Below are 51,703 nucleotides of genomic sequence, written 5' to 3' on the forward strand. Positions count from 1 at the left end.
GTCACCACAACTACGCCGAAAAAGAAGTGCATTTTGGCGAAGATGTGTATGTCACTCGCAAAGGTGCAGTCCGGGCGCGTGAAGAAGATTATGGCATTATTCCCGGTTCAATGGGGGCAAAATCCTTCATTGTTAAGGGTAAAGGTAATGCTGAAAGTTACTGTTCTTGTAGTCACGGCGCTGGACGTTTGATGTCTCGAAATAAGGCAAAGAATATCTACACATTGGATGATTTGATTCAGCAAACAAATGGTGTAGAGTGCCGCAAGGATGAGGGCGTTTTGGATGAAATTCCTGGCGCTTATAAACCGATCGAGCAAGTTATGGCTAATCAAGCGGATCTCGTTGAAGTTGTGGCGACGTTGAAGCAAGTTGTCTGTATTAAGGGTTAGTTTATGTAGGGTGGGCAATGCCCACTTTTTTTGTTTTTTAATGCAAAGGTACGCAAAGGTTAAGGCAGAGGTACGCAGAGTTTAACTTACTTAAGATGTAGTTTTATAATCTTCCACGGATTAGTAAGAATTTCTGACACAAGCGATCGCTTATGGTACTTCTCATCGATAAAAGTACCCAGGAGAACTTGCTGAAACCCTTGCCTATTCTTCCTCTTCTACCATCTGTTCAATAAATTTTTGCACTAAAGGCACAAAAATGCGAACTGACAAGTTAGTGCTTCGCTATCGCCTTGTTGATGCAACACTTCTTTCCTAACCAGTTTTCGGACAATCCTGGGATTTTAGTTTGTGGGAGTTTCTCCTGAAACTAGACACCGCAGGAAGTTGCGCTCGCTATCTTACAAACTTCTTCACAATTCCCGATAATACTCGCCCTAAATGGAGTAAGTCCCTCAGGTGCTACCCCGAAAAACTAATTTGCTGGTATTGCCATATCAATAATGCTTCTCAAATTCCCAAAAAAATCTGAACTTGTCACGAACTAAATATACAGATGTGATTAAGCATTCGGATACCAATTGCGGAACATGAAGAAGACATTGGGGAAGCGGCTTCAACAAAATCAACTCTCGAAACGACAAAAAATGGCTCTAAACCAAGCGTTGTGGGGAGGAGGGGCTTCCATTTCTAAAGATACCGTTTTTGCTGCCCGCCTCAAGCAATTGCTGCTGCGGGCTTTTGTCATTCACAAGTATCGCCAACACCTACCGGCTAGCACTCTACAAGAATATCGCTGTGACCTAAAGCGCCGCTTAAAGCAGTGTCTCGGCTCACAGGCGGATAATAAGCTAGGGTGGAGATTAAAAAAGCGCTATTCTGAAGTTCCTTATTACTTGTTTCTAGTCCTGGACGAAGCTTGTAGTCCGACCCTTTCCAGCACTGACACCCCAACACCAGCCACAGGGCAAGTCTCTCAAACTCCCAACCGGGTTTGTGCTGACAAGAAACACAAATTTGGTTCATTTGGCGATCGCACTTTTCGAGTTACCTTCGTGAGGTTGTACTTCAGCTATTGCGTAAACAACTCCAGAATCGTCAGCCTCAAGAAAATGCTGGGTTGTATCAGCCTAATTCTGGTCAAAATCGGCGATCAGCCTGTCCGAGTCCGAGATAGGTGGATTCACTACCACGACTTATACCACCTTGAGGTTAGTCTATTGGAGAGAATTCTAATGGGAAGAGACTGGGTGAGTGGTATTCATGGCATTAACGCTGGCGTGTTCCATGAATCTACGATTATTGGGGAATATGACAGTTTTCTTGATGAAGCCCGAATCGCTATCCATGAGGCGCTAACTCGACCGACACCCTTCAGTCAACTCAAGGCTCTCTGTTGGATGACTTTGCTATTATTACAGGGAATCAATCCCTTGGCTGTTCTCCTTCGCCATCTTAGGAGTATGAAGAAAAAGCAACAAGAATTATGGGATTGGTTAGACATCTGAGATTGGTTATTTCAACCATAAGGATGCTGACTTTGCTAGAGGGTTGAGAAGATATCAAATCTCTTCCATCACTACACGTTTGATAAACTTCTCTACCAAAGGCACTTGGAAGCCGTAGCCATCCTCTGTTGTCTGCAAAATCATTGTGTCTCGCTGTGCGATCGCTTCTTTGCCAACTAGAGGCTGTAGTAAGTTGCGATCGCTATCTTTCAAACTTTTCCACAATTCCCGAAAATACTTACCGCCTCGCTCTAGCATAGTGGGAAGAATGGCCTTGATATCCCGCGCAGTTGTTTTTGGGGTACTGAATATCTTGCCTGTTTTCCAGCATATCGCAGTTGAGCAGTTCTACTACCGCGTAGCACGTTAACTGTACAAGATAAGGCTGGCAGTGAGTGAGGTGGATAATGGGATCTACTTTGTATCCTGGTATGGGCGATATTTTGAGACTATTTACAAAGCCATAGATTCAGCTATTGTTGAATAAAAGTTCTGGGTTTTTGAAAACCCAGGAAAAAGGCATCTCAATATTTATTAACGTGTATGGTAATTCCAAAGAACCTTTTATTTTCAAAGTTTCGACCTCAAGAATTTGACTATCTTTGTCAACTGTTGTGTTCTGTGTTTGAGACATCTTCGGGAGAGTTGGCGAAACTGTACCAAGATATTGACAGCACTTTTGAGCAGCCAGGTTGGCCTTTACATTTTGTACGACGAGACTTTTTCAAGCCCGTAGATAAGGCATTTCAGGATACTTATCAAAAGTCCCCTGTAATTGCAGTGGATTTGCCCAGCCTCATGGAATGGGATGACGGACTGGAGGATAAACAAACAATTGCTATCATGGCTCAAGACCCCAAAAATAACAGTGACTATGAGCAATTAGTAGTTGGTACGCCTTATGGTTTACATCACAAAGGCTCTCGTGAGGAGTTGGGGATTACCAAACTTTATTTTGAAATGATTCAGGTTTTGCTCGAATTAGGATATCGAGTTTATCTGACAGACGTGCTAAAGATTTGGGTTTGTAATCCTGAACAACGCTATGAGCGAATTAAACTGCAAAATGTTGATCAGCAAAGGTTTTTACGCCTTGTCAAACCAGAATTAGCTGTGGTAAAGCCAGTTGCCGTGATAACGTGGGGCAAAGAAGCTTTTAATGCCGTAAATAAATTGCACTTAGGTATCCGGCACCTAGATTTTCCTCATCCTGCTAGTACTGCTGGTGGTGCTTGGAAAAAGCTGATGGGGCAATCCCCGACCAATTCAAATAAGCTTGCATACTGGCGGGCAACAATTGCTCAAGAATTGGGAAAGTAAAGTTTATGCAATCTGTTACTGACATTGGCACACTGATTTTCCACACACCGGAAATTTGCGACGGTCGTCCTCGAATTGCTGATACCAGGGTGTGTTCAGCGGATTGCAGCTTGGTACAAGATGGGGCTAAATGCAGAATGAAGATGTGCCACCCTACCTACAAAAGCAGTTAGCGCAATTATTAGCTGAACTGGAAGAGTTAAGGGAGGACGAAGATTCATGAATCGATACAGCATGGTTATTCAGTGGTCAGATGAAGATCAACTTTTCCTAGTCACTATCCCAGAGGTTGGCGATCGCGTTGTCATGCCTTGCACTCACGGCAAAACTCGTGAGGAAGCAATTCACAAGGGCGAAGAAGTGATTGAAATGTACTTAGAAGCATGGCTTGCAGAAGGTGAATCCATCCCTGAACCCAGTACGCTTCAAATTGCCTGATTACCTTTTTAGAAGTCCTACTCTGTAGTCAGTTCACCCAACTTGAGAACGTGACCTAGGTTGAAAAACAAGCATAGACAAAGCGATACTCACTTGCGTAAACACTCAGTTCCTTGCGGGATACCAGCACCAGCATTAAGGCGTTGTTGGTGAGGAGCGATCGCAACTTGTCCTAAAATCCGTTATCGAATTCCTCAGAAATATCAAGTGGGCAAAAGCCCACAGATATTCCTAATAGGTAATTTGTAGAGTCACGGATGCCTCTACCTGTTGTTCGCCACCAATCACGGGTGTAGACGCCTCTACTTTTCCAGATCGCAAAGCCATGTCAGCTAGGGGCATTGGGGGTGGCGGCGTCGCAGAAGCACCATTGACTTGAATGTTTACCACTTCCCGGCGAGTGAGATTTAGGGCACTCAAAACAGCATCCGCTTGCTCTTGGGCATCTTGAGTCGCTTCGCGCAAAGCTTGCTTTTGAGCGGTCGCGATCGCACTATCAGCAGCAATAAAACTAATGCCGTCAATCCGCGTCGCCCCAGCTTTCACCGCTTCATCCAGAAGCGTTCCGGCTGTTTGATTATTAACTCGAAAGCTAACGATGTTGGTGGCGGTATACCCAGTCAGACGCTGGACGTTGTTTTCGTAACTGTAAGTCGGGTTGAGGCTAATGCCGGTGGTTTGTAATTTTTCGACATTGCGAGATTTTAGCAAATCCACCACTGCGCTAGAGCGTCGTGCTGCTTCCTGCTGCACATCCGCCGCCACTTTACCCTGAACCTCAACCCCCAGCCGCACCAGCGTTAACGTTGTTGCAATCGATTCTTCTCCCCTGCCAGTGACAGTGATGGTTCGCAACATTTTCTCTTGGGCGATCGCTGGATTCGTCATGATTACACTTAAAAGACCCACGGCGAAAGATATTGCCTGACGCTGATACCAGGAACTTGCGAAAGATGGAGTTCGATTCATTAGATCGTGTTGTCTCATACTAGAACTGCACCAGCTGCTTTTCATTGTGCCGGTGGAATGTTCCTAATCTGCCACTACCACAGCCAAAAAATCTCAGCAGTTACCGTTTTAGCAACTCAGGCGATAGTGCTAGTTGCAATGCAAGGGGTATCGCCCGCTCGCCAGTCCTATCGGGGATGGTAAGTATTTATACTTTGTTTTCAGGGATTAGATTCAACTATGCGATCAACTATGCGATCGCGCCGCGAAATTGACCGCGCCCCTTTCAAGCCATCATCTTGACAGGTCTTTGACTCTTGTTAAATCCCCAGATAAAAGCTTGATTTTGTAAAGAAGCTTGTACATTGAAAAGAATGATTTTGTGCAGAACTCATGCCGATAGATGCAGCTCACTGGCTTAGTTTACTAAGCCCAACTTTCTCACTCTCACTTTCGAGCAAAACTATTGCTGTCTTAGCGACAGCAACACAAGAAGCAGAAAAAAGTCCAGTGGTCTTAGCGGCAGTGTTACTGACTTTAGTCATCATTTACTTCGCTAGCAAAATGGGGGCGGAGATATCAAACTGGATGGGCTTCCCGCCTGTATTAGGCGAACTGGTCGGCGGTGTAGTGGTGGGTATCTCCGCCCTGCATCTGCTGGTATTTCCAGAAAGCGGGTCAGTCGCTTCTGATTCTGTCCTGATGTCCTTCTTGCAAGGCACTTCTGGCTTAAGTCTCGACACGATTGGTGAAGTATTTCAAACCCAGAGCGAAGTCATTTCCGTTTTAGCAGAACTGGGCGTAATCGTACTGCTATTTGAAATTGGTCTGGAATCGAACTTAAAGGAACTGATGGCAGTCGGTATCCAGGCAGTCGTCGTCGCAGTGGTGGGGGTAGTGGTGCCCTTTGCAGCTGGCACTGCGGGGCTGATGCTCTTTTTTGGCGTGCCAGCGGTTCCGGCGATTTTTGCGGGTGCGGCTTTGACTGCAACCAGTATTGGGATTACTTCCAAAGTTCTCTCAGAATTGGGGCGTCTCACTTCTAGAGAAGGTCAGATTATTCTGGGCGCTGCGGTTATAGACGATGTTCTGGGTATCATCGTTTTGGCAGTGGTAGCAAGTTTGGCAAAAACGGGTGAAGTAGATGTCAGCAACGTCATTTATCTGATCGTCAGCGCCAGTAGTTTTCTACTAGGTGCGATTCTGCTAGGTAAGGTTTTTAACAAATCCTTTGTAGCGATCGCCGATCAGCTCAAGACGCGCGGCGGGCTAGTCATACCGGCTTTCATCTTCGCATTCTTGATGGCCTATGTGGGAGCCGCTATTCACCTAGAAGCCATTTTGGGAGCTTTTGCAGCTGGCTTAGTCTTAGACGAAACGGATAAGCGTAAAGAACTGGAAAAGCAGGTAGTGCCTATTGCCGATCTGCTGGTGCCGATTTTCTTTGTAACGGTTGGGGCTAAAACTGACCTAGGAGTTCTCAATCCAGCGGTTCCCAGTAACCGGGAAGGGTTGTTCATGGCTATGTTCCTGATTGTCGTGGCAATTCTCGGAAAGGTTGTTACGGGTCTAGTCGTATTTGGTCAACCTCAGATCAACCGATTAGCGATTGGCGTCGGGATGATTCCACGAGGCGAAGTCGGGTTGGTCTTTGCCGGTGTTGGTTCTGCCAGCGGTGCTTTGTCTGAAGCCACAGAAGCCGCGATTATTATGATGGTCATCTTGACAACTTTTTTAGCACCTCCCTTATTACGGTTTGTGTTTCAAGAGCCTGCATCGGTTCCTGCTAAGGAAAGCGATTAGTTATTAATTCATGTGTGGGTAGTGGGTAGTGGTGGTATACAATCAACACCGACTACCTACTCCGTAGTACCTACTGACAAAAAACTAACAGCAAACGGTTTTTGTGAAACTTAAGTCACTTTATCTACGTCCCTTGGGGTTGGTTATCGGATTTAATCGGATTTAAAAGGTTTCTCTCGCTTTGAGAAAAGTGTTGGCTCGCGCGGCTTGGGAATAGGCAGCATCAAGACGTTATCATTGCCAAGCCCTGAGAACAAAAATCTCTGATGAGAAACTCCATACACCAGGCATCTTCCCGATGGTAATTGGCTTTTTCCAGCGAAAAAAGTCATGCCTAGTCGATTATTCTGCATTGCGACCAAAGTCGTGATATTGTTCAACCCAGTCTAAAATCGTTTACTTTGTTTACCGCAATGCACCGGATGTGAACCGAAAACATCCGAAACAGGTCTACAGCGTACAGGCCGATTATTACGGTCTTTGCCTTTTTCAGGAGCAACGATAGTGAGATTTTACTGGCTATTACCCAGTTTTTTGAGCATTTTTCTCGTTTCACTTCCCGCGAATGCGGCAAGACTGGTGTATTGGCGTTTTGATGCCAATCAGAACCGACTAGACTTTAGGACGGATGATGGAGTGCAACCGCGAGCGCAACTGCTTGCCAACCCGACCCGTGTGGTAATCGATCTGCCCGGTACCAGCTTGGGGCGCTCAACGGTGACTCAGCAGTTGGCTGGATCGCTGCGTTCTCTGCGTGTAGGACAGTTTGAAGGTAATACTACTCGGATGGTGATTGAATTAGACCCTGGTTACACCCTCGATCCAGAAAAAGTGCTAGTTCGAGGAGCTTCCCCCAGCCAGTGGTCGGTGCAATTACCAAAGCCCGAACGAGTAGCGCAGGTGTCAAATCCTTCACCCAGAGATCTAGCACCCAGAGATCTAGATTTGGGAAATTCTCCGCCGCCCCCTTTGCAACCGCTTCCCAATCAAGCTCCTAGAAATCCTTCGCCGCCTCCAGTGCTGAGTCGCCCACCGATTCGTCAGACACCTCCAAACGTAACGGTTGGGTCGCTTGCTCAAATCGAAGATGTGCAGGTAACGCGGGATGGGTTTTTCCTAAAGACGAATGGGGGTCGCCCGCAGATTATTAAGGTGAACCGGAGTAGCGATCGCAAAAACATTACTTTTGACCTGCGAGGAGCGACCCTTTCCCGCAGTCTTACATCGCCTTCTTCGACGGTGAATCGCTATGGCGTCAGTCGCATCTTATTGTCCCAAGTTGATACTTCACCCTCAATCGTTCGCGTCACGATGAACGTGAGGAGAGAAAGCCCGGACTGGCTGGCAAGTGTTAGCGATTTTGGCGGTATTGTCATCTTGCCGAAGGGTACGAGTGCTGGCGACATTGAAAGTCCACCACTAGCTGGAAATCAACCCTCTCCCATTTCGGGGGGGTCTAGACCGCCTTCAACTGCACCCAGCCAACCCGTCCCCACCAACCGTCCGAATAATCAGTTAGCAACAATTCAATCGGTTGAACTCGCTTCTTCCGGAACCCAGTTATTAATTCGGGCGGATGCGTCTGTCAGATACACCGGCAGATGGGATGCAAGAGAGGGAGTTTATCGAATTACGATTCCTTCCGCTGAACTAGCTGACCGAGTTAGGGGACCTCAACTGGATGCCACCACTTCAGTGCGGCGGGTGCGTTTGCAGCAGCAAGACTCGCGGACTGTCGTTATTCTGGTGCAACCAGCCTCAGGGGTACAGGTTGGAGAACTCAATCAGGTGAGCGACCAACTTTTAGCACTGCAACTGCAACGAAGTCGCCTTGGCTCGGTTGTTCCTCCCACAGGCCCTATTCGGGTTCCGCCCACGGGTTCTGTTAACGTGCCGCCGCCTCAGAATAACAATCCGCCTTCGCGACCCCGCCCCCGTGTTGGACGATTGGTTGTGGTTGTAGATGCCGGACATGGAGGCAAAGACCCTGGAGCCATCGGTTATAGAGGTTTGCGAGAGGTCGATGTAATTTTGCCGATTGCACAGCAGGTAGCGGCATTGCTAGAGCAACAGGGCATCCAGGCGGTGATGACGCGAAAGGATGACTATTTTGTAGACTTGCAACCACGAGTAACGATGGCTGAGCGAGCCAATGCCGATTTATTCGTCAGTATCCACGCCAATTCAATTGGTGGGCGTCCTGATGTGCAGGGGCTGGAGACTTACTATTACTCTAGTGGTGGGCGTTTAGCGCAAACCATTCACAATAGTATTTTGCAGAACGTTGATATCCGAGATCGAGGAGTGCGGCAGGCGAGATTTTATGTACTGAGGAAGAGTTCGATGCCCGCTGTTTTAGTGGAGGTTGGTTTTGTGTCCAGCCCACAAGAGGCTGTGAAGTTGGCTTCGCCAAATTACCAGAGCCAGATGGCAAGAGCGATCGCTCGCGGTATTCTACAGTACATTCAACAAAGTCTCTAAATGCCGGTTTGTGGGGAGTGGTTGATTAATGATGAATAAGGAACAAAAAACAAATGAGGCTCTTCAACGAGCCAGAATTGGGATTTTTGATAGCGGAGTCGGCGGGCTGACGGTATTGAGGGAACTCTACCGGCAGCTGCCATCCGAATCGATTCTTTACTTTGGCGATACGGCTCGACTGCCCTACGGCACTCGCTCTCAGGCAGAAATTTTGCACTTTGTGCGCGAAATTCTCATCTGGATGATGCAGCAGGGCGTCAAAATGGCGATCATGGCGTGCAACACCAGTTCTGCCCTCGCTTTAGAGGCAGTGCGGTCTGAGTTTCCTCTCCCGATTTTGGGAGTTATCTTGCCTGGTGCCCGCGCGGCTGTTGAGCTAGGCAACCGGATTGGAGTCATTGCTACCCCAGCCACTGCCGCTAGCAACGCTTATCGTCGCGCGATTTTAGAAGTTGACGCCACTGCCCAAGTTTGGCAAGTCGGTTGCCCAGAGTTTGTGCCGGTGATTGAGCAAAACCGCATCCATGAGCCTTACACCCTAGAAGTGGCGCGGGAGTACTTGGCACCGTTACTGCACCATCGTATTGACACGCTTGTTTATGGCTGTACCCACTATCCCCACTTAGCACCCGTCCTGAGGAAAATTCTGCCCCGGTCGGTGAAGCTATGCGATCCGGCAGTTCATGTAGTGGCTGCGGCTGCACAAGAGCTGGATTTACTAGGACTGAGAAACACCCGCCCGCCTCTAGCAACTCGATTTGCCGTGAGCGGTTGTCCCGAACAGTTTGCACAACTGTCAGTACAGTGGCTGGGGTGTACGCCTGCGGTAGAAAAAGTTTATTTACCGACAGTGCTACATCGGCAATTACCGCTAGAGCTAAGCGAGTAGCAGTCAATTGAAGAATGGGTTCTTCAATCCAAAATTCTAGATTTGACTGCTAATCGCGGATCGATGAGGTGAGCGTGCTGCAAACGGCTAATACTTCTGTCGCGATCGCTAGGGTATGGACTTCGTCCTACCCGCACCTTTCACAGTTCGCTGTGCCAGAATCAACAGCAGGTAAACCGTCAATAAATAACCAGTGGCTAAAAACGGTATAATCAGAGGCATATCATTATACGTCATAGTGTCGCACAATCACAAGTAGCGGAATGTAAATTTTTATACAAGTTCTTTTCCCAAGACAATGCCCCAAGTCAAGACTTGAGTCAATGCTTGAGAATATGGCTGCCCATAGGAATTCTGGAGGTCGCTGTCGCCCCAAAAATTCTTGATTTAACTAAAACCCCAGAAAATTAATAAAAATAATCTGAGATTTTTTCGGCAATCCCGTAGATAGCAAGCTAATCTACAGTGCCTATTGAAAGTCCTTTATTTTCGGATGGCTAGTTTTCCTAGAGCCTTAACGCTAGAAAAAGATGCAGGAAGCCGGAAATGCTACCGCCTACCAAAAATCTGCCATCCTTTACCAATTCATTACAAACACGTAAGTGTTTTCTGTAATTTTTTGGCTCAGTAACTCTATTAAGCTTTTCAAATCCTTACATATTAGAGTAACACAAGATCCCCAAGGGTTAGGAGGGATTTTTTTAGATACTTTACAAGTCGATACAATTTCAAAAAAAGGCTGCGGGGGCATCTTCTAAGGAACAAAACTTCCCTGTAGGGGAGCATTAGCTTAAAATAAATGACAGGAATGTAAAATTTCGTAACTATTAAGCCAGAGTCAGCTGATCCATGACCTCAGTGACCTCCCTCTTTGCCCCTGTTGAATCAGACCTACGTGTTCTGACGGAGAATTTGAAAAAGCTGGTTGGTGCCCGTCACCCCATCCTGTATGCGGCGGCAGAACACTTATTTGGGGCAGGAGGAAAGCGCGTTAGACCCGCTATCGTCCTGCTGATATCGCGGGCAACCATGCTGGATCAAGACCTTACCCCACGTCACCGACGTCTCGCAGAAATTACGGAAATGATTCACACCGCTAGTCTGGTACACGACGATGTGGTGGATGAATCCGAGGTAAGACGCGGTATTGCCACGGTTCATAGCCGGTTTGGCAATCGCATCGCTGTGTTGGCGGGAGACTTTTTATTTGCCCAATCTTCTTGGTATTTGGCAAATTTGAATAATTTAGAAGTAGTGAAACTGCTCTCAGAAGTGATTATGGATATGGCAGAAGGAGAAATTCAGCAAGGGCTGAATCGCTTTGATGCCAGTATGTCCCTCGAAGCTTACTTAGAGAAGAGTTACTACAAAACTGCCTCGTTGATGGCTAACAGTGCGAAGGCGGCTGGACTACTCAGTGATGTCTCGGAGGAGGCGGCAGAAAATTTGTATCGCTACGGACGTCATCTCGGCTTGGCTTTCCAGATTGTGGATGATATTTTTGACTTCACGGGTTCGACAGAAGCTTTAGGTAAGCCAGCCGGATCGGATCTAAAAAGTGGCAATCTAACAGCACCCGTGTTATTTGCCTTAGAAGAAAAACCTTACCTGGAGGCGCTCATTGAGCGGGAATTTACAGAGGAGGGGGATTTAGAAGCAGCGATCGCCTTGATTGAAGAAAGTCAGGGCATTGAGCGATCGCGCGAATTAGCTGCCCATCATGCCCAACTCGCCGTTCAACAATTAGCAGATTTACCGCACTCGGAGTGCCGTCAAGCGCTAATTGACATGGCTGAGTACGTGTTGAGTCGGCTTTACTAAGGAGTGTGGATTTATTAACCCCCAATTTCTTTTGTAGGGGCATGACTGTAGGGGCTTTTTCTGGGTATGCCCCTACAGAACGCGAACGAGCGTAAGTTCTTTAATCGACATTCCTAAGAATGAATCAAAATCCAATAAGCCATTAGCAAATTTTACACTTGGCGAGTCTCGCCACCAGAGAAGAACACACCAAATCCCAGCGACCCAATCCAGTCTCTTCTAATCCTCCAGCCGGAAGATGACCCGATGGGGCAGAATTTCCGGAGAAAGTGAGATCCGAGTAATTTAACCAATTGCCTTTGACACGCCAACCCACTTGGTCGCCAAAACGACACCAAGTGGCATAGTCAAAGTTAGGTTTTCCGCCAATCTTTTCCCAAATGCGCTTCTGGACGCTAAAGCCAAAGCGTCCGTCGCTGTAATTTCCCCAGAGTCGATCGATCGTACTGAGGTGTTGGCAGGGAAACTTTTGAAAATCTTCAACTCTCAGCCAGCCTTCTGGTTCTCGATGGGAAATTTTCAGCAGGAGCATTCGTGTTTCCCGATCTGCTTCCTTCCAGTTCCGGGCGGTAAGGAAATCCCGCAGTTTGCTGTAATTTATCCCCAATGCCCTGAGATGAGCGGGAGAGGAAGCCATCGTGGGTATCGTGACATTGACATCAGAAGGTCTAGTAAGTTTAGAGTGCAAGACTTCCAGCACCTCCGAAGCCGATTTATAGCGATCCTTCGGTAAAGGCTGAAGCAGTTTATCCAAGATTTGACCTAACTCTTGACTAATAGTTGTGCCATCTGGCAGACACTCTCGCCACATCCAGCGACACTCTAGCGGTTCATAAAGACCATCAGAACCATCTACTGTAGGAAGAGATTGGGTGAGCAGACAAACGCAAGTGACTCCTAAACTGTAGAGATCGCTAGCGGGGTAGGCATGACCGTGCATTTGTTCCATCGGCGTATATCCTACCGTACCGACCGTTGTCCCCACTTGCCCCATCGTCGTCTCTGTTACCAGTTTGGAGACGCCAAAATCAATTAGGACTAACCTGCCGTTTCGGTGACGACGCATAATATTCTCTAGCTTGATATCCCGGTGAATCACCCCACGTTCGTGAATAAATTTGAGAATTGGCAGTAACTCAGCCAAAAGCTGTCTAATCTTTTGTTCGCTAAAAGCTCCCTGAGTAGCCAATTCTTGACGTAAAGTGAGTCCCGCAATCAACTCTTGCACCAGATACAGGCGCTTATCTTCTTCAAAGTAAGCAAGCAGTCTGGGAATGTGGGGATGTTCTCCCAGTTGAAACAACCGCACGCCTTCCTGGTTAAACATTGCCGTTGCTTTTTCCAGCGCCTTCGGATTGGCTTGAATCTCTGAGGATGGTAAAAATTGCTTCACCACGCAGGGCGCATTCATACAGTCAGTATCTGCTGCCTGATAGGTTCTGCCAAATCCGCCACCACCAATCGGTTTGAGGATACGGTAGCGATTTCTCAGTAATAAATGGCAGCCACAATTTTGGCAAAATTTATAATTGTCAGGATTTAGGCGATCGCGGCAATTGGGATTTGGACAGTAGATCATACCCAGGCAGGATTCAGCAGGTTGAGTCTATCGTAGTTCTTCCCAGAAGGGTGACATCCGACAAGTTGGCTGCGACAACTGGCAGCTATTGTTTCGGAAATGTCTTGCCGACTTCTCTCCCATCGTCTCTGGATTCGGCGATCGTTCGATTAGTATCAGCGTCGTAGCGGAGTTGCACATTACCCACTTCCAGAACGGCTGCCATCCCCGTACCCGTGATAGTTGCTACAGGCGGGATTCCCCTGCCTACAAAGGTAGCGATCCAGATTTCGGCATTTGCGCCGGAAATACTGACTTGCAACGGATCGCCCGCAGTTACTACTGCTGCTTTTGGGTGCAGCACCCAGCCTTTGAGGTAGCTGTCACTACCGCCGCGTAGCAAAAAAGTTGACAACCCGCCTTCCATTCCAACCGTTGCAGTGACGCCACCATCACCTTTCTCGTTTCCGAGGTTGAGTTGCCAGGTGTAGGTATGCGCCTCCTCATCCCGAATTCGATCGAGCGTTGCCAGTACAGCAGTATTATCAGTTTCAGAAAACTTGACCAGGAGGTGGCGCTTGGCGCTGCTTAAGCCCAAACTGGCGTATTTCTCCCCACCGTCGATGATGACGTAACCGCCATCTGGGTTGGAATTGAAAAATTCATGCCTTCCCGTTGTACCGCGATCGCGCTGTGCTTTTCCGTCCACCAAGAGGGTGCTAAAAGTGGCAGGGTTGCCAGAAATTTTGGCAGGCCCTCCGATGAAATGATGGTTGTAAGCGAGTAAGCCAAGTTGGAAGGCTTCTGACTGATCCCAAGCATTCTGGTGGCGATCGCTATCTGCCATCACCGACACGAGGATATCGTTCTCATCTTGCCAGCGATCGCGGAAAAAGTAAGCGCCTCTTTTTTCATCCCCCACAGACGAGGGCAACAAACCTGTTGGATTAAAGGAAGGGGCGCTTTCTGGGTAATAGATTAGCGACCAGATCGTTGCGCCCCTCTGTTTGTCAAATTTCTCGGCTGGGGTGCCTGGGGCATCTATTCCCATGTGCCGATCGTAAAAGTAGCGGTAGAAAGGCAATAAGCGTGGGGGTACCGATCCCAGGAGGAGACTCGTCCAGCCTTCGTCACCAATGCCTGCACCGGATACGCCAGATTGAAGAAAGTAGCGATCGCCCGATTCATGCATCATAAATGCACCGGCGTACATGACCAATTTCCAGAAATGTCGTGCGGTAAAATCAGCGTCAAGCTCAGCATCGCCAACACTCCGGAGAGCATAAACCGCTGGAACTAAAAAAATCCCTGCATAACTGTCATAACCAATCCCTTCCTGACTTAAACCCAACTGACCGTAAGCGTTGATTAGGTGAGTTTTCAGCCACCCTTTGAGCTGAGTGTATCGCTTGGCGCGGTTGCGTTCCTCGTACACAGCCAGCATCATCACCAGTTCCCCACCCCGACAGACTGCTACCCAGTTAGAAGCCATTGCTGGATTACTGAGGTTGGGGTGACGGAAATTCTCCCAAGCATCAAGAGCGAGGTTAATTTTGCCTTTAATGTAATCTCGCTGCTGTGGCGTCCAACCACGATACGCCCAATCATAGGCGATCGCAAAATTTTGTCCCACCGTCGCCCTAGATAGCCCATATTGCGCTTCCGGCAGGCGGTGATCTGGGTCTGGATCTCGGTGGATGAGATGGAGGGCTTGGTAGGCAATCTGTGCATACTTATTTTCGTTTGTCAATAAGTACAGCAGCGCTGCTTCCCGTGCCAGATAGGAACGGGCATAGTTCCAGTTACCGTCATTCGGGTTGCCATCATAAATGCGCCAGTTGTTCTGGGTTACTCGCGCTTTCAGGGCATCGAATGCTTGCTGATGATGCGATCGCGGCACCCGAATTGCCGATCGGATTTGTTCGATCCGTCTTTGAGTTAGAAATAAACGCGGGTGTGCTTCGTCAGCTAGTACCTTGAAGGGCGCTAGAACTATCAGCAGACCGATGAAGATACGGCTTTTCACCTCTTTCGTCCTCTGCGGTTTAAATTTTGTCTACAGCAATCCTCTTTGATTTGTAAGATATTTTTTTAACGAACCGCCAAGGACGCAGAGGACGCGAAGTAAGAGAGGGAGAGAAAGCAGAGGATTTCATGAATCACTTAAGATTGCTATTGAAATCAGGGTGAATCGCTTTTGGCATTTCAAGCCGGATGGAAATAATCGTAGATTTCCTGGGCTAATTTAGGGCCAACACCAGGAGCCTCAGTTAGCTGCTTTGGAGTTGCTTCGCGAATATAATCAATGGAACGAAAATGCGCCAAGAGTTGTTTCTGTCGCTGAAAGCCCAATCCAGGGATTTCATCTAAACGCGATCGCCGCAGCTTATCACTGCGCTGCTGACGGTGGAAACCGACTGCAAATCGGTGCGCCTCATCCCGCAGTCGCCGCAACAACTGTACCCCTGGTTGTTCTGCATCTGTCTGTAACGGTGAAGACTCACCGGGTACAAAAATCTCCTCTCTCTGCTTGGCAAGACTAACAACTCGCAAGTCTTCCATTAAATTCATCTCTTGCAGTACGGCGACAACCGATGAAAGCTGACCTTTCCCGCCGTCAATCATTACTAAATCGGGCCAATCGGGATTCCCAACTCGCTGCATTTGCGGGTCTTCGGCATACTTGCGGAAACGCCGTTGGATAACTTCTGCAAGACTGGCAAAGTCGTCCGAGTGACCGGCAGTGACGGTGGGATTTTTTATTTTATAGTGGCGATAGTGCTGTTTTGCGGGTATAGCGTCAATGAAGACTACCTGAGACGCGACAGCATTCGCTCCCTGAATATGGGAGATATCGTAGCCTTCAATCCGGTGGGGTAAGTCGGGTAGATCAACAATGGCGGCTAAATCTTCCATTGCTTGAGTATTGCGATCGCCTAATCGTTGCATCCGCGCTAGTTCATACTGGGCGTTGCGCTCCACCATCTCAATCAATTCTGCCTTGGTTTGTCGCTGGGGAGCAAGTAGCGTTACTTTTCGTCCTTTTCGCTCAGTTAAAAATTCTGTGAGCATTTCCCCTTCTGGCAACTCGTGCTGCACTAGAATTTCTATCGGGATTTCTACGGACTCTGCATTTGCGTAATGTTCCTCTAATACCCGCTGCAAAATGGCTCCTGGCGTCCCCGATTGAGCTTCCGCCACAAAGCCTAAACGACCAACCAGTTTTCCCGCACGCATCTGGAACAATTGGATGCAGGCGTGTTGGGCATCAGCAGCCAGAGCGATCGCATCCCGCGAAACGGTATCATCTGGCAAAGACACTTTTTGATCTGCACTCAAAGACCTTAACCCGGCAATTTGGTCGCGCATCCGCGCTGCTACCTCAAAGTTTAGCTCTTCGGCTGCCTTTTCCATATTCGCCGTTAAAATATCAATCAGTTCTCCGGCTCGTCCTTGGAAAACCATCGCGATTTTTTGGATTGTTTTGCGATATTCTTCTGGTGAAATCAACTTTTGACAGACGCCTGGACACCGCCCTAAATCGTAGTTGAGGCAAGGACGATCTTTAAATAAAGGTTGCGGACGCTGGCGGATTGGGAAGAGCCGTTTTGCGATTCGTAACGTGGTTCGCAACAAACCTGCATCCACAAAAGGGCCATAATACTTATCTTTTTCTTTTCCCAGACGCCTGTTCCGAGTAATGAAAATGCGAGGATATTCTTCCGACCACGTAACCAGAACGTAAGGATACTTCTTATCATCTTTGAGCAGCACGTTGAAGTAGGGTTGATGCTGCTTAACTAGATTGGCTTCTAGCGCAAGTGCTTCGGCTTCGGTGTCGGTGACGATGAATTCAATCTCTGCGATTTGCCGCACCATCATCATAATGCGATCGCTCAATTTTTGGGAGTCGCGGAAATAAGAGCGAACTCGCGATCGCAATTTTTTCGACTTGCCAATGTAGAGGATGCGATCGCTAACATCCTTCATAAAATAGACCCCTGGTTCTGGCGGAATCTCTTTCAGACGGCTTTCCAGGCGTTCTGGCTCTTTGAGGAGCGGCAGGATTTTTGTAGATGCGATCGCTCCTTCAGCCGATAGATAACCAGCTTGAGTTGTGGCGGGAAATAATTCGTTCCCATTTCTTAGGGTTTGCGGATCTGTCATCCTAATACACTCCTAGACAGCAGCAATTGTTAATTTTTAAGTCGCGCCCTTGAACAAACAGTAACGGATTTTCTATCTGGTAAAATTTCGTAGCCACCATTTTTATTTAATTCTAAATATCAGTGCAAATTCGTAATTAACGTTTTTTACTAATTTCACAACTCAGTAAAAATTCGCATTAATTTTAATTTTTAAATGCGAGATCTCTTTCCGGAAATCAGTTAAGCTTTGTTGAAGTCATTACCAGGTTAGATAAAGTTATAACGAATAATGCTAATCTTTCAGCTTTTAAGTTGAAATTGGTTTTAAAATGCTGCTACAACATTTTTTGCTAACTACCTCCCCCTGGTTAAAATTATGAAATTGGAAGAGTTTGAGAATCAATATCGGAACGCTATGGATGACACGCTCAACCAACTCCAGACAGTGATCTTGTTATTGGCACAAGTAGAAGCTCAGGTTAGGGGAATAAGTTCTTCTGTGCAAAATCTAAGCCTCACCGTGGAAAAATACATTAACGAAAATAAAAGTGAATAACGATTGATTTAATTGCCAGAAATTCACGAAGTCGTTAATGAATTTCTTCTGCAATAGCTTGTCTCAAAGAAACTAGATTCACAGGTTTAACAAAGAACCGACGTGCCCCTAAACTAAGGGCACGCTCTTCATCTGCTTGAAAAGCATAGGCGGAAACGACAAACACGGGGATGTGGAGCCAGTCTGGCCTTTCTTGGATTTGCTGGAGTAGCGTATAGCCATCAATGTCTGGTAATTTTAAGTCTAGCAAAACTAAGTGCGGCTGAAACTCAGCCATCGTCTGAAAAAAATCAGCCCCCCCGGCTAGGGAGAAAACTTGGTATCCCAGATAACCAAGATAGTCATTTAGCAGCTGTCGATTCGTTTGGTTATCCTCAACGAGCAAAATTCGCTTAGGAGATGCTTCAGCACTAAAGTCGGAATTCGGGTTGAATTGTGAGCGTTCAGTCTCACCGCTCCCGTTAAATTGACCTGGGAAGATAGTTAAAAGTGATACAAGCATTAACCGAATCCATTGCACTCAGTGTAGCTATAACTTTATTAATAAGTTATCCGGTTAACAATAGATCAAAGTTGAATGGCACTTAACTTTTGTCCTGAACTAAAATACCCTATCCTATCCTTCGGGAACGCGAACGGGAACGCCTATGGCGAACGGCAGCGCTCTTTGGGAACGCGCTAAGAGCTAAAGTCAGTTTTAACTGACCCAAAATACTGCCGGAGCAAAAGCTCGCAACCTGTTTTAACAGGTTGCGAGCTTTAAGGTGAGAGATTTATCGCAAGGCTCTTATATCAGTGCCATTCGAGTGAAGTTCAGGTTTAGGCGAACTTAAAAATTGACGTGCTGGGGTATTAGCAGGATACTGATCCTCTCAGCATGGCTTAGTGTATCTCTGGCTAAGGGAATTCCTAATGCCTGAAAAACTTTCAGCAGCGTTGCAATGTATGGCACTCCCAGCAAAGTCGGAATGAATTCAGATAGGCGAGTACTCTGGCAAGACAATTTTGATGATTTGTTCCAGAGGTCATTAATGGCGTCTCTAGGGTAAACAAACTCTTTAGATTAAGCGGGGCATAGTACAAGACGAGTGACTCCTGAAAAGCATCTTTTCAACCCTCAGTTGTTCAAACTAGACTCCTCAACAAGTTAGCTATTTCGTTCCCACAATGCTCCAGAAGCTCCAAGAGCAAGGATTCTAGGGACACTGCCTTCGGGTGTATCTCGTTTTTAAAAACATTATTTATCATTGAGAACCCTACTCTAATCCCCGTGAATCAGAATTCTTCCTTGTCTTGGCTCCGAAAAGTGGGGAGATTGAAGGGGGTACGGAGAGAGTAAATCTTGCCTTGCTCGGCGAACGGGGGATTGAGGGGGTTCCTCCATCACAGAAGTATCTGTTAGACGTAATTGGTGAAATGGTATCACCTGGAAAAATGCTTAAAAGAAGCGGGGGAAAAATAGAATTTCTTCCTCACTGTTTACGGTAAGGGATTAGGTGACATTCCGGATTGCAACAACGCTTAAATTGCAACAAAAAAAGGGAGCAGATAGCTCCCTACTTTTTTAGGCTAAGACTGTGGAAGGTGCAAAATTTATGCTGCTTTTTGCAACTTGCGCTTAGCAGCAAAGAAACCACCCAAACCAATTAAGCCCAACAATGCGGAAGGTTCGGGTACGTCGAGGGGTGTTGCTGTCTGGGAAACCTTGAAATTTACAGATGCTTTAACAGGGACTTTTCCAAAAATAGGGCTTGACACAGAACCTAACGCCAAACCTTCACCAGAAATATTACAGGTACCACTCAGGCACACTTTAATCTTATCGAACTCATAGCCTTTTACAGTCAAGATATCGGTAATCTTGCTGTAAGAGAAATTAAACGTAGAAAGAAGATCGGTTGGACTATAACTTAAACCCTTGAAGATGGAGCCAAAACCGCTAAAAGAATCAATGGAACCCAAATTACTGAGGTAACTACCAAAATAATCTCCTAAATAACCGAAAGGATGATCGAGGGTTAGTTCTGAATCTCCTGCATCTTGCAGCCTACCGCTGAGATTATCGATAATGTAGCTCTTGTCTACATCCACGGTGAAAGGTATTGTCCCAAGGAAGGCATTGACCTTCCCAGAGTAATCGAGTTTTGTCAATTGGGCTGCCTCAACAGGAGCCATACCAATTGTGCCCAAAGTGACAAGTGCTGCTCCCGCAGTAGCGATTGATAACTTTACATTTCCTAACATTTTGGTGTCTCCATCAGTTCTAGGATTGTGCTTTCGTACAGCCACCCCAACCGGATTATCAAGCGTGTTGTCGGTTTTGAGCTTCAGGTGGTACTGGACTTCTTGGCACCCTCAGATATGTCTGTCTATTTTTTACTACAACTGTCATAATTTAGTGGTATTTACGGAGAAGTTGGTAAAGATACCGTAAATTTACTGTGATGTTTGTATAAAGAAAAAATCGGCCCGTCTCTTTATCTTGACGGTGCCGATTAAATTTACGATTTTTAGCTAACTATTGACACTGCTAGTTTTTTATGTATAACCGCAGTGACTACAGAATTTAGGCTTTTTTCAGCATCTTACGCTTGACAGCAAAGAAACTACCTACACCGAGTAGACCCAGCATGGCTGAGGGTTCGGGTACTGATTCTGTTGTGGGTGGAACCCCATCAATTGTCAGTTCGTAGTTGCCGGTATGAGATGACTTTTTGCCTGTTTTGTCAAACTCACCTTTTTCATACAGTCCAGAGTTTGTGGCAAGGAAGTTGTATTTATATTCAGTCTTGTCCTCATAGGTAACTTTGACAACTTCGCTGGCTTGGAAGCCCTTGGGCACAAAAGGATAGAGGGTACTTAAATCGCTGTGACCCGCTAGCCCAAAGCTAATCTTGCCTGTAGTATCGTCTTGATTGACATAGGAGATATTAGCGTCACTGGATTTCTGGAATCCGCCGAGGGACAAAAACGTGTTATACAAAAATGAGTTTGCAGTTTGTCCCGCCTTGCTGATGAATTCGTTAAACCACTTGTTGGCAAGGTTTGATGCTCCATAGCCTGTAGTGTAAATACCCGTGTCAGTTGTAAACCAGTCTAGTCCTGTCAGACTGCTGAAAGTAATACTTTTGCCGCCAATCATACCACTCAAGCTAGTGACTGGAGCGTTTTTAAAGGCGGTCAGGCTTTTATATGTGTTACTTTCGCTGCTAGCAAATAGCTCTACGTTTCCAGTAGGATTGCTGCTATCGCCACTTAAGATTGTCGCTAAATCAGCGTTTGGATTGTTATAGGTATAACCATCCTTCGAGTCATATTTGATGATGTCAGTTCCTGTGATGGTCGCGCCTGTCAGGGTTCCAGCGGATGCCGGGGCGCTAGCGATCGCACTGAGGCTTGCCAACACTGAAGCGCTTAGCAAAATTTTCTTGATAGTACCTGTCATTTTGTGTGTCTCCACAAGTTTTCTGTCTAGATGAGTTTTGCTGGATAACGCGCACAGTAGCTAGGGCGCGGTCAGTTTTCGATCGGGGTTAACAGTTCCAAATAAGCAGGGACAACAATCAAGCGCCCGTCTTTTTAGCCTGTTTTTTGTTTATTCACTTGTCTCTATTTAATATAGTCAAATAATTAGTCTTAATCGATAAACTTTTGATGATTTTTGGTAAAGTTTGAGTAAAAGATTGAAGGCAAAAAGCAATTTTATTTTCTCGTATACTGACCGTAGTAATACACAGTAATAGGAGACCAAAACCTAGAAATAGGAAGGTTATCCAAAATATGAATTCTGTCAAGGGTAGTTTCCATGAGTTTTAAGCTATGGGGCATTTAACCTGCCTAACCTTTAGGGACATTGCCTCTCATTAGTTGTTACAGAGGCGATCGCTCGCATCTATACGTTAGTGGCAACCGCTTTCTCCTACGGCTGACTACTGACAACAAAGCATCTATTTGAATCTAGGTGGTATTAAATGTCTAAAAACTTACTGCTTCTAACTGGTTTTTGCGCTTCCAGTTGTTTCTTATTTCGAGAAATTTACGGAGAAGTTAGTGAACTGACCGTAGATTTACGGTTATGTTGATTGCAGAAAAAATAGCTCCACTCTCTTTTTGAGGCGAAGCTAATCAGTTCTTGTGCATTTGATTTGACTATTTACTTGGCACACGCAAGATAAGACTTGCAGCCCTTCTAGGCAGCGATCGCTATCATTTTCACTTAGGCATTACTGGGGAGATCTTTTCAACCGCCATTTCTAATACCTCTGGATCGTGTACCAGCGCAAACCGTACATATCCTTCTCCAGATTTACCAAAACCGGCACCAGGTGAGGCAGCAACGCCAGTAGTTTCTACCAAATGGGTACAAAAGTTGATGGAGTCCTGTGCCCACGGTTCTGGCAATTTAGCCCAAACATACATGGTGGCAGATGGGGTAGGAACCTCCCAGCCAATTCTGTGAAGCGCTTTGACAAAGGCATCCCGGCGTTGGCGGAAGGTTTCAACTGCCACCTTAACACCCTCTTGAGAGCCACTTAGGGCAGCGATCGCTCCATTCAAAATTCCTTGGTATTGGTTGAAATCAACTGCTGCTTTTACCTGACGCAAGGCGCGGATCAGACTCGCATTCCCAATCGCGTAGCCGATGCGAAAGCCGCCCATGTTGTAAGACTTCGATAAAGTAAAAAACTCAATCGAGACGCTTTTTTCGGGGTCGGCTTGTAAAATCGAGGGAACGGCAACGTCTTCAAATACGAGATCGGCGTAGGGAAAATCGTGAACCAGCACTAGATTATGACGCTGGCAAAAATCAACGGCTGTCTGGAAAAAAGATAGGGGCGCGATCGCGGTTGTGGGGTTGTGAGGATAGCTCAGTACCATCATTCGTGACTGAGCCAAAACCGGCAAGGGGATCTCCTCAAACACTGGCAAAAACCCATTTTCTGCCCGTAGTGGCATTGGGTAAATTTGACCACCAGCTAGGTAAACTCCCCCAGCATGGGATGGATAACCTGGGTCAAGCAGTAAGGCAAAATCCCCTGGATTCAGCACTGCTAAGGGTAAATGAGCGGTGCCTTCCTGGGAACCAATCAGGGTCAGCACTTCGGTTTCCGGGTCAACCGGAATCCCGTATTTCTGGGTGTACCAGCAAGCGGCAGCTTGGCGAAAAGCTTGAGTGCCGTGAAACAGCAAATAGCCGTGGGTTTTGGGGTCAGATAAAGATTGGGCGATCGCGTCGATAACCCGATCTGACGCCGGTAAATCGGAGGAACCCAGCGATAGATCGATGATATTTTGTCCCGCCGTCCTGGCTTTTGCCTTAGCCCGATCCATATCGGCAAACACATTGGTTTGCAAGGGTTGTAAACGCTTGGCGAACTGCATATTTAGTCTTTAGTCCTTAGTCTTTAGTCCTTAGCCCTTAGTCTGTTGTCCGGTGTTTTTTGTCTCTCACCGAGCGATAACCAATGACTAATGACTACTGACTGTTTACAGGTGAGTTTCCAGGATACTCATTAATTTCTGCTTCCCAATCGCTCCCTCATAAGATTCAATCACCTCACTGTCTTTAAACAGCCTGAGAGCTGGAAGACCTTCTACTTTGTACTTTGCCACAGATTCGGGATTGGGGTCGCTTTCCATTTTCACGACCTTGAGGCGATCGCCATAAGTTTCCGCAGCGGCTTGCACGACTGGCGATACGAGGCGGCAGGGGCCGCACCAAGACGCCCAGAAGTACACTAATACTGGCTGAGTGGCTTTCAGGACTTCTGTTTCAAAGTCTGCATCATTAATTGAGATTGTGCTGCTCATGTCACCCCCGATTGACATTTATATTATTGCTTCACCTACTTAACACGGTATTCAAAACCGTTGCTAGTGGGCAGGAAAGCAATCAAGGTTTACGCCTTATTGATTGTAATACAGTACCTCAGGCGGTTCGTTGGGAATGGGGGTACATCAAGGAAATTTGCGATCGCACTTGATTGAGTACAAAAGCTTTATTCAGAGCTGTAATCTGGACAGTCGTATCTGTATTTTCTTATTTTTAGCAGTAAAAACTTTATTTTTTTAGCGAACTCATGTCTAATTAATAACAACTGATTCACGACTTTTTCAAGATTAACTAATCGACCTAGGCACGTTCAGCATCACCAATCCTTATCTCTTTTGCATCAATGTTGCTCGCTTTCGCTAAAACCTACGCCAGCAAGCGAAAATTTATCCTAAAATCTTTAACTAGCAACGCTTCTGATCGTGTGAAACTTATCAGCGTCAAATAGCACTGAACTTCAGAGAAATTTTGCTAAATTCAGCCCTAAACTAAAGTTTGGGCTAAAAGCTAAAACCTATTTAAACGGGTTCAAAGGCTTACCAGGAAGCTAAAGGAAGCTTTAGCTTTAAGCTGGAAATTTATTTTCAGGCTGCTTGCGTCAATACAGTTTTCCTTAAGTCAGCCAGTTATGGCAAGATAGACCCTCTTAATCCCATCGCCAACGAGTGTCAGATGAATGCAGAGCGGTCTATCAAAGTTTTGATTCGTAGATAAGGTATCGAAAAGTGCAGGAATCTATAGGTTATCCAATTGCCTTTTCAGGTCTTCTAATTCGTTATCAACTGCGGAATTAGATTTAGGGGTAGAGGAAGTGGTTGGGTTTCCTGCCGGTAGTTGCGCTTGGGTGGTGGAAGAACCAGTCAACTGCGCTTTCATTGCTGCTAATTCGTCATCAACATCGTTGCCGGATTCGAGCATGGCAAATTGCTGATCTAAATTATTGCCCGTAAGCTCGGCTGCTGCTGTGGAACGGGCTTCTAGTTCCAAAACTTTTTCTTCCATGCGCTCGAATGCACCCATTGCGGTGCTGGTTCCCAAGCGTCCCACGGTGTTTTGTAGCTGCTCCTGAGCCTTAGCAGCTTGTGCCCGTGCCTTGAGCATATCTTTCTTGGTCTTGGCTTCGGAAATTTTACTTTCCAAGGCAATCAAGTTGCGCTTGAGGGTGTCCACCTGAGTGGTTTGTCCATCCAAGCTAGTTTTCAGAGTAGCGGCAGTGTCAGCGTTGGTCTTCTTGCGTACCAGCGCTTCTCTAGCGAGATTTTCATCGCCTTTTTGCAGAGCCAACTGGGCGCGGTTTTGCCAGTTGTTCGCTTCGGTTTGGGCTTGGTTGTATTGTTGCTGAGTTCGTTTTTGGGTGGCAATGGATCTAGCAACAGCCTGACGCAACTGCACCAGGTCTTCCTGCATATCGATGATGGACTGCTCCAGAATTTTTTCTGGGTCTTCAGCTTTGCTGACCACATCGTTAAGATTGGCTCGGACGACTCGGCTAATGCGATCGAATAATCCCATGACGCTGTTTATCCTCTTGGCGTGTACTAATGTAGGTATTTTCAGGCTCTGAGAGTAGCCTTGAGCAAGTTCAATTTAGGAGGTCAGGTTTTCCATCGGTGCAGTAGTCGGCAATTGCCTCAAACACCATTTCTAGTCTAGGGCGCTAGGCAAGAGTGACTTGGGCAACCTTCAGGAATCGTTAAAGACCCAACACTTTTCTTCCTAGTCTAGAAACTTCTAGTCCAAAGCGGTAGTTTCCAGATCAAGAACTTTCCAGTTGGGAGCGAATTTTTTGTAATTCGGCATCTTGGCTAGGGTCAAGTGCCTGCTGACTAGACGGCAGTTGCGGTGCTTCGGTGCCTTGGCTCAGCTGAGCTTTCATGGTAGCTAATTCGGTATCAATATCTCCAGCATCTTCCAGGGAGAGAAATTTCTTTTGCAAGTCATCGCTTCCGAGTTCAGCGATCGCTTCTGACTGCGCTTCTAGTTGCAAGACTTTTTCTTCCATGCGCTCGAAGGCGGTCAGAGAACTGGCAGTGTTGACACCGCCTAACATCTCATTAATTTTCGCAGATGCTTGAGCCGAACGAGCGCGAACGATGTACATATCTTTTTTGGTCTTGGCTTCAGAGATTTTGCTTTCTAGCGATCGCATATCTTGCTTAAGCCTACCGACGACTTGATTTTGTTGCTCGATCTGCGCCTGCATTGCCTCTGCGGTTTCCTGATAGGATTTGCGCTTGGTGAGGGCTTGGCGAGCTAAGTTTTCGTCACCTTTTTGCAGTGCCAGTTGGGCGCGATTGTACCATTCTTGGGAGGTAGACTGCGCTTGGTTGCATTGTCGCTCAGTCCGTTTTTGGGTAGCGATCGCTTGAGCTACCGCCTGCCGCAGTTGAATCAAATTCTCCTGCATTTCCATGACCGTTTCTTCCAGGATTTTTTCTGGATCTTCCGCTTGTCCAATCAGACTGTTGATGTTGGCTCGAATTACTCGCAAGATGCGGTCGATCAATCCCATGTCAGTTCTCCATTCACAACGCACGGGTTCAGTAGAGCGCGGTCACGCGATCGCGAACACGGCAGCGAACCCCTAAAAGCAGTCGCCCTCTTAGGGCATCGCAGTCCCAGTAGCAACGTTAACAGAATGCTAGGTTACTTTCCAACTCAACTACCTCCAGCTTAAGGCTGATCGACCGCCGCAGAAATCCCCTGTGTCTGAAGCTCTTTCACCAATGTTTGAGCCTGAGATTCTTTCTTGAACGCACCGAGATAAATTTGGGTGCCTTCTGGTGATAAATAGGCATCGGGAACAACCTTTCGCGCCTGTTGCAAGGAGCTTTCGCCATTGTATTTTACAAACACATAATAGAAGCCCTCTGGATTCGGCGCAGGAGTTGCCGCAGTCGGGGAGGGTTTCACACTTGGCTGTATACTCGGTTGTCCAGAGGGGAGGCGTTGCGGCAATCCTGGCAGAGGGCTGGCGGGTGTAAGGGGCACTGTTGCGGCTGGCGGCAGCTTTGGAAGCGGCACCGAGCCAGATTGTCCAGCCGAGGGGTTTCCGGGGGTAGGTGAACTGGGTAGCGGGGAAATTGTTGGCACCGCTACTTGGTTTCTGGGTAAGCCTGCCACATTGGCTCTTGGAGCTGGACTGGAAGATGGCAAAGTGCTTAAGGTATCCAAATTCACGTCCACAAATTCGTCAGTCGCTAGGTTTGGGCCACTTGGCGCAGCTCCGGCTGCTGGGGCATTGGTTGTTGGAGTTGTTGCTGTTGGAGTTGTTGCCGTTGGATTTTGAGCAACGGTGGGCGTGCCTGACTCCTGGAAACGATCTAAACCCAGAAAACTGAGGCTGCCAGGATTCGTCACCAAATAGCCCAAGGTGGCAGTTGAAAATAGCAACAACAACAAAGAACCAACTCCTAGGGGAGTTAGCAGGCTATCCAGAAAACTGCGTTCTGAGCGACGCGGAGCTGATGCCTCTTCTTCCACCAAACTTCGTAGAAGTTGTTCGGAAGATTCCAGATAGTCATTGGGAGGGACGTGCGTTGAAGTTGGATTGACAAACTCCGGTGGATCTGCTGCTGGTTCTGGATGCCAAGCTGGCTCCTGGGGCGGCGTGGCGAAGGTCGCTAGTTCCGCTCCAGAAGCCGATAAGTCAAAAGATGGCGCGGGTGCGGACGGTGTATACCCTGTTTCATTCTGGATGGTTGTCTCAACTCCTTTGCCTTCCAGATTTGCTGCCTGTGGTGGGCTGGCGGGCGGCGGAGGCGGAGGGGCGGCGGGCGGCTTTGCTGGGGCGGGTGATTGATTCCTGCCTCCCGTAGCACTCACGGAAATTAAGTCGATAGGTTTGTTGCGAACCCGATCGTGATTCATGCGGGGGGCAGGCGACGCTCCACGTCCCCCTCGTTCGCGTCGGTATCGAGATAATTCTTCTTCTAACTGCACGTCGAGACTGCCCAGAGCTGCCTGCAAGGCTGGATTGATGGACTGGGCGGGGGAGGGGCGAGTAGAAGACTCAACCGAATGACCTTGACTCATAGCTTTAGCTACTGACGAATCTTGGAGAGCTGACGGATCTCTTTATTACACGTTGTTTTCTGCTTGAAGGCAACCGTAACCCGAATCTGCTGTCTTGGTTTTGAGTACGATCGAGCAAGAGGATCGATCATTCTGCCATTTAGCTGGGGATTTGTTGGATGTCTTTTAAATCTCTTCATCATATCTTAGGGGCTATTGAAAATCAGGCGGCGTGGCAGGCTAGCCAAGAATTTCAGCGGTTACTCAAGTGTTGGCCTTCGGTGGTGGGAGTGGCGGTGCAGGCTCAAACGCGACCGATTTCCATATCGAGGGGCGTTTTGTCGGTTGCTACATCCAGTGCTGCTTGGGCACAAACGCTGACTTTTGAGCGTCAGCGAATCCTGCAAAAGTTGAATGCCCATCTAGGTAGCAATTTGGTTGATATTCGCTTTTCGACGGCTCAGTGGCAGAAGAACCCTGGTTCTAGTCGTTCCTGGTATGCACAGGAACAATCGGTGGCATGGAAAGAGCATCCCAGTCGAGTTGTTGAGGGGACATCTTCACCGTCGTTGAACCAGAAGGCACAACTGAAAGAACCCCACGAAGCTTTTCAACATTGGGCGGAAGGTGTGCGGGAGCGATCGCAACATTCACCGCTTTGCCCCCAGTGCCAGTGTCCCACCCCTCCCGGAGAACTCCAGCGCTGGGCTGTGTGCGCCCTGTGTGTTGTCCGGCAATGGAAAGGCTAGCTTTCAGTAGATTCAGTGAAATTAAGCCGAAACAGCGATTGGTACTAGGTCGCAGGCAACGCTTGCTTTCTCTGGCGGCACACCTCAAACCCCACAAATCATCTGCATCGCTTGAATTTATTTAGGTCTATCTGTTTAGTTCCTAATTCAAACTGGAATGTAAAGTTGTTTTGTAGCGTCTGTTACAGATGCCAGTTTCCTCTCCGTTACATCTTGTAACTTGGACGCCTGCGTAGCCTTCTGTACAAAAGTCTTCTAAGGCGGAGCTTGTATGCCACCGCCCTGAATTTACGGCATTAATCTATATTCCCGATTGCTTCGCCGTACGCTGACATCCTTACTTCCTAAGTAGTTACGGGAATGTAATGATTTTAATTGCCTACTAAGGCTGACTAAAAGAATTTTAGGGGCAAAAATCTTAATTTAGTCGAGAAATGCAAAGTTTGTCATCTAAATCAAGAGATAAACGACTGAATTAATGAGCTAAATTTAGTCTTTTTTGGAACGGATACGTCTAATGTTTGTCTTGATCCCCATAGGGTTTTGTTAAAAAATGGTATTGTTCACGAGATTACTTACTATAGATAGATGTATCCGCTTTTAATGCTTCATGTGTCTGTCTATTACACAAAGCTAAAGAAAATCTAAATCAGTATTTGTACTTGGGGATCGCTAGAACATAGACGGGGAATATAGATTCCAACATTCCAAACTCTACGACCGTTAATAGAGAATTTTAATATAAAGCATAGATAAAAATTCTCCTAAAGAGGACTCCCATGAAGACCTTAAATACTGTAACTTCTGCCTGCCGGTATTGTCAGTATTACAAGCCCGAAGGGCGTCGTGGGGGTCTTTGTCAGCAACTCGGCGTGCCCGTTCGAGGCGGCTGGGGAGCCTGTTCTTTAGCACTTCCGGCATTTGCGCCGTCTTGGGAACGTCTCGAAGTAATGATGCGCTGGCAGGATGAAACCCTGAAAACACCGGAGGCGCTCTCAATCAAATGTTCGCTGAACTCTTCTCAAGAATCTACCTCGCTTAACGAGAATGTCTCGACTGCCCAACAGTCAGTAGAAGAAGAGGCGCTGCTCGTATGAATAAAATAAAGAATAGTAAGCTCACCTTGCAGTTTGTCAAGTCAACTTGCTTCAACTCTTAAAAAAATAAAGATTTGCTTTAGAATCGCACCTTATTTAAGTCAAGGTGCGATTTTTGATTGAAGAGCTTTGTAGGATACTTTTTTACAAAAGATGACTCTTTAAACCCGTTTTCTTTTAGAAAACGGGTTTTTCCATTTGCGAACGACTAAGGCAGCCAAGGGTATTGACGGAAATCGGGTGGACGTTTTTCCAAAAATGCCTGTTTGCCTTCGGCTCCTTCCTCAGTCATGTAATAAAGCAAGGTGGCATTACCGGCGAGTTCTTGCAAACCAGCTTGTCCATCGCAATCGGCGTTGAAAGCAGCTTTTAGACACCGGATGGCAATCGGGCTTTTTTCTAAAATTTCATTAGCCCACTGGATGCCTTCTTGTTCCAGCTGTTCTACAGGCACGACGCAATTCACTAAGCCCATTTCTAGTGCTTGCTGTGCGCTGTATTGGCGGCAGAGAAACCAAATTTCTCGCGCCTTTTTTTGCCCAACAATCCGGGCAAGATAGCTGGCACCAAATCCACCATCGAAGCTGCCGACTTTAGGGCCAGTTTGCCCAAAAACAGCATTATCTGCGGCGATGGTGAGGTCGCAAATCAGGTGCAGGACGTGTCCGCCACCGATGGCATAACCTGCCACAAGCGCAATGACGACTTTGGGCATGGAACGAATTAGGCGTTGCAAGTCTAGGACATTTAGGCGGGGGATGCCTTCATCGTCTACATACCCAGCTTGTCCCCGCACACTTTGATCGCCACCAGAGCAGAAGGCGTATTTGCCATCGGTGTGAGGGCCAGCGCCAGTAAATAATACGACGCCAATGCTAGTATCTTCGCGAGCATCGCAGAAGGCGTTGTAAAGTTCAAAGACGGTTTTGGGACGGAAAGCGTTGCGTTTGTGCGGGCGATTAATCGTGATTTTGGCGATACCGTCGCCTTTGTGATAGAGGATGTCTTCGTAGGTTTTGGCGGTTTGCCAGTTGATTTGCATAGAGAGTTGTGCAGTATTTCGAGTTGTGCAGTATTTCGGCTTGAGAATTTTAACCCAGTGTTTGAAATTACGGTGACTAGGTAGAACCTCAAGAGAGAGGAGGCTTGAGCGATCGCTGTGTCATCATGACGACAGGGCTAAGAAAAGGCATTTTATGGGACAGACTGAGAAGAATTCCGAAGTCGAATCTGAGAATTTTAATGCTTTATCGTCAGATAACGCTTTAACCAATCCGAAAGCAGATCGATTAGGATATGCAACCTTTGCAAGATATCTAGCAGACAGTATTTGCAAAATGAGCTTTCCGGAAGGCTTCGTGATTGCAGTCTACGGTTCCTGGGGTTCTGGCAAATCGACGCTGTTGAATTTTTTAGTTCACTATCTAAAGGAAAAACCAGAGAACGAGCAACCAATTATCGTACCCTTTAATCCCTGGTTGTTTTCCGGGCACGAAGATATCACAAGGCGCTTCATTGACCAATTACAGGCTGTTTTGAGTGAATTCAAATCTGTACCGAAAGGCTTAAAAGATCGACTAGCCGATTTCGGTAAACTGTTTTCTGAAATTCCTATTCCTTACGCTCCAGCGGGTAAGGTAGTAGAAAAAATATTTGACGATAAGCAAAAGGATACTTCCGACTTAAAAGAAGAAGTCGAAAACACACTGCTAAAGCAGCATCCGCGAATCGTGGTAACAATTGACGATATTGACAGGCTTGCCACTGACGAAATTAGACAGTTGTTTCGCGTTGTCAAAGCCATTCCAAATTTTACAAATGTTGTCTATGTCCTAGTCTGCGATAAAGAAATTGCCCTCAAAGCACTTGCAGACACGCAGGGGACAACTGGAGAAGCCTATCTTGATAAACTTGTTCAAGTTCCTTTTGAGTTACCAATTCCCAATAAAAATCTACTCCGCAGGCTACTTTTTGAAAAACTGAATTTCGTACTTGCTGACACCCCTACACAGCTATTAGATAGAAATTATTGGGGAAATATTTACTATCAAGGGATAGACCAATTTATTACCAACACTCGCGATATCACTCGTTTGATAAACACCTTAAGCATGACGTACCCGGCAGTTCAAGGTGAAGTAAACTCAGTGGATTTCATCGCTGTTGAGTCGCTGCGAGTCTTTTGCCCAACGATATATGACATCATTCGCAAAAATCCTAAAGCTTTTGCAGGAGACACAGATACCAAAGGTTTTATAAGTGCTACAGCGGACGAACTAAAATCTCTTTACAATTCTTGGCTTGCTCAGCTTCAAGATGAGGATAAAGAGCCAGTTAAACGGTTGCTATTGATCCTCTTTCCTAAGTTATCAGCGATTTGGGGTAATAATACCCAATACGTTGCACAACAAGAGTTAACATGGCGCAGACAACTGCGCGTATGCAGCTTAGAAGTATTTCCAGTCTACTTCCGTCTGGCGTTACCAGAAGGTGAATTATCGAATACCGAGATGAAAGCCATCCTTGCTTTGGCAGGCGATGCGAAGGCATTTGGAGAAACTCTTGTAGAACTCGCTAATCAAAAACGTCCTGAGGGTACGACGCAAGTTCGGATATTTTTGGAACAACTTGAGGATTACACTGAAAAAGAAATTCCTTTAAATAGCATTCCTTCAATTGTGCAAGCTTTATTGGATGTGGGCGATCGCCTTTTGCGTCCTGAAGACGAACCGTGCGGAATGTTTGATTTTGGAAATGATATCAGAATCGAGCGCATCATCTCACATCTGTTGCGTCGTCTTGAGGAACCAGCACGGTTTGAGGTGTTGAAACAGGCGATGTCAGATGGTAAGGCAGTTTTAACCATTGTGGACAAAGTAGTCGTCCTAGGTCAACAACACGGTAAGTTTGGAGCTAGTGAATCAAATCTAGAAGAAGAAAGACTTATCAGCGCACAGCACCTTGATGAACTTGAAGAAATTGCCTTAAATAAGGTGCAAGATGCCGTGCAGCAAAACTCCCTATTACAAACGCCAGGTTTAGCACATATCCTGTATTATTGGCGGGAGCAAACAAGCGAGGATGAAGTCAAACAGTGGGTTAAAGAGGCGATTAAAAACGACGAAGGGCTAGTTGATTTCTTTGAGAAGTTTTTTGAAAAAGCATTTAGAAAATCTGAGTCTAATATGGGTCAAAGCACCGGCTACGGGCTTGAGCCGAATTTACTTGAACCCTACGTTGACGTATCTTTAGCGATTAACCGGCTTAGGAGCCTTCTTGAAAAGGATTGTTTAACAGAAGAACAGAAAAATGCGATCGCGCGATTTATTGAAGAATATGACAGGAGTCAGCAGGAGAAAGATTCTGACGATCCATTAGCATGAAAGGCTGAATGATTCACCAGAGTTAACGTTCACAGGATATCTGCTGCCAATTTTCCCAAATTCTCTTTCCGCCATTTGGCATCTACCTTGCGATTGGTTGGCAACTCTAAAACCCGGAGTCCCTGCGATGGCAATGGGTTTAATCGTTGCTTCAGGTGTTCCCAGGATGTAATCACTTCATGCTCTACATTGTAAGTAGCACAAAGCTGAGCAAAATTTATATCCTGTGGTGTGGCAAAAAATTCTTCAAAGGGTGGGTTAAATTTGGAAATCGGCAACATTTCAAAGATGCCGCCGCCATTGTTGTTAATTAAAATTATGGTCAAATGCCCTATAAATTTACTTCTCAGTAAAAAGCCGTTAGTATCGTGCAATAAAGCTAAGTCACCTGTCAGCATCACAGTGCTTTGATTGCGATGTGCAATGCCTAAAGCAGTCGATAAGGTGCCATCAATGCCATTCGCGCCTCGATTAAAAAAGGGCTGAATCCCGGAATTGTTGGGTGCCCAGAAAAACTCTACATCTCGCACCGGCATACTATTAGAAATAAACAGAGGAGTGCCCGGTGGTAGCGTCTTGGAAAGTAACCAAGCGGCTTTTCCTTCAAAAAGTGTGTCCATTGTTGCCATCGTTTGGTCGATGGCTTTCCTGACCTTTGATTCGGCTTCACACCAACTGCTGAGATAAGACGCGATCGCTTGCGTCTCTACAAGTTCATTTGGGTAGGTTTGAAATAGGTGTTCTATGGAGATTCGCAGGTGGGTTGTATTGCCGTGCAAGGGATCTAAATTGTGGTGGCTGGGGTCAATTACCCATCGGCGCGGTTGAGTTTTATCTAGCCAGTTTCGCAGTTCTTTACTGGTAGGTAATTCACCGATTTGAATTACCATTTCTGGTGTCAGTTTTTGCGCTAACTGCTGATTACGCAGGATTAAGTCATAGGTAGAAATTAGATAAGGGTTCAGTTGACTATAGTTCCTTAATGGAGATAGTGCCTCAGCCAATACAGGCCATTTTAAAGATTTGGAGAGGTGCGCGATCGCGATCGCATACTCTTCCGGTATTTTCGGTTGTGCAGTCCCAGCGATAATAATTCCTCTGTCACATTGCTGCCACTCCTGTATGGGGTTGAAAGTGGTAGGTTGCAGGTTGAAAGTTGCTCCTAATGGCTGACAATTTGCAAAGAAATCTTCTTCTAGTAGAGACGTACCATTTTGCATCTCTACAGCACCGTCGGGAATTGGGGCGAGGGGGTCGCGGAAGGGGATGTTAAGATGAACGGAGCCTGGAGTCGGAAAGAGCGTTCTTTCCCACGCATACATCACTGTCTGCCGCAGATAACCCAGCATTCCCATCTCTAGAGAAGGCAACGCTAACTCAGCTTGCCAGTTGGGATAATTGCCAAATAATTTCACCTGATCGATCGTCTGTCCAGAATGACAATCTCGCAATTCTGGGGGGCGATCGGCGGTTAAAACTAAAAGCGGAATTCGACTTTCCCTAGCTTCAATTACGGCTGGGTAAAAATTTGCCCCGGCAGTTCCAGAAGTGCAAACTAACGCCACCGGCAATCCAGATTTTTTCGCAATTCCTAATGCCAAAAATGCAGCGGATCGTTCGTCTAAAACAGGAATGGCTTCTATTTCATCAGTTTGAGCGAAAGTAACAGTAAGGGGTGTTGAACGAGAACCTGGACAAATAACGGCCGTGGTTAATCCTAGCCGCTTTAATGTTTCGGTTAGGATGGAAGCCCAGAGGGAGTTGGTGTTACGAAAATCAACGGGCATTTAAAAGAAGAATGAACCGCAAAGACGCTAAGAAAGAAAGAGAGAAGAGAGAGTTCCGGCTAGACTAAGGCTTTTAGAAGTGCCTGGAGTTTAAGTTGAATTTCTGCTAATTCTTTGTCTGGATCGGAACCAGCAACGATACCGGCACCGGCGTAGAGTCTGGCACGACAGCCATCTATGAGTGCTGAGCGAATTCCCACAACAAATTCACTATTTCCTTGGCGATCTACCCAACCGAGGGGCGCGGCATATAATGACCTATTGAAGGTTTCATAGCGGCAAATTTCTTTCTGGGCACTCTCGCTGGGGACGCCAGCAACGGCTGGTGTCGGATGGAGTTCAGCCAGGATTTCTAAGGGATGAACGCCTGCCGGTATTTTCGCCTGAATGGGTGTCCATAAATGCTGAATATTTAAGAGTTTCAATAGCTGTGGTTGGGACAATACTTGAGGATTTAAACCTAGCTGGGAAAGGCGATCGCGAATAAAATCAATGACTACTCGATGTTCGCGCCTTTCTTTTTCACTGGTTAGTAACCGATTTGCTAATTCCGCATCTTCACTTGCTATTTTTCCTCTGGGTGCTGAACCTGCCAGAGCGTCCGTTACTAATTCATAGTCATGAATACTAATTAAACGTTCGGGACTTGCACCAATAAAACTTTGTCCCTTGCCGTTACTGGTGGAAAAAATATTGCAATCAGGATTGCGAGTTCGTAAATGATTGACGGAGGGAATTAACTGGAAAGGAATCGGGGAGATAACATCAAGGGCGTGAGCCAAAACAATTTTATGAATTTTTTCTTCCTGAATTGATGATAAAGCCTTAACCACCGATGATTTAAAATGGTTTACATCTGCAACATCGTGTTTCTTAAATAGTTTTCTGGCATCAATTGCAATATCGAGAAAAGATGCACTATGAAACCTTTCTAACCCAGTAACTCTGATTGCCTGAAATGTACGCCATAAGCTTTCAGTTAAATCTTGAATATTTATCTCTGAATCAATCAGAATATTTGCGACTACTACCGAAGTCTGATTTTTTAGAGAGATTTGCCATCGGGGTAAGAATACTGTGGCGGAAGGAAAAAGAGAATCCGCTCCTAGATTTTCATTAAAAAATGTAAAAGCGCAGAAAAAATGAGCGCCCGAAAAAGGTAAATTAACTTCACCAATACTCGTGGTATTGGCAATGCAAGATTGAATAAACTCCTGGGATTTGTTAAACCGATTGGGGCTTTCTAGTGTTAGCGCAGCTGCGGTGTCGATGGCAGCGATCGCTTCTCCTTGTGCTGGTTTTTCAAAGTAAAAGTGTAATTGATCGGGTCTAGCGATCGCCTGAAGGACAACCAACGGATCGACTGCTGGGATTTCTTGAGAAATACTGAGGATCTGTGTCTGTTTTTTTTGTACAGCAGTCTGCTTAAAGGCTAAAAGAAATTGATGCAGTTCGTGAGTGTCTTGAAAAAGATTTTTAAGATAGGGTGTGACTAGCATGGAAGGGAGGATAGGTTGGCAATTTGATGTTAATACAACTAGCTGTGGCTCCTGGTTTATTGTTAGTAATCGAACAAATCTATCCTAAGAGCCAATAGAATAATGACAGTCCGTTGAAAACTGGTCGTATCTGCCAGCCTTCCCCTCTTTTCTAAAATTAAGGTATGCTTACCAATAACCTTATTGAAATTCTTAATAATCCCCCAAAAATATTTTTTGAGGAATAAGGCTAAGCCTATGTATTGGTTTCTCTGTAGTATTTCTAGTCTACAAATTTCGCCTGCTTTTAAGATTGTCGTCATACTTTCAATGATTCCTTAACCTAAATTTCAGGATGATTACCGCAGGGGCATCTTCATTGATTAGATTTTAAAAACTCTTAAACATTGTATCTAAATCTACACTGTTTAGATAAAATGTGTGATTTGACAGAGCTGAATATGCGGGAGGTCATAACGAGTAGCTAGTTTTGAAAGAACCCGCTTAAGATTTGACATAGGCTAGTCTTCCATAGGTCAAGACACGACTGAAAACCTCTGTCACCCTACTAAAGGGCTTGTAACAAAGTCTGTAGCAAATATCCTATCACGGCTTTAGAGTTGTAAAATCTGGTAGCTGCTTGGTAATAGCATAAATTGAGACTAATGGATACAAAATTGATTAATCATCCCACCAGTGGAGGGGCAAACATCAGCGACCCCGGTCTTTGGATGGCAGCGATTAAGCCGCCCATGTACAGCGTTGCTATTATTCCAATTTGGGTGGGAACATCTGTTGCTTTTGCTGACACTCAAGTGCTTCAGGGAGCAATATTTTCTACATTTTTAATGTCAGCAATTTTGATTATTGCATGGCTGAATCTCAGCAATGATGTGTTTGATTCGGAGACGGGTATTGATAAGAACAAAGCCCACTCCTTGGTGAATTTGACAGGTAACAAATCATTAATTTTTTGGCTAGCAAATCTGTTTTTAGGGCTGGGTGTACTGGGAATCTTAGCGATCGCATGGTGGCAACAAGACCTCACAGTCATCGGATTGGTACTCCTGAGCTGTGCGTTGGGCTACAGCTATCAGGGACCTCCCTTTCGCTTAGGCTACCAGGGTTTGGGGGAAATTATCTGCTTTATTTGCTTTGGTCCCCTAGCAGTGGCGGCGGCTTATTATAGTCAAACCGGCACATGGTCGATGACCAGCCTTGCAGTGTCTATTATTGTAGGGATTGCCACGAGTTTAATTTTGTTTTGCTCCCATTTTCACCAGGTTGCGGACGATTTGGCAGCCGGGAAGCGATCGCCTATTGTCCGGCTGGGCACTAAAACAGGATCGCAGTTGCTGTCTTTGTTTAGCGGCAGCATTTATGCGCTAACCGGGCTATTTGTCGTTTTGCAAATTTTCCCCGTTTGGACGTTGCTAACCTTTGCGAGTTTGCCTTTCGCCATCAAATTATGCCGCCACGTCCACCAGTATCACGATCAACCGGAGAAGGTCAGTAACAGCAAATTCATCGCAGTATCCCTACATTTTTGGAGTGGACTGCTGTTGGGATTGGGGTTTGTACTGCCGTTATAGCTGATGCAATATCGGTTTGAGTTTCGTCCTTACCGGCGGAGGTTTGTGCGTCCCTTGCAAACCAGTCACGGCATCTGGGACATTCGAGAGGGCATCATCCTCCGCCTCACTGATGAGAACGGGCAAGTCGGCTGGGGCGAAGTTGCCCCCCTGAGCTGGTTTGGTTCCGAAACCTTAGAGCAAGCGCTGTCATTTTGTCGCCAGCTGCCGGAGGAAATTACCGATGAAACGATTTTCTCCATCCCATCTGCCCTTCCCGCCTGTCAATTTGGCTTCGAGTCCGCTTGGGAAGATACCTCTCATTTTCAGGATAAGGCAAACCTAACCCCCCAGCCCCCTTTCCCTGCTGGGGACGGGGGGGAATTGAAAGCCTCTCTCCAACCCCCCTTTTTAAGGGGGGAAAGGGGGGATCGAGAGGGGTTGGGGGAGAGGTTCAGCGAAAGCCTCACAAGAGAATATGCGTACAGCGGCTTACTCCCCGCTGGCGAGGCTGCTTTAAATCAATGGCAGACGCTGTGGAACCAGGAATATCGCACCTTCAAATGGAAAATTGGCGTTTACCCAATTGCCGACGAACTAAAAATTTTCCAACGACTTACCCAAACACTGCCAGAAGGGGTAAAACTGCGCCTGGATGCCAATGGCGGACTCAGTTACGAGGAAGCCAACCTGTGGCTGTGGACTTGCGACAATGTTATGGCGGAGGAATTACCTGTAGAAATTGAATTTCTCGAACAACCGCTGTCTGTGGCTCAATTTCAGGGGATGGCGGAATTAAGTATGTGCTACGCCACTGCGATCGCCTTAGATGAATCCGTGGCTACAATTGACCAGATGGCAGCTGCGTCCCGTGAAGGTTGGCGGGGGATTTTTGTCATTAAGCCCTGCATCGCCGGTTCTCCATCCCGTTTGCGCCAATTTTGCCAACAACATGAAATTGATGCCGTCTTCTCCTCCGTCTTTGAAACCGCTATTGGTAGGCAGGCAGCATTAAAGCTAGCAGCAGAATTATCCCGTCACAATCGAGCAGTCGGTTTTGGCATCAACCACTGGTTTGACGAAGATGAAGAAATCAGATTTAAGAATTGATGGAATCGCCACTAGACTATCTTAAAGAACGTGCTAATGATGACTGGCTGATTGGTTACGACAGCCGCAAATTTATTAATATTGCCGAGCAAGTATTTAATCAATTAACCCTGCTTGCAAACTCTGAAAATAAACCAAAAATATTACTAGCAGAGCGAGAACCAATACAATTTCTTGCCAGCTTCATTGCTGCCAGTGCCGCCGGTTGTCCAGTTTTCCTTTGTAATCCCAACTGGGTTAAACACGAATGGCAACAAGTTTTTGATTTAGTCCAACCAGACATCATCTGGGGAGATTGCCCTTATCCTTTCACCTCCCCATCTTGTAGAGACAAAAATCGCGTCTCTACAACTATCAACAACTGGATTATGATTCCCACCGGAGGTTCATCAGGGCAGACTCGATTTGCCATCCACACCTGGAAAACCTTAATGGAATCCGTACAAGGTTTTAGACAGTATTTTCAAATAAATCAAGTAAATTCTTTTTGTGTATTGCCTCTGTATCATGTCAGTGGTTTGATGCAATTTATGCGTTCCTTCACCTCTGGGGGAAGATTAGCAATTATGCCATTTAAAGAATTAGAATCTAGTGAAAAGTGCGATATCGATCCATCTGAATTTTTTCTATCCTTAGTACCCACTCAACTGCAACGTCTCCTACAAAGTCCAGAGTTAACCGCCTGGTTATCCAGCTTTCAGACAGTGCTTTTGGGAGGTGCCCCTGCGTGGATAGAACTTCTGGAAGAGGCGAGACGCCACAGCATCCGCTTAGCACCCACTTATGGCATGACAGAAACCGCCTCGCAAATTGCCACCCTCAAACCAGAATATTTTCTCAACGGTACTAACAATTGCGGTCAGATTCTCCCCCATGCCAAAGTGACAATTTGTAGTTCTAGCAGCGAGATATTAGAAATCAACCAAGTAGGAACTGTTACCGTTAAATCTGATTCTTTGGCACTTGGTTACTATCCTGAAAAATTTCCTAATCAACAACATTTCCAAGTAGATGATTTAGGCTTTATTGACGAACAGAGTAATTTAAATATTATCGGTCGTAGCAGTAACAAAATTATCACAGGTGGCGAAAACGTCTTCCCCTCTGAAGTAGAAGCTGCAATTCAAGCTACAGGTTTAGTTGCTGATGTCTGTGTAATTGGTTTACCCGACTCTCACTGGGGACAAATCGTAACAGCCGTTTATGTTCCCAGTAAATCAGACATTTCTACTTATACTCTACAAATAGAAATTGAAGATAAATTGAGCAAATTTAAACGCCCTAAATATTGGGTGCCAGTAGAAACATTACCAAGAAACGCTCAGGGAAAAGTGAACCGCGAACAGCTACAAAAAATTGCTTATAGTAGGGTATTTGAGTGGCAGTATAACGAAGTGTAACGCGCTCTATTAACTCCCTCTTCGCGTCTTTTGCGTCTAAAGCGCTAACACGCATCCGTGCCGCTACGCGAACGCTAATGGGGTTTATTCCTCTTCTTCCTTCCATTGCTGGAGCCATCGAATCATCTCCGCCGGAATTTCCTTTCTACTTCTAGTAGCTGCATCGATGCAAACGTGCCGAGTAATTGCTTGTGCGACTACCCGATTTTCTGCAATAAATTGGTAATTAACTTCAAATTTTTCAGATGAAAGATGTTGAGGAATTAACTGAATAACTACTTTGTCACCGCAATACATCGGACTGAAAAAATCAACGCTGGCATGAACAATAGGAATCGCAACATTCGGGTTGCTGAAAAACAACTTGAGATTGATATCCAAAGCCGCTAGAGATTCTTCATAAGCTTCGTGACACATCGCCAAGACATTAGCAAAGTAGACAACACCGGCGGCGTCGGTATCCTGAAAACGAATCGTTCGGGTATAAGTAAATGACATTTATAGATAGATGCGATCGCTTCGCCTTAAACTTTGTTTTACGCTTCCTCTAGCCTTTCTATTCTCTCATCTACCAACCACTAATAATTTTCTTCAGCTCTCCAACATCTAGACAATCGAAAGCAAAAGCTTTACGAAGCAGCTTGCTAGGAATAAAGTCATCATACTTTTGCATTTTTAAAGGTTCTTCAACAGCAACTAAATCTAACACCGTAATCCTTTTATTGCCAAACGCCAGGATTTCCGAGCCAAGCTCTTCAACCCCATCTTTTCCAAGTTTAACCGTCATAAAGTATGGTGCTTGACCCCCAATTTTCTTGATATCCAGAGACTCTCTACCAAATAAATTTAGAAACCTCTCTAAGGTGCGGTAAGCGACAGTACCCATCCAAGGAAAAATGCAGCAAGTTTTGCTTCCTAATGAAACGATGTTATTTCTTTCAAATTCCCAAAAGCGAGCTAATTGACGAGCTTCATTCAGACGTTTTTTAGCATTACTTTGTAAGTAGCTATACTGAGACTCTTCAAGCAAAACTCTTCGCATCCGTTCAAGAACTTTTGTATGAATATTGCTACTGCCACCATGCCAAGAAATTTTAGCTTGACCTTGTGCTTGTTTGACAAAAACCGTTTTTGTTTTAACATCGCTATCCAAAACTTCCCACGTTCTCCCTGCCAAGGCAAAGCAATTGCCAACAGGTGGAGGCATCAGGATACTGCCAATTTCCATCGATTCATCCCTAACAGCATACTCAACCGTGTCGGAAAAAACGGCGTAAAAATGAAAATTTTTTACAATTTTCTCCCCAGCTAATCCGATAATTAATTTGTCTCCCTCAGTCTGCTGAAGGTGGTCAATTCCTATCAAGTTTCGGAGCAATTGCCTAAAATCATCTTTAGATATAGCTGCAAAGGGTGGTAAGGCTAAAACTTGCTGAGCTAAAGCTGCGGGAGAGAGTTCCTCCAGCGCTGCTAAAATACTCATTGTTTGGTGATATAAAAGGCTAAAAGGATATTTAACCGGCTTGATTGGCTCAATCCAGCGTTCTTCTAAGTAAAGTTGGATAATTGCGATAGCTTGCAACAGTTGCCAAGGAATTTGATTAGGAAGCGATTCCTCTGTTGATAGTTCTTCCTCCGCGCAAACAAACCGCATATCTGCCGCACTTCCTCGCCTTCCCGAACGTCCCAATCTCTGCAAGAAACTGGATACAGATAAAGGCGCGTTTAATTGAATGACTCGCTCTAATTGACCGAGATCGATTCCTAATTCAAGCGTGATAGTTGCAGCAGTAACAGATGGAACTTTGGTATCGCGCATCGCATCCTCAGCCGCTTCCCTTAAGGAGGTAGAAATACTGCCATGATGGACGTGATAAATATCTGGTAATCCTTCAGCTTCGGCTATTTCACGCAGGCTGGCAATCACTGATTCTGTATCTGAGCGATTGTTAGCAAAGATCAGGCTTTTTCGAGATTTAGTGATATCAAAGATATGCCTGTAGTAAGGACTAACAACTAAATCATCAGTCTCATCTGTTTCAACGGGAGAAACAAAAAAATGCTCTAAAGCCAGATTGATTTTTCGTTTTCCTCCCTCGATATCCGGAGTAATTACTGGCGTTTCAGTTCCCAGTCGCAGCCAGTCTTCAGCGAGTGAGTAATCGCCAAGGGTAGCCGATAAACCAATCCGACGGGTGGGATTTTTTACAAATTTTGAAAGGCGTGCCAACTGGCAGAGAATTTGGCAACCCCGTTCGGAACCCATAAAAGCATGGATTTCATCAATAATGACAAAACGTAAATCTCCAAACAAGCGAAACAGTTGAGTATTTTTATTAATTAAGAGACTTTCTAAAGATTCTGGCGTTATTTGCAAAATCCCTTTGGGATCTTTTAGGAGTTGTTTCTTCCGAGCCTGAGAAACATCACCGTGCCAGTGCCAAACTGGAATATCCGCTTCTTTTAAAAGGTCATTTAAACGCTCAAATTGGTCGTTAATTAACGCTTTTATTGGGCTAATATAAAGTGCCCCAATCGTTGTAGATGGTTTTTGATGTAATAAAGTTAGAACGGGAAGAAAAGCTGCTTCTGTTTTCCCGGATGCGGTTCCGGCGGCGATTAACAAGTGAGCATCCGTGTCAAAAATAACCTTACAGGCTTCAACTTGAACGTCTCTTAATTCAGTCCAATCTTGGGCGTAAATGTATTCTTGAATAAAAGGCGCTAATTTAGCAAAAGCCTGTTCGCTCATAGGGTAAATTCTGCAAATTCAGTATTCCCATCTACCTCTGGGTTTTTGCCAGGAGAAGTCGGTTTAAAATTGGAACCATGAATGAGTTCTCTGAAAGAGATGTTGGGGTTTTGTTGAAGGATATTCAAAATACTGATAAAATCGCGGACAACTTCACGGGGTGTCAAGAATTTGTCTGCACCTAAGCGATTGATAACTTCTTGCATAAACTCTTGCAAGTCACTCGGTTTCAGAGTTTTATTATAGTTGTAATGAGTAGCATGAATATCCACCAATCGGTGCAAAAGCTCGGATATATTTTGCTGGGTTAATATTTCTAGCTGGATGACGGGTGCTGAGGTATCCTGATGACCTCCTTTGACACGGCTGCTTAAGCGCGATCGCAATGCTTCATCACTGTATAACCCCCGGCGTTTGTCCTCCACAAATTCTGGCGTTCCTCCGATAAAAATGCCGAGATTTTCTGCTCTTCCCTGCATCGTATCGTTGAACATTGCCAATAGCTTATCGTAGTTTTTTTGACGGGAAGCGGTATGAGTAATTTTGTACAAATGAACGGCTTCATCCACCAAAATTAAAAGCCCTTTGTAGCCAATATCTGAAACAAACTTTGCAACTAGCTTGATGTAGTCATACCAAGTTTCATCGTCAATGATGACACGTACTCCCAGCGCGGTTTTTGCCTCAGTCTTCGTCCCAAATTCCCCTCGAAGCCAACGTAGCGCTGCTTCCTTTTTATCATCATCTTCCGAACGATAGCCGCGCCAATAAGCGATGATGACATTCGCAAAGTCGAACCCGTGAACTAAACCTTCTATATCCTTAACGACTTCCCGAATTTTCTCTTCTACTTTATCGTCAAACCCAGTGTCGTTGGGTCGCATCCCGCTTTCTTGTGCAACTTGGTTTTGAATATTATTAATCCATCCTTCCAAAATGGGTGTGAAAGCGCCACCTTCTGGGCGAATTTTGGTGGAAAGATTCTGCATTAATTCTCGATAAGTTGCAACCCCTTTTCCGTCAGTTCCTGCGAGTCGCCGTTCGGGAGATAAATCAGCATCAGCTACTACGAAACCTCTTTCCATCGCGTGGTTGCGAATCAGTTGTAGCATAAAGCTTTTACCGGAACCATAGCGTCCTACAACGAAGCGAAACCCGGCACCGCCTTCGCCAATATTATCGAAATCCTGTAAAATAGCTTTGACTTCTTTTTCGCGTCCCACAGCAATATGTTCCAGACCGATTCTAGGAACAACACCTGCACCAAGAGAACTGATTAAAGCATTCGATATTCTTTTGGTAATTTTGATTTTTGTCATGATTTAAAATAATTTATTTGTTGCTATATAGGCGGACAAAGCTTTGACGTTTCTCATTCTGTCTCACCTACGAGGAATGAGGTGAGGTTTTTGATTCGGTTTACTTAGGTTTTATAATAAATTTTGATAAATTGTTAGTTTTATAAAACTAAGTTTCGAGCATATTCTTCACTTTTGTCAAGTGTTCTTCTGCGATCGCAGGCGGAATCGATGCCGAACCTGGTTCAATGATAAAATCGCCAATGGTATCTATAGCACGTTCGTTTATTGCATCTATCAATAGTTGAGGCATAGTTATATTTGTCTCAGCGATTTTCTTGAGAGTTGCACCTGGATTGTTTTGCTCTACTATGGCTTTGATTATCTGAATATCATCATTCGTAAGTTTTGTTTTTAGAGCAGTCCATTCCGCCGATAAGTTTTCTACTGATTGTTTTCTTTGTATTTCCAAAAAAGGGATTGTTTGGGATTGTCCTTTTTGAGGTTTTTGGAAGTTTAAGTTCCCACTCTTTAACTGCTCGTATTCCAACTTTAAAGAGGATACTTGCCCTTGCAACTGACCTAATTCTACTTTCAAAGACGCCAGAGATTGATTCAGCACCCCTCTCTGTGTTTCCAGCGTCTGAAGCTGAGCTTGCAGATTATCTACTTCTGATTGTAAAGGGCGTTTTTGTTTTTTGAGATTAGTAATTTCCTGTTCAAGGATGGTTTTCTGATTCTGATTATCTGCAACTTGATCTTGCAGTTTTTTGAATTCCGTTTTCAGGGAATTTAAGCTAGTTTCTGTCTTCTGCTTTTCCGATGTTGCAGCCAACAAGGATTCATTGAGTTCTGCTTTTTGCCTTTCCAGAACCTCAAGTTGAGTTTGGAGAATAAACCCTTGTTCTTCTAGTTGGTATCTATAAGCTCCTAAAGTGGACACTTCCCGATTAATGACCTCTCTTCGGGTATAGCTTTCTGCTATTTGTCCGTGCAATTGGTTTAGGTTTGACTCCAAATAATAGAGATCATCTTCTAAGTTTTGTCTTTCATCGGAAATCGCTTGAATTTCATTTTGTAGAAAAAACTTCTGCTTTCTTTGTTTAATTTGTACAACAATGGCTCCTGCATAAGTAGCAGGTACAGTAATTAAACCTGTAACCAAGGCTTTTGGGAAATCTCGGTTGGCAATAAAGCTCAGGAAAAAGCTCACACCGAAGGCAATTAAACCCAGTAAAATCCGATTGCTTACCTTAACCGATCGCATATCATTTTTTGTGAGATAAAGTCAGCATTTCCCAAGTTCTAATTCATCCGAACAGAATTCTAATTATGTGTTTAATCTACGAGATTCTGAACCAGTAACAGCTAAATCTGCCCTGAGAAAGTCAATGAATTGCCGTGCTGTACGTCCAGAACGCCCGTTGTGGCGAGTTGCCCACTGTAAGGCACGATACTCTAAATCTTCCTGAGTGAGGGAAATGTCGGCTTGGGTTGCGAGATGGCGAACAATGCTTAGGTAGGTGTTCTGATCGGCGGGTTCAAAGGTTAAAGTCAGACCAAAGCGATCGCTAAACGACAGCTTTTCCTGAACCGTATCCCAGGCGTGAATTTCTTCATTGTCCTTGGGACGAGGGCGATCGCTAAAAAATTCTCGAATCAGATGCCGTCGATTAGATGTGGCATAAACTACCACATTTTGAGGACGGGCGGTTAAATTGCCCTCCAGCACCACTTTAAGAGCTTTGAAAGCGTCGTCATCCTCCTCAAAGGAGAGATCGTCAACAAAGATGATGAACTTCTGAGGCACACCCCGCAACTGCTCGACAATGGTTGGTAAATCTTTCAGTTCAGATTTGGCAACTTCGACGAGGCGGAGGTTTCCCGTATCAGGCTCATTTAACAACCCCTTCACCAAAGAAGATTTGCCGCTACCACGACTGCCGTAGAGCAAAACGTGTAAAGCTGGATGACCGGCGAGTAAAAATTTTGTATTCTTCAGCAAAGAGTCTTTCTGAGACTCGTAGCCGACTAATTCTGGAAGCTGCACGGGATCGGCATATGAAATGCCTACCAACTGCCCAGATTGCCAGCGTAACGCCCGATAAGAAGCAAACAGCCCCGTTCCGTATTGCTGATAATGAGCGGCTAAAGATTCCAGCAAATCTACCCAATTTTCTGACATTTGGAATTTCTCCCAAATGGGCAATTCGTGAATTGCACCTACCCTATCCTGCTGCTGGTTCCAGGCGACTGGTGCCGCGAGTAACTTGGCTGTGGCTTGCACCCACCGGCTCAACTGGTCGCTACTGCAATTGTAGAGGCTCTGCAAGGCTTGTAAATCGTGCTGGGCAGCAGCTACCAGCGCCGGAGGCAGTAAAGACGATTGCTGGACTTGCTTGCTAAAAGGATTGTCAGTTCTGAGAATTTGGGTAATTAGGTAGTCTTGCCAACCTTGATTTCTGGCGGCTAAAGCTTGAAACCAAGTGCCGTAAGCTTGCAGGCAAGCCAGTCCATTGGTGTTGCTGCTGCTTAAGGCTTGTAGCAGATTCAGGAAAGCCGTGCCGACTTCCCCACGGAGGACGGATTGATAAAGTAACAGAGAAGCAGCTTGACGTTGCAGAAATTCGATTGAAGCGATCGCTTGAGTATCCATTAATCAACTGAGTGGTGTATCTCAGCTATGGTAAATTGTCTCCCGACGCTAGAAATAAGTTCTATTCAAGCAATGAGGTTTTAACTAGATGAATCTGGGTACTATCGCCGCGATCGCTTACGGAATTTTAGCCATTGTCGGCGGCATCATGGGCTACTCTCAAGCTCAAAGCAAAGCGTCGTTGATTTCTGGCAGTATCAGCGGCTTATTACTCATTCTCGGCGGCGTGATGTTATTGCAGGGACAAGCGTGGGGGCTGATTTTAGCAACTGTTGTCACCGCTGTTCTCATCATTGTCTTTGCCATCCGGTTGTTTAAAACTCGCAAATTTATGCCTGCGGGATTAATGACGCTCTTAGGTTTGGCGGCGCTGGCGGTGATGATTCAACAACTGGTTGCGATCGCGTAGCGGCGCTTCTAGCTTTCTGGATCTATCCCAAGCGATCGTGCCTGCTTTATTGGCACGATCTCCAAAATTAACACCCTTCATTCTTAAATCAGCTAAGCCATCAAAAAACTCAGAGAATCCGGCAACATTTCAATTTAGTAGCGACGGCAGGGAACACTAACCTTAGCGAAGCTTTTGCCCACATAGTCGCTTAAGGAGCTACCCATGAGTACCGTCAAAATTCAAGCTACTGAATATCCTATTCAGAAAGTATTTAGCAATGATTTTGTCTTCACCATTCCCCTGTACCAGCGTCCCTATGCCTGGACTACTGAGCAAGCTGGAGAATTGCTTCAAGACCTAATTGTATCCTTGGGTGACGGTAACGAGCCAATTGATGATATAAATCCCTACTTCCTGGGCAGCATTGTACTAATAAAGGCAGATAAACCAGACGCTCAAGTTGTTGATGGTCAACAACGTCTGTCAACGCTCACTATACTACTTTCAGCTCTGCGGACGTTAGTACAGCCCAAATATGCCAATGCCTTAACTAAGTTGCTCTACGAAGAAAGCGACCCAATCCTTGGCTACCCTAACCGATACCGTTTGACTTTGGCAAAGCGAGATGCAGAGTTTTTCAAGGAATACATTCAGGATGAAGGCGGTATTAGCAAACTGGAATCTTTACACTCAACTGCGCTTTCAGATAGTCGTAAAAATATTAAAGAAAACGCGCTGTTATTCCTGAAAGAGCTAGGGAGATTTTCCGAATCTCAGCGGGTTCGGCTCGTGCAATTCATTATTACAAGATGTTTTCTGGTAGTAGTTTCAACACCAGACTTAGAATCTGCATATCGGATATTTTCTGTGCTGAATGGTCGGGGTCTAGACCTGTCACTTCCCGATATTTTAAAAGCCGAGATTATCGGGCAAATTCCTGATGACCAAAAGGAAGCATACACTTGCAAATGGGAAGATATCCAAGAGAAACTAGGTCGGGAGACGTTTGAAGACCTTTTTTCATACATTCGCATGATTGCTCGTAAGGCAAAACTCACTGGTAGCATCCTCAAGGAATACCGTGAACATATTAAACCTTGGAATAATTCTCAGGAGTTTATCAAGACAACTTTATGCCCTTTAGCTGATGCTTTCTACAAAATTAAGAATACAAACTATGTAAGCGATAAACACGCCGAAGAAGTAAATAAACTGTTTAAGCAGTTAAATGATATCGATAATTCTGACTGGATACCTCCAGCTATTCTCTATCTCTCTCGTAACCACAGCCATCCTGAGCGATTGGTGAAATTCTTTACTGAATTAGAACGTCTTGCGGCGGGTTTGATGATTAAACGGGCAAATATTAACGAACGCATTGAACGCTATCGTCGCTTGCTAACTGCCATTGAGCATGAGGAAGATTTATATACACCCGATTCACCACTCCAAATTACATCAGAAGAAAAGAATGATATTCTCAAAATGTTGGATGGCGACCTCTACCTGACTCAAAAAATTCGTTTATTTGTATTGCTACGTCTAGATGCGGCTCTGTCAGAAGGTGAAGCCTCATACAACTTTCCCACCATTACTGTCGAGCATATATTACCGCAAAATCCTGCCCATGATAGTCTGTGGGTGAAGTCCTTTACAAGCTTGGAAGAACGCGAAAAATATGTGCATCGTTTAGGAAATCTGGCTTTACTCTCTTGTTATAAAAACAGTGAAGCGCAAAACTATGACTTTGATGTGAAAAAGCAAAAGTATTTCACCACTAAAAAAGGTGTTTCTCCTTTTGCGCTAACAACTCAAGTGCTAATGGAACAGGAATGGACACCCGAAGTCATTGAGGCGCGGCAGAAAAAGCTTATCGGCGTTCTCCAGAAAGTCTGGCGCTTAGAGTAGTAGGCTAACGCCAAGGCGATCGCTTCCTCATTTTCTCTAGTCCAGAGTGCGATCGCTCCTACTTTTTCTGAAGTTTAGATGTGCCTAAACCATCTGCCGAAGTGGAATCTCAATAATAAACTCCGCTCCTCCTCCCGGAGCTGAGAGACATTGCAATTGACCATTGTGCTTTTCTACAACAATCTGGTAGCTAATTGCCAAACCCAGTCCAGTGCCTTTGCCAATGGCTTTGGTAGTAAAAAAGGGATTAAATAGCTGTTGTCTCACCGCCTCTGTCATTCCAGAGCCATTATCCGCAATTTTGATAACGACGCGATCGCACTCTAGTACCTCAGTGCGAATTTTGATCCAGCTGGGATTTGCCTTGATTTCGGAAAGCGATCGCTGTTTGTTATACTCATCCAACGCATCAATGGCATTCGCGAGCAAATTCATAAACACTTGATTGAGCTGTCCTGCGTAGCACTCGACTTTAGGTAAGTGACCGTACTCCTTAATCATCTGAATGTTCGGATGATCCGGTTTTGCTTTCAGACGGTTATGCAGAATCATTAGGGTACTATCAATTCCTTCGTGAATATCAACCGCCTTCATTTCAGCTTCGTCAATTCGCGAAAAATTCCGCAAGCTAAGAACAATTTCCCGGATGCGATCTGCTCCCACCTTCATTGATGACAACAGGTTAGGAAAATCTTCCATCATAAAATCTAGGTCAATCGCTTCTATCTCTTCCTGAATTTCTGGCGTTGAGTTCGGGTATTGCTGATGATAGAGCCGCAATAGATTTAATAAATCTTGGGTGTATTCTCTGACATGGGTGAGATTCCCAAAGATAAAGTTAACTGGGTTATTAATTTCGTGAGCAATTCCTGCAACCAATTGTCCTAAACTGGACATTTTTTCGCTTTGGATTAGTTGACCTTGAGTGCGTTGGAGTTCTTGGAGAGTATGTTCTAGCTGCTGATTTTTTTCTTTTAACTGAACTTCTTTCTCCCGACGGGCTTTCTCAGCTTGTTTGCGAGCGGTAATATCCATCACGGTGACACCAAGACCCATCGGCTTGCCATCTTCTCCAGGTATGGGAAATTGAGAAGTCAACCAGTGCATCAGGACGCCTGGATTGCCAGGTAATTCACCGCACGTCTCCATGTTGAGAATCGCTTCGCCTGTCGTCAGTACTTTGCGTAATGTCGATTCGATCGCTTGTGCAGCGTCGGGCAAGACTTCAGCCAGGGATCTTCCTAAATGTTCTTCTACAGACACGCCATTGAAGTGTGCTAGCGCTTCGTTGATTTGCAGATATCGCATCTGGTCGTCAAGAATACAGAGTCCGACCGGCGCAACGTTAATAAATGAGTTCAAAAGCTGCTCGCGCCGCGCTAATTCTTTTTCCAACGCCTTGCGATCGCTAATGTCTCGCGACATCCCAATCAAACCGATAACGTTTCCTTGGGGATCGCGGTAGATGTTTTTTGTTGAGAGATACGTCACCGCGATGTCATTGATATAGACAATTTCCTCTAACGTCTGAGTTGTCCCAGAAGCCATAATTCTGCGGTCAGTCTCCATAAGTTGAGGGGCGACCTCAGGTGGAAATACCTCGGAGTCATCCTTCCCAATCATCTCCTCTACAGACTTGCCAAGGAGGTGGGCACCAGTGGAGTTGATCATTAAGTAGCGACCCTGAAGATCCTTGATAAAAATGATATCAGTCGTTCCTTCAATGACTGCATTCAAGAGGTTATAGCTTACTTGGAGCGCCTCCTCTGTCTCCTGGTGTTCGGCAATTCGCTGGTGTAATTGCTCGTTCAGTTGACTCAGCTCGATCGTGCGCTCCTCAACTCTATCTTCTAGCTCTTGATTCACCTGTTTCAGTGCTGCTTCTGCTCGGTGGCGCTGGCTGTCAACCGCATTCAGGAATCTGGCATTCCACCAAATTAAAAAGGCAAAAATAACTACGTTAAAGACGCCAAAAAGAGCCAGCCCAAGTTCGCTGTCATAAATCTGAGATTGGTAGCCGCATAATATGAACCAGCCCAGCACTGAGGGAATGCCAATCGCGGCTGGCGACATCCGCCGCACCATCAATCCGCCTGCTTTGTCGCTTGTAACAACTGTCATTAGTCCTCGATCTGGACAAGCAAACAGGACTCCGGTGGAAAGCAGGATGAATGCGATCGCTGTGTGCAACGCCACACCTGTGTTGTATAGCAATCGCCAAGGTAATTAGGACGACAAGCATAAGACATGCTCGATTGCATCTCGCAAACAATTAAACTGGTCGAGTTGTTTGCGGATGCGGCTCTTGAGCCAAGACCAGCAGTTCTCAATTTTGTTGAGGTCGGGGGAGTAAGGTGGTAAATACCAAAGTTGAGCACCAGCCGCTCGAATCAACTGCTCAATCCGCCCGCCCT

At 45.7% G+C, this 51,703-nt stretch carries 39 protein-coding genes and 1 pseudogene (1 of these 40 running past the window's edge); 17 read left to right on the forward strand and 23 right to left on the reverse strand.

The window, feature by feature from the left end:
- Together NDI34_RS08835 and NDI34_RS08840 are read left to right on the forward strand one after the other, a co-directional pair.
- Positions 1–392 carry the final stretch of an RtcB family protein gene (locus tag NDI34_RS08835; RefSeq protein WP_348232446.1) on the forward strand. Its footprint begins 1,753 nt before the window's first position, so the window shows 392 of its 2,145 coding nt (coding positions 1,754–2,145); the start codon falls outside the window, past its left edge; the stop codon is at positions 390–392.
- A gap of 590 nt (positions 393–982) precedes the next feature.
- Entirely contained in the window at positions 983–1,900 is a 918-nt protein-coding gene (locus NDI34_RS08840; protein WP_199292324.1) for a hypothetical protein, read from the forward strand.
- A gap of 54 nt (positions 1,901–1,954) precedes the next feature.
- Here NDI34_RS08840 and NDI34_RS08845 read toward each other — a convergent pair whose 3' ends face one another.
- Positions 1,955–2,158, reverse strand: a complete 204-nt coding sequence (locus NDI34_RS08845; RefSeq protein WP_348232447.1) for a hypothetical protein — start codon at positions 2,156–2,158, stop codon at positions 1,955–1,957.
- A 363-nt stretch (positions 2,159–2,521) separates the two neighbouring features.
- Here NDI34_RS08845 and NDI34_RS08850 point away from each other — a divergent pair, with 363 nt between their 5' ends.
- The 3 genes and pseudogenes from NDI34_RS08850 to NDI34_RS08860 all read left to right on the forward strand — a co-directional run bounded on the left by NDI34_RS08850 (position 2,522) and on the right by NDI34_RS08860 (position 3,658).
- The gene (locus NDI34_RS08850) at positions 2,522–3,220 is read left to right on the forward strand and encodes a hypothetical protein (protein ID WP_348232448.1); all 699 of its coding nucleotides are present in this window, start codon (positions 2,522–2,524) and stop codon (positions 3,218–3,220) included.
- A gap of 5 nt (positions 3,221–3,225) precedes the next feature.
- A pseudogene (locus tag NDI34_RS08855) lies at positions 3,226–3,358 on the forward strand (DUF433 domain-containing protein); the annotation flags it as partial.
- An 81-nt stretch (positions 3,359–3,439) separates the two neighbouring features.
- Positions 3,440–3,658 carry a type II toxin-antitoxin system HicB family antitoxin gene (locus NDI34_RS08860; RefSeq protein ID WP_190528960.1) on the forward strand — a complete coding sequence of 73 codons (219 nt, stop codon included), beginning with the start codon at positions 3,440–3,442 and terminating at the stop codon, positions 3,656–3,658.
- 231 nt (positions 3,659–3,889) lie between these two features.
- Here NDI34_RS08860 and NDI34_RS08865 read toward each other — a convergent pair whose 3' ends face one another.
- Positions 3,890–4,627, reverse strand: coding sequence for an SIMPL domain-containing protein (locus tag NDI34_RS08865; protein ID WP_190985087.1), 738 nt, complete (start codon positions 4,625–4,627; stop codon positions 3,890–3,892).
- 372 nt (positions 4,628–4,999) lie between these two features.
- Between NDI34_RS08865 and NDI34_RS08870 the strand changes: the two genes are divergently transcribed.
- The 4 genes from NDI34_RS08870 to sds all read left to right on the forward strand — a co-directional run bounded on the left by NDI34_RS08870 (position 5,000) and on the right by sds (position 11,600).
- Positions 5,000–6,409: a cation:proton antiporter gene (locus tag NDI34_RS08870; RefSeq protein ID WP_190414916.1), complete on the forward strand. Its 1,410-nt coding sequence runs from the start codon at positions 5,000–5,002 to the stop codon at positions 6,407–6,409.
- A 504-nt stretch (positions 6,410–6,913) separates the two neighbouring features.
- A complete protein-coding gene (locus NDI34_RS08875; protein WP_190414917.1) occupies positions 6,914–8,890 on the forward strand; it encodes an N-acetylmuramoyl-L-alanine amidase in 1,977 nt (658 codons plus the stop codon).
- A 28-nt stretch (positions 8,891–8,918) separates the two neighbouring features.
- A complete protein-coding gene (murI, locus tag NDI34_RS08880) occupies positions 8,919–9,779 on the forward strand; it encodes a glutamate racemase (protein WP_190414918.1) in 861 nt (286 codons plus the stop codon).
- Between the two features lie 849 nt (positions 9,780–10,628).
- Positions 10,629–11,600 carry a solanesyl diphosphate synthase gene (gene sds, locus NDI34_RS08885; RefSeq protein ID WP_348232449.1) on the forward strand — a complete coding sequence of 324 codons (972 nt, stop codon included), beginning with the start codon at positions 10,629–10,631 and terminating at the stop codon, positions 11,598–11,600.
- Positions 11,601–11,742: 142 nt separating this feature from the next.
- Here the strand turns inward: sds and NDI34_RS08890 are convergent, their stop codons facing one another.
- From NDI34_RS08890 to NDI34_RS08940, 11 genes are all read right to left on the reverse strand, one after another.
- The gene (locus NDI34_RS08890) at positions 11,743–13,179 is read right to left on the reverse strand and encodes a serine/threonine-protein kinase (RefSeq protein ID WP_348232450.1); all 1,437 of its coding nucleotides are present in this window, start codon (positions 13,177–13,179) and stop codon (positions 11,743–11,745) included.
- A gap of 85 nt (positions 13,180–13,264) precedes the next feature.
- The gene (locus NDI34_RS08895) at positions 13,265–15,184 is read right to left on the reverse strand and encodes a hypothetical protein (protein WP_348232451.1); all 1,920 of its coding nucleotides are present in this window, start codon (positions 15,182–15,184) and stop codon (positions 13,265–13,267) included.
- Positions 15,185–15,363: 179 nt separating this feature from the next.
- Positions 15,364–17,325: an excinuclease ABC subunit UvrC gene (uvrC, locus tag NDI34_RS08900; protein ID WP_348232452.1), complete on the reverse strand. Its 1,962-nt coding sequence runs from the start codon at positions 17,323–17,325 to the stop codon at positions 15,364–15,366.
- A 571-nt stretch (positions 17,326–17,896) separates the two neighbouring features.
- The gene (locus tag NDI34_RS08905; protein WP_348232453.1) at positions 17,897–18,364 is read right to left on the reverse strand and encodes a response regulator; all 468 of its coding nucleotides are present in this window, start codon (positions 18,362–18,364) and stop codon (positions 17,897–17,899) included.
- Positions 18,365–19,455: 1,091 nt separating this feature from the next.
- A complete protein-coding gene (locus NDI34_RS08910; RefSeq protein WP_348232454.1) occupies positions 19,456–20,106 on the reverse strand; it encodes a PEP-CTERM sorting domain-containing protein in 651 nt (216 codons plus the stop codon).
- Between the two features lie 322 nt (positions 20,107–20,428).
- Positions 20,429–21,307, reverse strand: coding sequence for an NF038130 family PEP-CTERM protein (locus tag NDI34_RS08915; protein ID WP_190985082.1), 879 nt, complete (start codon positions 21,305–21,307; stop codon positions 20,429–20,431).
- A 767-nt stretch (positions 21,308–22,074) separates the two neighbouring features.
- Positions 22,075–23,244, reverse strand: coding sequence for an LL-diaminopimelate aminotransferase (locus NDI34_RS08920; RefSeq protein WP_348232455.1), 1,170 nt, complete (start codon positions 23,242–23,244; stop codon positions 22,075–22,077).
- 105 nt (positions 23,245–23,349) lie between these two features.
- Complete coding sequence (locus NDI34_RS08925) at positions 23,350–23,673, reverse strand: thioredoxin family protein (RefSeq protein ID WP_190414928.1); 324 nt, start codon at positions 23,671–23,673, stop codon at positions 23,350–23,352.
- A gap of 757 nt (positions 23,674–24,430) precedes the next feature.
- Positions 24,431–25,207: a PspA/IM30 family protein gene (locus NDI34_RS08930; RefSeq protein WP_190430263.1), complete on the reverse strand. Its 777-nt coding sequence runs from the start codon at positions 25,205–25,207 to the stop codon at positions 24,431–24,433.
- Positions 25,208–25,451: 244 nt separating this feature from the next.
- Complete coding sequence (locus tag NDI34_RS08935) at positions 25,452–26,207, reverse strand: PspA/IM30 family protein (RefSeq protein ID WP_190414930.1); 756 nt, start codon at positions 26,205–26,207, stop codon at positions 25,452–25,454.
- A gap of 161 nt (positions 26,208–26,368) precedes the next feature.
- Positions 26,369–27,730, reverse strand: a complete 1,362-nt coding sequence (locus NDI34_RS08940; protein WP_348232456.1) for a hypothetical protein — start codon at positions 27,728–27,730, stop codon at positions 26,369–26,371.
- Between the two features lie 158 nt (positions 27,731–27,888).
- Between NDI34_RS08940 and NDI34_RS08945 the strand changes: the two genes are divergently transcribed.
- Together NDI34_RS08945 and NDI34_RS08950 are read left to right on the forward strand one after the other, a co-directional pair.
- A complete protein-coding gene (locus NDI34_RS08945; protein ID WP_348232457.1) occupies positions 27,889–28,458 on the forward strand; it encodes a DciA family protein in 570 nt (189 codons plus the stop codon).
- Between the two features lie 779 nt (positions 28,459–29,237).
- The gene (locus NDI34_RS08950; protein ID WP_190414933.1) at positions 29,238–29,555 is read left to right on the forward strand and encodes a hypothetical protein; all 318 of its coding nucleotides are present in this window, start codon (positions 29,238–29,240) and stop codon (positions 29,553–29,555) included.
- Positions 29,556–29,763: 208 nt separating this feature from the next.
- Here NDI34_RS08950 and menB read toward each other — a convergent pair whose 3' ends face one another.
- Entirely contained in the window at positions 29,764–30,597 is an 834-nt protein-coding gene (gene menB, locus NDI34_RS08955) for a 1,4-dihydroxy-2-naphthoyl-CoA synthase (RefSeq protein WP_190414934.1), read from the reverse strand.
- 154 nt (positions 30,598–30,751) lie between these two features.
- Between menB and NDI34_RS08960 the strand changes: the two genes are divergently transcribed.
- Positions 30,752–32,938, forward strand: coding sequence for a P-loop NTPase fold protein (locus tag NDI34_RS08960; RefSeq protein ID WP_348232458.1), 2,187 nt, complete (start codon positions 30,752–30,754; stop codon positions 32,936–32,938).
- Positions 32,939–32,967: 29 nt separating this feature from the next.
- Here NDI34_RS08960 and menD read toward each other — a convergent pair whose 3' ends face one another.
- Complete coding sequence (gene menD, locus NDI34_RS08965; RefSeq protein WP_348232459.1) at positions 32,968–34,725, reverse strand: 2-succinyl-5-enolpyruvyl-6-hydroxy-3-cyclohexene-1-carboxylic-acid synthase; 1,758 nt, start codon at positions 34,723–34,725, stop codon at positions 32,968–32,970.
- A 59-nt stretch (positions 34,726–34,784) separates the two neighbouring features.
- On the reverse strand, positions 34,785–36,224 hold the full coding sequence (locus NDI34_RS08970; protein WP_348232460.1) for an isochorismate synthase: 1,440 nt from the start codon (positions 36,222–36,224) through the stop codon (positions 34,785–34,787).
- A gap of 644 nt (positions 36,225–36,868) precedes the next feature.
- Here NDI34_RS08970 and menA point away from each other — a divergent pair.
- Genes menA through NDI34_RS08985 form a run of 3 tightly spaced genes read left to right on the forward strand, consistent with a single transcriptional unit; the run spans position 36,869 to position 40,284 of the window.
- Positions 36,869–37,795: a 2-carboxy-1,4-naphthoquinone phytyltransferase gene (gene menA, locus NDI34_RS08975; protein WP_348232461.1), complete on the forward strand. Its 927-nt coding sequence runs from the start codon at positions 36,869–36,871 to the stop codon at positions 37,793–37,795.
- A 3-nt stretch (positions 37,796–37,798) separates the two neighbouring features.
- Positions 37,799–38,884, forward strand: coding sequence for an o-succinylbenzoate synthase (locus tag NDI34_RS08980; RefSeq protein ID WP_348232462.1), 1,086 nt, complete (start codon positions 37,799–37,801; stop codon positions 38,882–38,884).
- Positions 38,884–40,284, forward strand: a complete 1,401-nt coding sequence (locus NDI34_RS08985; RefSeq protein WP_348232463.1) for a 2-succinylbenzoate--CoA ligase — start codon at positions 38,884–38,886, stop codon at positions 40,282–40,284. Before NDI34_RS08980 ends, NDI34_RS08985 begins: the two co-directional genes overlap by 1 nt.
- Before the next feature lie 84 nt (positions 40,285–40,368).
- Here NDI34_RS08985 and NDI34_RS08990 read toward each other — a convergent pair whose 3' ends face one another.
- From NDI34_RS08990 to NDI34_RS09010, 5 genes are all read right to left on the reverse strand, one after another.
- The gene (locus NDI34_RS08990; RefSeq protein ID WP_190672207.1) at positions 40,369–40,782 is read right to left on the reverse strand and encodes a thioesterase family protein; all 414 of its coding nucleotides are present in this window, start codon (positions 40,780–40,782) and stop codon (positions 40,369–40,371) included.
- A gap of 70 nt (positions 40,783–40,852) precedes the next feature.
- Positions 40,853–43,036 carry a DEAD/DEAH box helicase gene (locus NDI34_RS08995; RefSeq protein ID WP_348232464.1) on the reverse strand — a complete coding sequence of 728 codons (2,184 nt, stop codon included), beginning with the start codon at positions 43,034–43,036 and terminating at the stop codon, positions 40,853–40,855.
- Entirely contained in the window at positions 43,033–44,355 is a 1,323-nt protein-coding gene (locus tag NDI34_RS09000) for an ATP-binding protein (protein ID WP_190431918.1), read from the reverse strand. Before NDI34_RS09000 ends, NDI34_RS08995 begins: the two co-directional genes overlap by 4 nt.
- Positions 44,356–44,503: 148 nt before the next feature.
- Positions 44,504–45,601, reverse strand: a complete 1,098-nt coding sequence (locus NDI34_RS09005; RefSeq protein WP_348232465.1) for a tellurite resistance TerB C-terminal domain-containing protein — start codon at positions 45,599–45,601, stop codon at positions 44,504–44,506.
- Between the two features lie 63 nt (positions 45,602–45,664).
- A complete protein-coding gene (locus NDI34_RS09010) occupies positions 45,665–46,990 on the reverse strand; it encodes an ATP-binding protein (protein WP_190528913.1) in 1,326 nt (441 codons plus the stop codon).
- Between the two features lie 88 nt (positions 46,991–47,078).
- On the opposite strand from NDI34_RS09010, the gene NDI34_RS09015 reads away from it, so the two are divergent.
- Both NDI34_RS09015 and NDI34_RS09020 read left to right on the forward strand, forming a co-directional pair.
- Positions 47,079–47,399, forward strand: coding sequence for a TMEM14 family protein (locus NDI34_RS09015; RefSeq protein WP_348232466.1), 321 nt, complete (start codon positions 47,079–47,081; stop codon positions 47,397–47,399).
- Between the two features lie 204 nt (positions 47,400–47,603).
- On the forward strand, positions 47,604–49,289 hold the full coding sequence (locus tag NDI34_RS09020; RefSeq protein WP_348232467.1) for a DUF262 domain-containing HNH endonuclease family protein: 1,686 nt from the start codon (positions 47,604–47,606) through the stop codon (positions 49,287–49,289).
- A gap of 84 nt (positions 49,290–49,373) precedes the next feature.
- Here NDI34_RS09020 and NDI34_RS09025 read toward each other — a convergent pair whose 3' ends face one another.
- Positions 49,374–51,485, reverse strand: a complete 2,112-nt coding sequence (locus tag NDI34_RS09025) for a PAS domain-containing protein (protein WP_348232468.1) — start codon at positions 51,483–51,485, stop codon at positions 49,374–49,376.
- Between the two features lie 30 nt (positions 51,486–51,515).
- The coding region (locus NDI34_RS09030) for a transposase (protein ID WP_348232469.1) at positions 51,516–51,703 on the reverse strand (188 nt) is incomplete at its 5' end.

This window comes from Trichocoleus sp. DQ-U1, assembly GCF_039961925.1.
Taxonomy (GTDB): domain Bacteria; phylum Cyanobacteriota; class Cyanobacteriia; order Cyanobacteriales; family FACHB-T130; genus FACHB-T130.

Excerpts from the sequence above, each read along its gene's own strand:
- NDI34_RS08930 (WP_190430263.1), bottom strand. The coding sequence starts at position 25,207 with ATGGGATTATTCGATCGCATTAGCCGAGTCGTCCGAGCCAATCTTAAC.
- NDI34_RS08845 (WP_348232447.1), bottom strand. The coding sequence starts at position 2,158 with ATGCTAGAGCGAGGCGGTAAGTATTTTCGGGAATTGTGGAAAAGTTTG.
- NDI34_RS08920 (WP_348232455.1), bottom strand. The coding sequence starts at position 23,244 with ATGCAGTTCGCCAAGCGTTTACAACCCTTGCAAACCAATGTGTTTGCC.
- menD (WP_348232459.1), bottom strand. The coding sequence starts at position 34,725 with ATGCCCGTTGATTTTCGTAACACCAACTCCCTCTGGGCTTCCATCCTA.
- murI (WP_190414918.1), top strand. The coding sequence starts at position 8,919 with ATGATGAATAAGGAACAAAAAACAAATGAGGCTCTTCAACGAGCCAGA.
- menB (WP_190414934.1), bottom strand. The coding sequence starts at position 30,597 with ATGCAAATCAACTGGCAAACCGCCAAAACCTACGAAGACATCCTCTAT.
- menA (WP_348232461.1), top strand. The coding sequence starts at position 36,869 with ATGGATACAAAATTGATTAATCATCCCACCAGTGGAGGGGCAAACATC.
- NDI34_RS08980 (WP_348232462.1), top strand. The coding sequence starts at position 37,799 with ATGCAATATCGGTTTGAGTTTCGTCCTTACCGGCGGAGGTTTGTGCGT.
- NDI34_RS08925 (WP_190414928.1), bottom strand. The coding sequence starts at position 23,673 with ATGAGCAGCACAATCTCAATTAATGATGCAGACTTTGAAACAGAAGTC.
- NDI34_RS08905 (WP_348232453.1), bottom strand. The coding sequence starts at position 18,364 with ATGCTTGTATCACTTTTAACTATCTTCCCAGGTCAATTTAACGGGAGC.
- NDI34_RS08940 (WP_348232456.1), bottom strand. The coding sequence starts at position 27,730 with ATGAGTCAAGGTCATTCGGTTGAGTCTTCTACTCGCCCCTCCCCCGCC.
- NDI34_RS08860 (WP_190528960.1), top strand. The coding sequence starts at position 3,440 with ATGAATCGATACAGCATGGTTATTCAGTGGTCAGATGAAGATCAACTT.
- NDI34_RS09010 (WP_190528913.1), bottom strand. The coding sequence starts at position 46,990 with ATGGATACTCAAGCGATCGCTTCAATCGAATTTCTGCAACGTCAAGCT.
- NDI34_RS09015 (WP_348232466.1), top strand. The coding sequence starts at position 47,079 with ATGAATCTGGGTACTATCGCCGCGATCGCTTACGGAATTTTAGCCATT.
- NDI34_RS08990 (WP_190672207.1), bottom strand. The coding sequence starts at position 40,782 with ATGTCATTTACTTATACCCGAACGATTCGTTTTCAGGATACCGACGCC.
- NDI34_RS08870 (WP_190414916.1), top strand. The coding sequence starts at position 5,000 with ATGCCGATAGATGCAGCTCACTGGCTTAGTTTACTAAGCCCAACTTTC.
- NDI34_RS08945 (WP_348232457.1), top strand. The coding sequence starts at position 27,889 with ATGTCTTTTAAATCTCTTCATCATATCTTAGGGGCTATTGAAAATCAG.
- NDI34_RS08960 (WP_348232458.1), top strand. The coding sequence starts at position 30,752 with ATGGGACAGACTGAGAAGAATTCCGAAGTCGAATCTGAGAATTTTAAT.
- uvrC (WP_348232452.1), bottom strand. The coding sequence starts at position 17,325 with ATGACAGATCCGCAAACCCTAAGAAATGGGAACGAATTATTTCCCGCC.
- NDI34_RS09020 (WP_348232467.1), top strand. The coding sequence starts at position 47,604 with ATGAGTACCGTCAAAATTCAAGCTACTGAATATCCTATTCAGAAAGTA.
- NDI34_RS09005 (WP_348232465.1), bottom strand. The coding sequence starts at position 45,601 with ATGCGATCGGTTAAGGTAAGCAATCGGATTTTACTGGGTTTAATTGCC.
- NDI34_RS09000 (WP_190431918.1), bottom strand. The coding sequence starts at position 44,355 with ATGACAAAAATCAAAATTACCAAAAGAATATCGAATGCTTTAATCAGT.
- NDI34_RS08970 (WP_348232460.1), bottom strand. The coding sequence starts at position 36,224 with ATGCTAGTCACACCCTATCTTAAAAATCTTTTTCAAGACACTCACGAA.
- sds (WP_348232449.1), top strand. The coding sequence starts at position 10,629 with ATGACCTCAGTGACCTCCCTCTTTGCCCCTGTTGAATCAGACCTACGT.
- NDI34_RS08840 (WP_199292324.1), top strand. The coding sequence starts at position 983 with ATGAAGAAGACATTGGGGAAGCGGCTTCAACAAAATCAACTCTCGAAA.
- NDI34_RS08995 (WP_348232464.1), bottom strand. The coding sequence starts at position 43,036 with ATGAGCGAACAGGCTTTTGCTAAATTAGCGCCTTTTATTCAAGAATAC.
- NDI34_RS08950 (WP_190414933.1), top strand. The coding sequence starts at position 29,238 with ATGAAGACCTTAAATACTGTAACTTCTGCCTGCCGGTATTGTCAGTAT.
- NDI34_RS08935 (WP_190414930.1), bottom strand. The coding sequence starts at position 26,207 with ATGGGATTGATCGACCGCATCTTGCGAGTAATTCGAGCCAACATCAAC.
- NDI34_RS08910 (WP_348232454.1), bottom strand. The coding sequence starts at position 20,106 with ATGTTAGGAAATGTAAAGTTATCAATCGCTACTGCGGGAGCAGCACTT.
- NDI34_RS08985 (WP_348232463.1), top strand. The coding sequence starts at position 38,884 with ATGGAATCGCCACTAGACTATCTTAAAGAACGTGCTAATGATGACTGG.
- NDI34_RS08915 (WP_190985082.1), bottom strand. The coding sequence starts at position 21,307 with ATGACAGGTACTATCAAGAAAATTTTGCTAAGCGCTTCAGTGTTGGCA.
- NDI34_RS08890 (WP_348232450.1), bottom strand. The coding sequence starts at position 13,179 with ATGATCTACTGTCCAAATCCCAATTGCCGCGATCGCCTAAATCCTGAC.
- NDI34_RS08865 (WP_190985087.1), bottom strand. The coding sequence starts at position 4,627 with ATGAATCGAACTCCATCTTTCGCAAGTTCCTGGTATCAGCGTCAGGCA.